The organism is Duganella fentianensis, assembly GCF_009857835.1.
Taxonomy (GTDB): Bacteria; Pseudomonadota; Gammaproteobacteria; order Burkholderiales; family Burkholderiaceae_D; genus Rugamonas; species Rugamonas fentianensis.
Genome location: NZ_WWCL01000003.1, coordinates 805,315 through 862,985, shown reverse-complemented (window position 1 = coordinate 862,985; position 57,671 = coordinate 805,315). Strand labels below are relative to the sequence as shown.

The window sequence follows — 57,671 nt, the reverse complement described above, 5'->3', positions numbered from 1 at the left end:
TTGGTGCGCGGGAAGGTCCAGCGCCGCGTGTTACCCAGATCTTCGATGCCGCTTTCGCGCTTGGTGGACGACACCACCCAGTCGGCCGGCACGGTAACGGTAATCGCGTAAGTGCCTTTCAGGTCGGGCTGGTCGAACGACGGGAACATCTGGTGTGCAGCCGCCGGCTCGAAGTGGGTGTAGGTGTAGACGCGCTGATCGACCGGGTCGACCATGCGGTGCAGGCCTTCGCCATTGGTGCTGTGCAGGCGCTCGTAGCTGATGGTGACGCTGTTGCGGCCCGCCACCAGATCAGCGGCAGCAATGGTAACGAACCACTGGTTGTACTGGGTAGGCACGACCTTGCCGTTGACGCTCACGCTATGCACCGTGGCTTTATCGAGATCGATGGTCAGCGGCGCGCTGGCATCGTTGAGATCGAACTGCAGCGTGGTGCTGCCGCTAAAGCGCTCGCCACCCGTCAGTGTGAAGTCCAGCGTGTAATCGACATTGGCGACGCGGGCCGAACGGGCCGCCGCATCCTGCTGCGACAGATAGGCATTTTCGGCGCGGGCAGCCGGTGCAGCGATGGCGCTGCCGTGCAGCTGGCCCAGCATCAGCGCAATGCCGGCAGCGATGAAAGTCTTATTCATGTTTTTCCTTGCAAGGGACAACGCCCGCAAGGGCGGGCGTTGTAATGGGATCATCGGATGGATTTATCTCGCGAGCTTATTTCTTCAGATAGGTGTCCAGCCAGTCGATCACCGTGTGATGCCACAGCACCGAGTTGGCCGGCTTGAGCACCCAGTGGTTCTCATCCGGGAACATCAGCAGCTTGCTCGGAATGCCACGGCGCTGCAGCGCCGTGAACGTACCCAGGCCCTGTGCGGTCGGAATGCGGAAGTCCAGATCGCCCTGCACCACCAGCATAGGGGTCTTCCAGTTTTTCACGGTCAGCGCAGGATTGAACTTCTCGTGCAGTTCCGGCACCTCGTAGTAAGGACCGCCGTTTTCCCATTCGGTGAACCAGATTTCTTCCGTCGAATATGCCATGCCGCGCGTATCGAACACGCCATCGTGGTTGACGATGCACTTGAAGCCGTCGGACCAGTTACCGGCGATCCAGTTCATCATGAAGCCGCCGTAGGAAGCGCCCAGTGCGCAGCTACGCTCGCGGTCCAGCCACGGGAATTTTTCCACCGCAGCGGCCAGACCTTTCTGCAGGTCTTCCAGCGGCTTGCCGCCCCAGTCGCCGCTGATCGAATCGGTGAACTTCTGGCCATAGCCGGTCGAACCGTGGAAGTCGATGAACACGGTGGCATAGCCGGCACCGGCATACACCTGCGGATTCCAGCGATAGCTCCACGAGTTGCCAAAGCTGCCCTGCGGGCCGCCGTGTACCAGGAAGGCCACCGGATATTTCACGCCCGGCTGGGCATTCCATGGCTTCATCACGTGGCCATACACGGTGTCGCCATTGGCGCCCTTGAAGGAGAACTGCTCGTACTCGCCGAACTTCACATCGGCCAGCGCCTGCGCATTCAGCTGGGTCAGCTGCTGGGCCTTGTCGGCCGTGCCGCCCAGTTTGAACTTGTACAGCTGCGCACCCGAAGTCAGGCTGGCCTGCGCCATCACGATGGTGTCGCGCACCACGTCGAAGCCGCTCACATAGCCATTGCCGCTCAGGGCCGTGACCTTGCCGCTGGCCGCGTCGATAGCGAACAAACGGTGCTGGCCGACGTCGTCGGCCGTGGCCAGCACGGTCTTGCTGTCCGGGCTCCAGCGGTAGTCGGCGATGGAACGGTCCCAGCTATCGGCGACCGTGCGCTTCTTGCCGGTCGCTACATCGATCAGCACCAGATGGAAGCGGTCCGCTTCAAAGGTCGGCTTGTCCATGGCCAGATAGGCCAGCGTGCGGCCGTCGGGCGAATAGATCGCCTTGCTGTCCCAGGCCGGATTTTCTGCCGTCAGATTGACGGGCGCGCCGCCCGTGGCCGGTACCGTGTAGATATCGAAATTGGTCGACCAGGCTTCCGTCTTGCCGGCGATGCGGGCCGAGAACACCACCGTCTTGCCGTCCGGGCTGAAGTGGTAATCATCGTGGTCGCCGAAAGGCTTGGACGGCACATCGCCATCGAGCGTGCCCGACAGGCTGACCGGCTGGGCCGTGACCTTGCCGCTGGCATCGATAGGCGCCGCATACAGCACATTGTTGCGGCCATCGGCCCAGGTATCCCAGTGGCGTGCAAACAGGCGGTCATACACTTTGCCGCTAGCCTTGTTCTTGCCCTGTGCGTCGAGGCGTGATTTGGTGCAGGCCAGATCGGCGCAATCACGGAACACGGCCAGGCTCAGTGCCAGACGATCACCCTGTGGCGACAGGCGGAAGTTCTCTACATCGAGTGGCAGATCCGTCACGCGTACGGCTTCGCCACCGGCCAGCGGCAGACGCCAGACCTGCTGCGAACCCGAACGGGCCGACAGGAAGTAGATGGCATCACCGGCCGGCGACCATTCCGGATCCGTGCTGCTGGCTTCAGCCTGGGTCAGGCGTACCGGTGCTGCCTTGGGCGCACGCAGGTCAAGCAGCCACAGCTGGGTGTTACCGCGGTTCTTGTCCATATTGGTGGCGCGCACGGTGTACAGCACGCGGCCGGCATCTGGCGACAGCACCGGGCTGCCCACGCGCTCCATGCGCACCAGATCTTCCACGGTGAAGCCGCGCGGCGCGGCGGTAGCACTGGAGGCGGCCAAAGCGGTGCCCAGTAGCAACAAAGGTAGTTTCATTCGGTGATCTCCGACATTGTAAGAAAAGGCCGGCTCGTGGCCGGCTGGCTCGCATGATACCAAGAGTGCGGTGCAGCAATCAAAGCGCCGCTGCATTTGTTACTTAGCGATACTTGGATACCGCCAGGACAGGATGGCGGCTAGTGCGGCCGCATGGCATATGCAGCGATCTCGGGCGGGTAATAGTGCTGGAACCACTTCCACACCGTCCCTTTGGCCGCCTGGCGCAATAACTGGCGCAGGATGTCACGGTCGGCAGCACTGAGCGACTTCTGCGACAGATAGATGCCGCTCTCGGCAGGCGGCAAGCCGTCCAGCGTCGCCACCTGCACTTCGCCCGCAAAGCTCGCCAGCGCGGCATCCTCGGAAAGCGAACTGAAAAAAATCGTCGGCGCCACCACGGTAAAGTCTACCCGCCCTACTTTCATCATCCGGGCCACCATCAGCGGTGCGGCGACGTAGGAAATTCTATGCTGTGCATCAAGTCGCTCGATCAGGCTGTTGTATTCGTTACCAAACACATAGCTGCGCACCACAGCGCCACGCCACTCGGGGTGGGCCAGCAGCTCGGCCACGCTGCTGCTGCGCACGGGGCTGTGCCGCCTGCTGATCAGCGCCATCTTCAGTTTCATCATGGGAACAAATTCGGCCTGACGGTCACGCTCTTCGCTGCGCGAGGCCGGCAGCAGCAGATCCGATTCGCCCGAATTCAGGAACATATAGGTGCTGCGCGCGCGTGGCACTACGGGGAAGATGAACTGGCAGCCATACTGCCGCCCCAGCTCGCGCAGCGCCTCCGGGAAAGCACCGCTCACCTGGTTATCCTTGACGATCACGCTGAAGCCGGTGGGCGCCACGGGCACCACGATAGGCCGGCTGCAAGCGGCGTGCGCCAGCCCGCCCAGCAGCCACAGGGCGGACAAGGCGCCACACAGGTAGCGAACAGATGGGGCAACGCGGGACAAGCAGGCTCCGGTATTAACTTGCAGGGAGCTATTTTAGCGTGATTTCCGGCAGGCACAGACAGCGAAAATATTTTGTATCAATGCTGGCAAAACTGCCACGGCCAGCGAACACGGGTGCATAATCTACGACTCAGAGCAAATCATTGCGCCTAATTCTCGCCGGCAAGAACAGCGCAGCAGAGCTAGCCCGCCGGTAAAGATCGTAAAGCTGTCGTATTGCCTCACGACTACTTGTGAGCAATTGTAAATCGACGTTGTATGAGTCCGGTCCGCCGCTAAGGTATTGGTCTCCACCTCGGGCGCGACACCAACCGTGCTACCGAAGTCTGACGAAATACGGGAAACGCCATGCTCACTGCCACCTATGTCTTGCTGACACTATCGATAGAACAAAAAAAAGAACGCCACTTTATCGCGCGCATGCTGAACTACGTGCAAAGCATAGCCCGCCGCCCGCAGGAAATCGATCCTGTGCATATCCAGAGCCAGCTGCAGGAACTGATTACCTTTGCCGAAACGCGCCACCAGCGCAAGGTCGAAGCCTGCTTGCTGCCCGCCATCAAAGCGGCCGACGCCAACAGCGCTGCACTGGTGAAAGATCTGGAAACCCTGAGCCGCATAGGCCGCGCCATGCTCAATGCTGTCAATAAATGCCTGCGCCGCGCCATGCGCCGCAGCGCCAGCCATGGCAAGTTCTTGTGCCGCACCATCGATCTGTACTGCCAGAATCTGCTGACCCGGCTCGACAAGGAAGAACAGGAACTCTTGCCACTGGCACAGAAAGTTATTTCCAGCGAAGAATGGTTCGAAATCGGCAGCCAGTTTCTGGAGCAGGAAGACCATGCCGCAGGCCAGGACGACACGCCGGCCGCGCGACCGCCGGTAGCTGCCTACACAGGATTCTACTCACCCGCCTGAGTCAGGCATCGCCAGAATTGATGTAAACGGTTTATATCGTAATAGCCGTAACGCAAGGCTGTTTATCACAGCTTTTTCGTAGTCGTAACGACAATATAGCTTCGCTAACGCGCTTGGGCTAGAATCCAGACCGTGCCGTGATCCGGCACGCTCCCTGGACCAACCTCACAGCAAAGCTAACGATGCGTTTTGTTCTACCTTTCCTAGCCGCCACAATAAGCGCCACCTTGGCCCCGCATGCGGGCGCCGCCCCTACCCCCATCACGCTGGAACAGGCCATGGCCCATCCGGACTGGATAGGCAACCCTGTCGAAGCTGCATGGTGGGGCTGGGATAGCCGCCAGATCTACTTCAAACAGAAACGCAGCGGCTCGCCCGTGCGTGACACCCTGACGCTGGATGCAGCGGGCAATGCCAAAACCATCGCCGCCAGCCAGCTGGCCGGGCTTGATAGCGCTAACCCGATCTACAACCGCGAGCACACGCGCGCCATTGTGCTGCGCAACGGAGATTTGTTCGAACGCGACCTGAAAACGGGCGCCCTGACCCAGATCGTGCGGGGCAGCACACCGGCTGCTGCAGCGCAATATGCGGCCGATGGCAACCATGTGCAGTTCCGCGTAGGACAGGACTGGTTCAGCTGGAGCCGCAGCGAGCGCCTGATTGCACCACTGGTCCTGCTGCGCGCGGCCAAAGATCCCGACGCGGCCCCCGAGGCTGATTTCCGCCGCGATCTGCAACTGCGCCTCAGTTCCACCCTGAGCCGTCTGAAAGAAGAACGCGACGCCCTGCGCGAGCAGCGCAATGCCGAGCGCAGCGCCGATGCCACGCGTGCTCCGCTGCCTGTGTATCTGGGCGAAAAAGTGGTGATCGACGCCAGCGCCCTGTCGCCGGACGGCCGCTACCTGCTGGTGATCACCAGCGCCAAGGATGGCGACAAGCGCCGCGTCGGCAAGATGCCGAAATACGTCACCGAATCGGGCTACGAAGAAAGCGACGACGAGCGCAAGCGCGTCAGCGAAGCCGGCCCGCTGGAACAGCAGCTCAAACTGGTGGAACTGGCCACGCGCAAAGTCACCGAGCTGTCGCTGGCCGACCTGCCCGGCATCGCCACCGATCCGCTGGCCGAGCTACGCAGCGCCCAGCATCTGGACGCCCTCAAAGGCAACCGCAAAGTGCGCTTCGAGGCCGGCGAGCAGGCCATCCAGTGGAGCGCCAACGGCGCCCGCGTAGCCGTGATGGCGCAGGCCATCGACAACAAGGACCGCTGGATCGCCAGCGTCGATCTGGCCAGGGCCAGACTGGAGCCGCTGCACCGCCTGAGCGACAGCGCCTGGGTCAACAACCGCTACAACGATTTCGGCTGGCTGCCTGATCACAGCACGCTGTGGTATCAGTCGGAAGAAAGCGGCTATGCCCACATCTACCTGCGTAGCGCCGACGGCAAAACCCGCGCCCTCACCAGCGGCAAATGGGAAGCCAGCAATATCGAATGGAATGCCGATGGCAGCATCGCCTACTTCCTGTGCAACCCCAAACTGCCGGGCACTTACGAAGTCTGCGCCAGCACGGTACGCGATGGCAGCCTGCGCGAACTGACGGCACTGGGCGGCGTGGAAAGCTACAGCCTGTCGCCCGATGGGCGCAAGCTGCTGCTGCGCCATTCCAGCGCCTACATCCCGACCCGTCTGGCCAGCGTATCCAGCAGCGGCGGTGCCGTCACTACCCTCAACGATGTGCGCACGCCGGACTACAAGGCACGTGAATGGATCGCGCCGCAGATCGTGGCCGTGCCGTCCACCCATGGTGCCGATCCCGTCTGGGCCAAGCTGTACCGCCCGGCCACGCTGGAAGCTGGCAAAAAATATCCTATCGTGATGTTCGTGCACGGCGCCGGCTATCTGCAGAACGCCAGCCAGCGCTATCCCGTCTACTTCCGCGAGCAGATGTTCCACAACCTGCTGGTGGAAAAAGGCTACATCGTGCTGGACATGGACTACCGCGCCTCGCTCGGCTACGGCCGCAACTGGCGCACCGCCATCTACCGCCAGATGGGTCATCCGGAGCTGGAAGACTACATCGATGGTCTGAACTGGCTGGTGGCCCAGCATCAGGGCGATGCCAGCAAGGTCGGCATCTACGGCGGCAGCTATGGCGGCTTCATGACCTTCATGGCGCTGCTGCGTGCACCGGAACAGTTCAAGGCTGGCGCGGCGCTGCGCCCTGTCACCGACTGGACCACCTACAATCACGAATACACGGCCAACATCCTGAATACGCCGGAACTCGATCCGCAGGCCTACAAGGTTTCCTCGCCTATCGAGTATGCCGACAAGCTGCAGGGCCATCTGCTGATCGCCCACGGCATGATCGACGATAACGTGTTCTATCAGGACTCGGTGCGCATGGCGCAGCGCTTCATCGAACTGAAAAAAGATCACTGGGAGCTGGCCTCGTATCCGCTGGAACGGCACGGCTTCGTCCATCCCGAAAGCTGGTACGATGAATATCGCCGCATCTACCAGCTGTTCGAACGCACGCTGAAAAACTAAGGAGACCCATGAAAAAGCTTGCTACCCTGCTGCCGCTGGCGGCCCTGCTACTTGGCCCCGTGCCGGCCATCAGCCATGCCGAAACCAGCACCGTCAAGCATCCGGCATGGACGCGCAGCGCCAACATCTATCAGGTGAACGTGCGCCAGTTCAGCAAGGAAGGTACGCTGAATGCCGTCACGGCGCAGCTGCCGCGCCTGAAAGCCATGGGCGTGGAGGCAGTCTGGCTGATGCCTATCCACCCGCTGGGCGAGAAGAACCGCAAAGGCAGTCTGGGTAGCCACTATGCTGTGCGCGATTACCTGAGCGTGAATCCCGACTACGGCACGCTGGACGATCTGCGCAAGCTGGTGAAGCAGGCACACGCACTGGGCATGCGCGTGATGCTGGACTGGGTGGGCAACCACACGTCGTGGGACAACAAATGGGCCAGCGAACATCCGGACTGGTTCAAGAAGAACGACAAGGGTGAAATCTACTCTGTCACCTTCAAGAACGAAGCGGGCGAAATGGAAGAGTGGACCGATGTAATCGGCCTCGATTTCAGCAACAAGGCGCTGTGGAAAGCCATGACGGATGCCATGGCCTACTGGGTGCGCGCGGCCGACATCGACGGCTACCGCTGCGATGCCGCCGGCCTGATTCCGACGCCATTCTGGAATCAGCTGCGCACGGAACTCAACAAGATCAAACCCATGTTCCTGCTGGCCGAGTGGGATCAGCCCGACCTGCACGAGCATGCCTTCGACGCGACCTACGATTGGCCACTCAGTAACATGATGATCAAGATAGGCAAGGGCGAAGCCAATGCTGCCGATCTGCGCAACTTCCTCGCCAAGCCGCCCAAGACCTACGGCCGCGACGCCTACCGTCTGGAATTCACCGCCAACCACGACGTCAACTCGTGGCAGGGCACGGACAAGGATCTGTATGGCCCCGCCTATGGCGCCATGGCGGTGCTGAGCTACACCCTGCCCGGCATACCGATGATCTACAACGGTCAGGAATCGCGTCTGGAAAAACGCCTGGAATTCTTCGAGAAGGATCCTATCGAATGGAAGACCTATGAACTGGAAGGCTTCTACACGGGCCTGAACCAGCTCAAGAAAGCCAATCCGGCACTGTGGAATGGCGCCGCCGGCGGACCGCTGCAGATGCTCGACGTGGGTAACGAGCAGCTGTTTGCCTTCAAGCGCGAACAGGGCAAGAACAGCGTGCGCGTGATCGTCAACCTGACTGGCAATGTGCAGAAGTACAAGCTGGCCGGTGATGAAGGTCCGGCCCAGCTCAAGCCATGGCGCTGGCGGATTCTGGTCTCCGAATAAGGCACTGGCACCAGAAAAAACGGCTCGGTAAATACCGAGCCGTTTTTTTTATTGTGTCGCCAGCCGCTTGGCCAGGCGGTACAGGAACTCCTGCCCGTCATACAGCGACTTCACGCGGATGTGCTCATTCAACCCGTGCGCACCGCTGCCTTCAGGACCGGCAAACATGCCGCTCACGCCATAGGTCCAGATCCCGCCCGCATTCAGGAAGCGGCCATCCGTACCGCCGGTGGACATGGTGGGGATCACCGGCACGCCGGGCCACATCTGGTTGCTGGTTTCCTCGATCGCCGTCATCAGCTCCGGGGTCAGCGGCGGGATCGGCGCGCCCTGGCCGTCGCCTATGCGGGTAATGCGGATCTGCTCGTCGGCTACCACGCGCTTCAGCGTGGCTTCCACTTCGGCCACCGTCTCCTGCGGCAGGATGCGGCAATTCACGTTGGCACGGGCGCGCTGCGGCTGGGCGTTGTCGGCATGGCCGGCTTCCACTTTGGTGGCGATACAGGTGGTACGCACAGTGGCGTTGTGTGCCGGGCTGACCGCGTACAGGCGCTCCAGCGCGGCCATATCCGGCGGGTCCTGCAGGATCGCCTTCATATCGGCGGCCACCTGTCCCTGCTCGATGGTGGACATGCGCTCATAGAAGGCGCGCGTCACATCCGACAGACGGAACGGAAAGTCGAACTTGCCGAGACGGCTCAGGCCTTCCGACAGCCGGTAGATGGCGTTGTCGCGCCGCGGCACCGAGCTGTGGCCGCCCGGATTGGTCACTTCGAACTGGAAGGACTGGTAGATTTTCTCGCCCGCCTGTATGCCGTGGCGCACCGGCTTCTCGTTCTTATCTAGCAGGCCGCCGCCACCTTCGTTGAGGGCGATCTCGGCATCGATCAGCTTGCGGTGATGCTTGAACAGGTATTCGGCGCCATCGAATTCGGTCGGCACCATCTCTTCGTCGCAGGTCAGCGCCATGATGACGTCGCGCTTGGGCGCCAGCTTCTCTTTCTTGTAGCGCAGCATATTCGCCACAAAGGAAGCCGCCATGGCCTTGTCGTCGGAAGCGCCACGGGCGTAGAACACGCCGTCTTCCTCGATCAGCTTGAACGGGTCACGCACCCAGTCGGCACGGTTGGCTTCCACCACGTCGATGTGGGCCAGCAGCAGCAAAGGCTTGCGGCTACCATCGCCTTTCAGGCGTACCACCAGATTGCCCTTGGTCGGGCCGCCGGGCGGCACGATGATCTGCATGTCGCTATCCTTGTACCCCCCCTGTTTGAGCCGTTTGGCCATCTTCTGCGCCGCCACGGTGCAAGAACCACTGGAGTTGGTGGTGTTGGTTTCCACCAGCTCCTGGTAGATTTCGCGCATCTGCGCCTGTACTGGCGTCAGCGCCGCCCCGTGAGCCCAGCCTGCGGCAGCGCACGCTACCAGCGCGCAGAGAGTCTTTTTCATTGCAGTCCCATCAAGATATGGCGAAAAGGACAAATTTATACCTCGAAAATATTGCTGTCAATAAAATAGGCAACTTGCCTCTTGCCAAACCCCGGGGTTGGTCTGCTATAATCTTGCTCCTTGGCCTGGTAGCTCAGTTGGTAGAGCAGAGGATTGAAAATCCTTGTGTCGGTGGTTCGATTCCGCCCCGGGCCACCAAGATATTTATACACGACGCCCACTTCTATATGTGGGCGTCGTCGTTTCCGGCGTATATGTTTTCCGAGTCCGATCTTTTTAACGTGTCAGTGGCTCGCCGCGTAAATTCCCCTCTTGGCCACATGTGTTTGCATTTCTTGCGCTAATCGACCAAGCGCTCCAGCAGATTTTTCTGTTTGGCCATAGAATCAAAATAAATTCCAAATTGCAACATAATGCAGCTAAAATTGAATCGCATTAGGTATCGGCATTTGTCACCACGAACCAATTTCGCAAATGCAGCAGCCACAATGTCTGTCTGATCTAAATCGGAGTCATATTTATGGTTCTTCCACTAATCCCCTTAGCCGCAGGAGCGGCTTCTCTTGCTGCTGGTGCATTAGGGCTCAAAAAAGGTCTGAACGCAAAGAAGATATTCGAAGAGGCTCGTGAAATCGGGGAAAACTCTCAGCGCCGATATAGAAGAAGCATCGAGGAACTTAACCAGAAGCGGGATTCAGTTAATTACGAACTCGAGAGTCTGGGCGAATTGAAGAAGAAAATCTTCACGGACACGCTTGGCTATGTCGTACAGCAACTGAAAAATGCCCGTTCCTCCGTCAATGGCATTAGTGAGGAGATAACCTTTATCGAAGTAAAAGAGATCGACATCTTCGATAGAGCCCTGACCGAGATTTCCGGCTTGGATATCAGTACTGGCACGGCACATGGCTTGGCCGCAGGTAGCGCAGGTGCTTTCGGCGCCTACGGTGCAGTTGGGCTGCTGGCAAGCGCCTCGACCGGTACCGCGATCTCCAGTTTATCCGGTGCTGCGGCGACAAACGCAACTCTGGCTTGGCTAGGAGGAGGAAGCCTCGCAACAGGTGGTTTAGGGATAGCCGGGGGAACATGGGTACTGGGAGGGCTAGTTGCAGGGCCGGCTCTTGCCATTGCGGGTTATACTCTAGCGAGCAAAGCTGAAGACGCGCTAACAAAAGCTGAAGAGTACAAGGCGGAAATATCAGTCGCAATTGCAGAACTCCAAACCCCGTCACTACTCTTAGATGCGATTCAGGCAAACATCAGCGATACCCGCTTTGTCCTTGAGGAGCTAACGCGGCGCTTTTTTGCCGCCAGACTTGATTATGAAAGACATTTAAAGAAAAGCAAAGGTTGGCGTAGATGGGTTGCAAAAATCCTTGGCAAGCATTATCAATCCAAACTCAATCAACAACGAGAGCAGAGACTCGCCACGCTGGTTGCATTGGGCAAGTCCGTCAAGGCCGTAGTTAGCGAACCTTTGCTGGATGATACTGGCGCGGCAATGCAGGGGTTTGCCTGCAGAATTGTAGGCGCAGTTGCAGTAGAAAGTATTGAAGAAAGTTTGAAATCGTGTGTTAACTGCAAAAAGCCCATCAATCCCCTGTTCCGTATCTGTCCTGAGTGCGAGGCACCCCAAGATACACTACCCACATCCGCGACTGAGGATGAACACTCAGACAACAATAGTCGGGGCAGAGTCGGCCGGGTAGCGGCAATATCTATGGCAATCATTGTAGTCTTGGGCGCACTGGCTGGGTACTGGTACATTAAAATTTTACCGGGCAGGCAACAGATCTTGGAACCTGTGTCTTCCGCAGCACCAGCGGCCCCAGTTGACAATAAGATAGTAATTGAAGAAAAGCCTGCTTTGATCGACTCCGTAGTGCAATTAAAGACACTCGGCATGACCATCCCATACTTCGAGAAATTGGCAGGCCCCGCAAAATATATTGAAGATGGCAACTTGGCCAGAACTTATGAAATCGATGGATGTGAGATCAAAGTCATCTTAGGGCAAGGTGAGCAACAACGTATTGAAGGCCTCAGTGTAATAATGAGCCCCACTTGCAAGGCAAAGGCCAACGGTTTCTTCCCTGACGACACAAGAAAAATTCTCTTGTCTGACCTGACGATAAGCAAAATTACAGATTTATTATCGAGCCTTCCAGATTTTTCAGCAGATTGCATAAAAGATTGCGGAAATTCTTACGATCCATCCATTTTTGTCTCTTGGACCGCTGCTCGCCATCTTGACTTCATTGAAGTCACAGCAGGCATTCTTCTAGTAAATAATGCATCGATACAAGCCTCCCAAAAATGGGCTGATGGTATGGCAGAAACAGAAGGAGAAGAATGGGTCACAAATAACCAGTTCAATTGCAATCAAGGAAAATATCAAAATATAGCCAATCAACTGTTTTACCATATTAAGCCAACATCCATAACATTCGGGAAATCCGCAACAAAGCCGGAGTGTTCAAAATAAGGACTTACCGACTGATTTTTTATCGTAACCACTATTGACGACCGATAATAAAAGGACCGCCATGGCTTTCCCAAATTCACTGCACAACATTGCAAAAAAAGCATCGAAACAAGATGCAACAAATTTTGTTCATGCATTTTTGGAAGTCGTAAAGGCGCGTGAGCGTTATTTACAACATAGAGAAACTGAGATCACGAAGCGCGTGCATATCCGTGCAAATGCAGAGATTGAAATCTCGAATATCCGAGAAAAGGCCCAACTGCTGCGAGACTATTTTGTTATGACATTTGCCGAGAGAAGGGAAAATTTCGACCGATGTTTTCAATTGCTCGACGCAGGAATGTCCAGTCAAAATAATCAACAGATCGATGCCGCTCTTGCACTCATTGTAAAGATGATCGACGAATCGCCGCTCAAGCAGGCTAACGAGGTAATGCAGCAATTAAAGCATCGTTCAGCTGATCAAATTATCGATATCTAATTCATCATTAGTTTTTGGTGGCCGTTGCGGCTCTTGCTCCTAGCTTGTTTAACATGACCGAGAAAAACGGATTGGGAACGCAACAAGAGAGAATAAAAGATCCTCAAGTCGTTGTTTCAATTCAGATCGGAGCCACACGAATTAACAAACAAAGGCAATCCACGCAGATCGACGTCTTTGCTTTGGCTGCAATACCGCAATCTTTGCGGGGTGATAGGAATAAGTGCTTCATAGGTATGTAATGACCCAGTGAATTCCTGCACAGGTGATAATACGGAAAGGACATCACATGAGCATGGTTATGGAAGAGGAAGTCAAACGCTGGACTGTTGATTTGCATCCAAAACTGACCCACTTTGCCGCATAATTTGCACACGAAACTGACCCGCGTTTAAGACACAATCCTGCTCTCATCAATGAGCGGGGAATTGGAGTGATCGACGTGGCATTACTAGGCATTATTCGACGCTGGCACATTCGCGACCAGGTCCCCTTAAGAGAAATCGCCAGACGTCTTGGCATCTCAAGAAACACTGTCCGGCGCTATCTGCGATCGGAAACCATAGAGCCTTCCTACGCGGACAGGCGCACACCCAGCGCAATCGACAAGTACGCTTTCCAACTATCGGGACTACTGAAGACCGAAGCGGCCAAGGCACGCAAGCAGCGGCGCACTTTGAAGCAGCTTCATGAAGACTAAAGGAACTGGGTTTTGAAGGCTCTTACGACCGCGTCGCTGCGTTCGCGCGAGTATGGCGGGCGGGTCAAACTGACAGGATCAACTTAGCTAGCAAACGCACACTCACCCATCATTGCCATATCATCGAAACGGGCAACGACAGCTATCGATTTAAGAACAGTTCAACTCAAACGACAGGAAAGGAGCGAAGGACCAAACTGATCCCAGCATAACCCCGAAAAATTAATCGAAGAGTGGGTCAGAATTCGATGCAAATTCCGGGTCAGAATACGGTGCAATCTAACACTTCCATGACGCATTACGTGATCAGCGTCAGACTCGCTATCTTGCTGATGACCTAAGTAACGAGTTGGCGCGTGCGGCAGAGCCTTGTTTTGAAAATCCTTGTGTCGGTGGTTCAATTCCGCCCCGGGCCACCAAGAATTAAGCAAAAACGCCACCTTAGGGTGGCGTTTTTGTTGTTGCGATCCAAAGCTGTATTCTCACAGTGAATACTCTTTCATTCCCACCCTGTGCTCCCTACTATCCAAATAAGGACAGCGCCGAAAATCAATCAGCGATCTGTGCGAACTGGACTCAGTCGCTACAAATCATCATCTTTGGTCTACATTCTTCGATAAATTCTTCAGGAATCTATTTTCTTGTTCCACAAGAAGGTAAAGACACTCATAGTAAGCGACATCATAATCATAGTAACGAGGATTCTTCGCTTTCACCTCACGCTTCCAATTCGTTAACGACTGACGACTAAGTTCACAAAAATCCCGCCCCTTCTCCTGATGCCGTAAATAGTCTTTCACGAGATTTCTATTCTTATTACCAGAAGGAATAGACGCAGAAATCTCTTTTACCAGGACCTGATTTTCTTTCTTGAGCTCAATCGACAAGCCATTGAAACACTCAACGTCACCGAATGCGCCGCCCAGGTGCTTTAGGCACTCGGGGTCCGTTGCTGCATGACAAAGAGTGACCATACCCAGAAGGACACCGATCAAATTCCTAATGACTCGCATCATAAACTCCAGACTGAAACTAGTGCACCTCAGGTTTCCGTCTGGCAAACACTCTGCCCGCTATACATGACTTACTCGGCAATATCGGGTAATACATAAAGCGGCGCAAGCCAACTCCCCGATTGATACAAAAGACGAATCACCTCTACCTGAAAGGCTAATTTGGTAGTTTTCCTTCTGTTCTATCTATTACAAATAAATCTCAAAGTCAGGCCGACCACGCCTTGATCGCGACTTTTTAACCAACGTGCACGACAGTAGTGCGCACTGCCAATATCTAGAATTAGGTACCGACCCGTATCTGCATACACACAATCAACTTCATAATGAAATTTGTCGGTATCGCGATTCACATACCAGGACTGATAAAGGTATCCAGCTTTGCTCCATTCCGCCATCGGCGGAGTGGCATAGTACTCACGATCTTCCCCCAGCGTAACGCCCTGCGGGTAGGATATTACCCGCACCGACTCAAGAGGCTTGGCCCCTATCCCCCACGAGGCAGGCGCTACTTGGGGACATACCGTTTGACTGGCTAGCGCCACAGGCATAGCCAGCCATCCCAATACAACAATAATTGAACGTATCATTTGACGATCGAATAATGCTCGGCACGCAGGAAAGTTTGTGGCTGCCTGCTACCAAAATACAATATCCGTTTATGCGGCGCTTTCCCGCGCCATTGATGGAACACCTCCATGCCATTGGCGGTCCATCCAAGAAATATCGCGGCATGATTCCCGTGATTCCAATTGGGATACCTGCCATCAAAAAAGGTGGCTATCGCAGTGCCGATGGGAATACGGCCGTTGCATTCCAGAAGATCGGCAATCGATGCGCCTTCACGCCAGACTGAAGATGCGGGAGCCCCAGTAAGCGCTCGCACTAGAGCAACGCACTGGCCGTTACCGAATACGGCGGTCTGGCTTGTGAAGTCTCCGCTGGCGACATAAGGCATAGTGCTCCCCTAAGCATGACGAAAGTCTCATGCTAGGTCAGCCACGCACTCCTGCATTGCCAGAGATCAAGCAAGCGCCTAGTCCAGCCGTACGGCACAGGCAGAGGCGCCGTCCTTCAGGCCCAGCCGCGCGATAGCGCTATCCGCGAGTTGCAGATTATCGTCGAGGAACTCGCCGTGCGCCAGCGTGGCGCGGAAGCCGGCACGTTCCAGATTGGCCACCATACAGGCCTCACCAGTCGCACCGGCGGCACTGCGCAGCGCCACATCCTGCGCCGACACTACGCTGCGCAGCATGGCCACGCGCGCCTCTGCGATCGGCCCGCCATCGAAGATGTCGACGTAGGAATCCACATCGAAGCCTTCCGCCACCAGTATGCCGAACGGCAGTTCGCCATCGGGATGCAGCTGGCCCATGGCCCACTGGGCGTCTTTGGCCAGCAGCGAGACATACACGGGATTGCGCGGCATCAGCTCGGCGATATAGCTCTTGGAGCGCCCGCCCGTGCGCTGCTCGGCCTCGGGGAAAGGCATCTTGAAGAAGCGGTGACCGAGCGCATCCCACACCGGGCTATTGCCCTCGTCATCGCACAGGCCGGGATTTTCCGCGCCTATGCGCTCGGCAAACAGGTGCGGATAGTTACGGATAAAGAGCAGACGGCCGCGCGATAGCAGCTGCGGTGCCAGCGTATCGCTGTAGTCAGGCTCGATGTAGAAAGAACTGAGCAGCGTATGGCCGGACAGGTCTTCGCACAGCCGCAGCGTATGCTCGCGGTTGGTGATACCCAGTTCCTCGCTGCCGTGCACGAGGAACTCGTTGCGGTAGCAGTAGAAGCGACCGTTCGAGGCGGCGCTGGCCACGATGCCGCTGGTGCCCACCACACGCCCCGCCTGCAAATCTTCCAGCACGAAGTGATACAGCTCGTCGCCATTCGGCGGCTCCGCGCCGGCAAAGGCCTTGAGCGAGCGCTCTATGCGCGCCGCCAGCCGTGCACGGTCCGGCTTCAGGGTGCGGATGCTGAAGGTCGCGGCACGGGAAAATTCTTCGATGACGTCAAGGTCATCAAGGGTGGCCGGACGTAGCAGGTAATCCATGTGATTCATTCGATGTCCTCTCCGGCATTGTCAGTCTCGACCAGCGGCATGGTATGCCGGGCGCGCTCCTCCCGCGGAGTGTAACCAAAATAATTGCGGTAGGTGGTGGAAAAATGGGAACCCGAGGTGAAGCCACACACCAGCCCCACCTGCAGGATGGACAGGGTAGTCTGTTTGAGCTGGCGGCGCGCATGCTTGAGCCGTAGCTCGAGGTAGTAGCGCGACGGTAAAGTGTCCAGATGCTGGCGGAACAGGCGCTCGAGCTGACGGCGCGATACGCCTACCAGCTGGGCAATGTCTTCCGCCGGCAGCGGCTCGGCCAGATTGGCCGCCATCAGTTCCAGCGCATCTTTGAGCCGCGCCGAACCGACGGCCGGCTGCGAAGAGGCCGGCACGGGCTGGCGTTCGTCGCCGCCGCGCATGCGCTCCAGCCCCAGCGCCACTGCCACTTCGGCCGCAAAGATACTGCCATGACGTTTGCCCAGCCAGTGCAGCAGCATATCCGTCACGGCAGCGCCAGCACCGGCGCTGATGCGGTTACGGTCGATTTCGAACAGCCCCGTGGTGAATACGTTATCCGGATAGCGCTTGGCGGCTTCGGCCTGTATCTGCCAGTCGATGGCTGCACGGTAGCCATCCAGCAGCCCGTGCTGGGCCAGCAGCTGCGCGCCCGTGCCACTGGCGCCGACGGTCCAGCCGCTATCCTGCCCGAAGCGCTGCAGCAGCTGGGCCAGACGGTGGCTGGACGCCACGCCCAGCCGTTCGTCGGAGCGTTCGTCGGCAATCAGCAACAGCAGCCCGCCCTGCTCGGCGTGCAGCTGCTCCAGCGGCTCGGCGGCCAGCGTCAGGCCGCATTGCGTGCTGGCCGATTCGCCTTCCGCGCTGTACTGGCGCAGCCGGTACAAAGGCTCGCCCTCGACTTCATTGGCCAGCGCGAACACGGAGCGCACCGCGCCCAGCGTGTATAGCGAAAAGCCGGGTAGCAATATCAGTGCGATCGAACAGGGTGTACCCATACTGTTTATCCTAAAACCGCCCTGCCCCGTTAAGCCGACAACAGCGGACCGCTGCGCAGTGCGACCTTGCCCGCTACCTTGCTCAGGCGCGTACCCGGACCGACGTAACGGCGGTTTTCGCGGGCGAAGTAATAGCCGTCCACGGGCGCCAGCAACTGCTGCACGCTGCCGCTGACGGGATCGATCAGATCGATAATCGGTTCACCCGCACGCACGGTGCTACCCAGTTCGCGCAGATACACCACCAGCCCGGCGGCCGGTGCTGCCACCGGCATGCAGCCGGCCAGCGGGGTCGGCTCGCAGGCCGCAGGGACGGGCTGCGACAGCTCGCCCGCGACGACGCCCTGCAGGCGCAGGTAATCAAGGATGGCGGCGGCATCCTTGGCCGCCGTGGCGTGATCGACGTCGATGAAGCCGCGCAGTTCGATGGTTACGGCCACGCAGGCCAGCGGTATCGGGAACTGCTCACCGGCCAGCGCAGCGATATCCCACCAGATGCGCGAGCAGGCTTCATCGAAGGGGTCATCGCCCGATTCCGTCTCCAGCAAGGCCACGTGGGCGCCGATCAGGCCCGCCAGCGGCGCCACCCTATCCCACAAAGGGGTGCCAGCGTACAGGTGCAGCAGCGATTCGCAATCGCAATGCAGATCCAGCACCACGTCGGCATCGGCGGCCAGCCGCATCAGCGCCAGCCGCTGGGCCGACAGTTCATCGGCCGCCGCCAGATCGCGCTGGCCATCGGCCAGACTGGCACGGATGGCCGCACGGATCAGTTGCTGGTTGGCCTGCCCGTCCTGCCCCAGCTGGCCTTGTACGCGCTGCCACACGTCCTGCGACAGATTGTGGAACATGCGGTTGAAATTCTGTCCCGTGCGCAGATCGAAGCGGCCCTGACTGGTGCCTAGCAGCGTCTGCGCCAGCCCGACGGGATTAGCGGCCGGTACCAGCACCACTTCGCCCAGCATCTGTCCCTGCTGCTCGAGCTGGGTCAATGCCGTGCGCAGGTGGTGGGCCACCAGCATGCCGGGCAATTCATCTGCATGCAGCGAAGCCTGTATATAGGCCTTGGGGCCCTGACCCTGCTGGCCAAAACGCAGATAGCTCAGGCTACGGGTGGTACCGGCAGCGGGGGATGGCAGCGCAATTGTGATCTGTTCCATGGGAGTTTTCAGTGTGCAGTCGGGTGTGTAATCAGATAGTCGGCAGCCAGGCTGGCGAGCGCGCGTACGCCCGTCAGCAAAGCTGCTTCGTCCGGGTTGAAACGGGGCGAATGGTTGGCCGCCCATTGTGCAGGGTCGCTACCAGCCGGATTCACGCCGAGGAAGAACAGCATAGCAGGGACCTGCTGGCCATAATACGAAAAGTCTTCCGAGGTGGTGCTCGGTGCTACATCGCTGAGCAGCTGCGCACCGGCCACGCGCTGCAGGCTAGGCAGCATTTGCGCCGTCAGTGCCGGATCATTCCATGTGACGGGATAGCCGGCATCGAAACTCACCTGCGCCGTGGCACCGGCCGATGCTGCCAAGTGTTCGGCCGTGCGCTTGATCTGCACCAGCAGCTGCTCGCGCACCGCCGGATCGAAGCTGCGGATAGTGCCGCTCATTTTCACTTCGCCGGGCACGATGTTGGCACGCTGGCCGCCATGCAGCGTCCCCACCGTGATGACGGCAGGCGCCACTGTCAGATTGGTCTGGCGGCTGACGATGGTCTGCAGGCCCAGCACGATCTGCGCCGCGACCACTACGGGATCGACACCATTCCACGGCAGCGCGCCATGGGTCTGGCGGCCCTGCACGGAAATTTCAAAGGTATCGCTGCTGGCCATCAGCCCGCGGGCACGGGTCGAGATGGTGCCGGTCGGTTGCGGTGTAATGCCCACGTGCAGACCGAAGATGGCCGACACCTTGGGATTTTCCAGCACACCCGCCTTGACCAGCCTTTCGGCGCCATTCGGCTCGTTCGCCACGCCTTCCTCGGCCGGCTGGAATACCAGCTTGATCGAACCGGATAATTGACCGCGCATATCGGCCAGCACCCGTGCCGCGCCAAGCAGCATGGCCATGTGCATATCGTGGCCACAGGCGTGCATCACGCCCACTTCCTTGCCGCCGGACTGCACCTTGTCGCGCGAGGCGTATGGCAGGCCAGTTTCTTCCGTGACGGGCAGGCCATCCATATCGGCGCGCAAGGCCACCACGGGGCCGGGACGGCCCGTTTCCAGCAGGCCGATGACGGCCGTTTCAGCCAGCCCGCGCGTGACCTTGTAGCCCATGCGCTGCAGCTCGCCGGCCACCAGATCCGCCGTGCGGCGCTCGTGGAAGGCCAGCTCGGGATGGGCGTGCAGCTCGCGCCGCCAGTTCACCACGTCCGGCAGCACCCTGGCCGCACCGGCGTCCAGCGCGGCGTGCAAGGTCGGCGACTGGGCTGCTGCGGCGCCGCTGGCCAGCACGGCGCGGGCCTGCTGGCCAGCAGCCGGCGCCGTCACCTGCGCTACCGCCTGAGCACATAGCAGCAGCGCCGCCAGACTGAATGCTGATTTCATTTCCACGCCTGATAGAAGGGAACCTTGATGCGGATAGGCCGCACATCGAGCCGCGCATCGAAGATAGAGTACTCATTATCGTCCAGTCCTGCACTATCCCAGCCGTGCGTGTGCTCGTCGCGCCGCAGGATGAACTCGAAACCCAGCTCCGGTGCAGGATCGGCCACCGGTGCATCGGGCAGCTGCTCCAGATCGAAGGCGATGCCGCGGATATGGTCGCGCGGGCCATCCACCAGCTGGGTCAGCGCGCGCAATATGGTATTTTCGCCCAGCATATCGGTATAGGCGGGGCGGATATTCTCCAGATCCGACACAAAGCCCGGCTGACGGAACTTGATCTCGCCATGCGCCTGCTTGGCCGCGTGCACCTTGCCCTGCAGCTTGGCCAGATCGTAACGGTCGCCGTTGTCGAGGTAGGAAATCCGCACATTCTTCACGTGCACCGGCCCCGGCTCGCGCCTGGCCTGACGCAGATCCACCAGCAGCGCCCCGCTAGAACCGACGATTTCGATCTCGCTGCCGTGGATGATGGCGGCCGTGTCTTCATCCACGCCCAGCCCCACCTTGTAGCCTTTGGCCAGCATCAGCGCCAGCATGCGCCCTACCCGCCCGCGCTTGAGGAAGTGCTGGTCGATGAACAGCTGGTCGCCGACAAAGCCCAGCCCCCGTTCGATCTCTTTACCATCGCGCATCACGCCCTTCATCACCTGCACAGGGTTGAGCGCATCGCGGAACATCACGCTGCTCATGATGGCAGCACCGGCGCTGCTACCGGCGATTACGCCGCCACGTGCCTGCAGCTCGCGCACCGCCTGCAGCACGGGCGAAGCCACGCCGCCCGGATTGAGCACATCGGCCGTACGCTCCTGTGCGCCGCCGGTAAAGAACACCGCCGTCGCGTTGCGGATCTTCTCGACATTTTCGGGATCGGCCGCAGCGCGGCGGGCCGATTCCAGTGTCTCGCCTTTCCACATCGGGGAAATCTTCAGCAGCTCCGCCTGCGCACCACGGCGGCGCAGTTGCTCTACGGCATTGGTTCCGGAACTTTCAGGCAGCGACGAGGACGTGGGGATCACCACAAAGCGCGCCGCCGTACCGCCGGCCAGCTGCACCAGCCGCTGGCGCACGGCTTCATTGTTATCGCGTACGGCACCGCCCATGGGGATCACGGTACCGGCCACGGGCTGGAAGGCCAGCGCCTGTGCCGACTCCTCGGCCTGTGCGGAACCGGCCAGCAATTGCACCGTCAGTTGGGCTGCACACAGCAGCAGTAGCGACACGGATTTCACAGCGGCAGCCTTTCACAACAATGGAATTGGCGCCTATGTTGCCACCGATCCCGCGCGGATTGCCCGCATCAGGCCGCCATTTGCGCACATTGGCAATTGCATGTCGCACTGTCGGAAGTCCGCAACAGATGATTACTGATCACATTGCAACAATGCGACACGGCTTTTACACAGAGCGACCCGTGCAGGGTCCGATGCGCGCAAGCCGGGCTGGGCTGCATACACTGAAACTGTTCCATAAGTACACCAACCCGGGCGGCGCAAGCACCTGCTTGCGTATAAATACCCATTTCAGAGGACTGATCGCATGAAAACACCTAGCAAGCACGAGGCGTCTGCATTCCGCCGCTCCCGCTGTACCCACGCCGTACTGATCGCGCTGGGCATCATGAGCCTGCACGCGCAAGCGCAAACCATGCAGCGCGTCGAGATCACCGGCTCCAGCATCAAGCGCATCGAAGGCGAGGCCGCGCTGCCGGTGGAAATCATCAAGCGCGAAGACATCGACAAGTCCGGCGTGACGACGGCGGCCGAACTGCTGCAGAAAATCTCCTCCAACGTGGGTGGCCTGACCGATGGCGCCAGCGTCTCCGACGTGATGGGTGGCCAGCGCGGCTTCAATGGCGCCAACCTGCGCGGCCTCGGTGTTTCCAGCACGCTGGTACTGCTGAACGGTCGCCGCATGGCCAACTTCGCCAGCCCCGGCGACAACTCCGGCGTCGATCTGAATAACATCCCGGCCGGCGCCATCCAGCGCGTGGAAGTGCTCAAAGATGGTGCATCGGCCATCTACGGTACCGACGCCATGGGCGGTGTGATCAACTTCATCACCCGCAAAGACTATCAGGGCGGCGATGTCAGCGTGTACGCGCTGCGCACGGGCGAAGGCGGCGGCGGCAAGCAATCGGCTTCGCTGTCCGGCGGCTATGGTGACCTGAGCACCGACCGCTTCAACATCTTCGGCGCACTGGACCTGCAGCAGACCGGCCGTCTGGCCAGCTCGCAGCGCAAATTCATGCAGGAATACAGCCTGCCGGACCGCCTGTCGCCACAGCTGTCCAGCACCACCTTCCCGGCCAACGTCGACCTGACGGCAGCCCAGCTGGCCCTGCTGAACAAATCCAGCTACCTGAAAGGCTCCGGCCCCGGCGGCACGTGGGTACCTTCGCCCGGCCGCCGCGTCAACTTCGGCAAATCCTCCTGCGTCGATGGCAGCCCTAACGTAGTGCGTCCGCTGGGCCCCGGCGGCACGGAAGGCTGCTCGTTCAACTACATGGGCGATTCGGAAGTTTATCCGGAGTCGAAGAAACAGAGCTTCATCGGCCGCGCCACCTTCCAGCTGGCCGAAGACCATCTGCTGTTTGCCGAAGCGCTGGTCAGCGAAGCCAAAACCCAGTACGCCGCATCGCCAGCCACTTCGGGCAGCATCAACGGCACCAGCACCGGCATCTACCTGCCAGCCGCGCTGCAGGCCCAGACCGGCATCACCACGCCGATCAACTTCCGCTTCCGTCTGACCGATGCAGGCCGCCGTACGTCTGAAGTAACCAGCAAGGCTTCCCGCTTCGTCATCGGCGCCACCGGCAAAGTGGCAGGCTGGGAATACGATACGGCCTACAACCACAGCGAAAACAAGGCCACCGACCTGGATATCGATGGCTGGGTATCGCGCAGCAAACTGCTGGCCGGTATTGCCAGCGGCAAGTACAACCCGTTTGTGCCAGCCACCGACGATGCGGGCCGCAAGTTTATGGACTCGATCAAGATCACCGGCGCTGCCCGTATTTCCAAAGGCACCAGCGACAGCGTCGACGGCAAGCTGACCCACTCGCTGATGGCACTGGGCGGCGGCGATGCCATGATCGCCATCGGCGGCGAGCTGCGTCGTGAAAAAACTTCCTTCACCTCGACCGATGCACTGCGTACCAACGACGTGCAGGGCGACCGTTCCAGCTCCGACGAACTGCTGGCCGATTCGTCCAACTCGCGCGATATCGCCGGCTTCTACACCGAGATCAATGCGCCGTTCAGCAAGGAGTGGGAAGGCCAGTTCGCCATCCGTCACGACCGCTACAAAGCCGTCTACGATCCGCTCACCAAGCTGACCGCACCGGAACTCAAGACCACCAATCCTAAAGTGGCCGTGAGCTACCGTCCTAGCAAGGAAGTGCTGGGCCGCGCTTCGTACGGTACGGGCTTCCGTGCCCCATCGATTGCGGAACTGTTCCTGCCGGTGCGCTCGGGTACTACCGCCAGCTTCGTGAAAGATCCGGTCTCCGGCGAAATCGCCCAGTTCGATCTGGACCGCTACGGCAACCCGAATCTGAAACCGGAAAAGTCCAAGCAGTTCTCGGCCGGTCTGGTACTGGAGCCTAACAAGAACTGGAACGCCAGTCTGGATTACTGGATCATCCGCAAGACCGACATCATTTCGGAAATCGGCGAGCAGACCGTGTTCGACAATCCGGTCTACTACAACGATCCGAAAATCGTGGTGCGAGATAGCGACGGTGCCGTGTCCTACCTGCAGTTCAAGAAAGAGAACCGCGGTAAGCTCAACACCTCCGGTCTGGACATCGGCCTGAACTGGCACGGCGACGCCACCTCCATGGGCCGCTTCAGCGCCAGCCTGAATGGCACTCTGATCACCGAGTACAAATTCCAGTCCGATCCTAACTCGCCGATGACCGATGGTCTGGGCGTGTTCCGCGACGATAAGGCCGTGCAGCGCTGGCGTCACAAGCTGAATATTGACTGGACTCAGGGTCCGATCAGTATGACGCTGGGTAACACCTTCTTCTCCAGCTACCGCGACCAGAATATTCCCGGTCTGGCCGATCCGGGCTGGAATGACCGTGACGTGAAAGCCTATTCGCTGTGGGATCTGACCGGCAGCTATGCGTTCAGCAAGAACCTCAAGCTGCGCGCTGGCGTGATCAATATGTTCGATACGGCGCCACCGTTCACCAACCAGTCGCGCTACTTCGAAGTGACCTGGGACCCGACCTACGGCGATCCACGCGGCCGCTCGTTCTTCGCTAACCTGCAGTACAAGTTCTAAGCCCCCCTCCGGCGCCCTGTCCTGTCATGCAGCTGTACGCATGGCAGGCAGGGCGCCTCCTTATTCTGTCTAGACTTCCGCCGAGACCCTTGCCATGAGCAGCACCACCAGCCGCTTCAAAGTTCCCAACACCCTGATCATTCTGCTGTTCATCGCCCTGTTCGTGGCCCTGCTGGTGCCGTGGGTACCGGCCGGCTATTTCGAAAAAGGCGTGGCCATCTCGCTCGATTCCTATCGCGTGGCCGAGCACAACATCCATATCGCGTGGTTCGCCAGCGGCAAAGAGGTCGGCCTGTTCAACGCGCCGTTCGAGGGCATGACCTCGGGCAGCCGCACCGGCTCGGCCATTGGCGTGATCGCCTTCATCCTGCTGGTGGGCGGTGCCTTCGGTGTGATCAATGCCAGCGGTGCCGTCGATCGCGGCCTGCTGCGCCTGATCGCCATCACGGGCGACCACCCGCGCCTGCTGCTGGGCAGCCTGTTTGCCGCCTTCGCGGCTGGCGGCGCCGTGTTCGGCATGGGCGAAGAAACCATCGCCTTTCTGGCCCTGCTGCTGCCGCTGATCCGGCGCATGGGCTATCCGCCCGAAGTGGGCGTGATGATGACCTATGTGGCCAGCCAGATCGGCTTCGGCACCTCGTGGATGAATCCATTCGGGGTAGCGCTGGCACAGGGCATCGCCAACGTGCCGCTGCTGTCGGGCGCACCGCTGCGCATCGTGATGTTCGTGATCTTCGTCAGCACCGGCATCGCCTTCACGCTGTGGTACGCCGAGCGCCACCGCAAACCGCAACCGCTGCCAGACGACGCCGGTGCAGCAGCTGACAGCACTGCCGGTGCCGCTGCTTGCGCCAGTACCGGCAACGCCGCCGACTCCGGCCAGCCTGCCGCGCTGGCCAGCGCCAGCATGACCGCAGCCGACCGCTTTATCCTGGCCGGCATCGTCGCCACCATCATCTGGATCGTCTGGGGCGTGGTGGCGGCTGGCTACTTCATACCGGAAATCGCCACCCAGTTCGTGACGCTGTGCTGCTACACGGCGCTGATCGCCATCTTCGCCAAACGCCTGACGGCCGATGGCGCGGCCGAAGCCTTCATCAACGGCGCCCAGCAGCTGATGCCGGCCGTGCTGGTGATCTCCATGGCCAAGGGCATCGAGTATCTGCTGGGCGGCTCCAATCCGCACGCGCCTTCCGTGCTCAACACCTTCCTGCACAGCATGGGCACCATGCTGGAGACATGGCCGCCGATACTGGCGGCACAGGGCATGCTGGCCGTGCAGACGGCGTTTACGTTCGTGATCCATTCCGGCAGCGCCCAGGCGGCCATCAATATGCCGCTGATGGCCGGTCTGTCCGATCTGGTGGGTGTCACGCGCCAGACGGCCGTACTGGCCTACCAGCTGGGCAATGCCATGGCGAATATGAGCGTGCCGACTGGCGCCATCCTGATGGCCACGCTGGGCGTGGCCGGCGTGCCATGGACGCGCTGGTTCGGCATCATCTGGCGCTTCCAGCTGCTGATCCTGCTCATGTCTATGGGCATGGTGGCATTTGCCGTACTCTATGGCTATAACTGAATCCGGACGACTATGAATCCACATTATCTGCACTGCCCCGTTCCCGTTTCTCCCGCCGCGCAGGCGCGCGTGCCGGCGCTGGACCGGATCGACCTGATCACGGTACGCATCCCTTACCTGCGGCCGTTCTCCACCAGCGTCCACACCTGGGCAGCCAAGGAAGCGCTGCTGCTGCGGCTGGAATCGAACGGTGTGGTGGGCTGGGGCGAATGCGTGGCCGATCCCGATCCGTTCTACGCCAGCGAAACTACCCAGACGGTGCGGCATATCTTCAAGGATTTCCTGCTGCCGCTGCTCACGCCGGGCCAGACGCTGGCTGAATTGCTGGCTAGCTGGAGCCCTGTGCGTGGCCACGGCATGGCCAAGGCCATGCTGGAAAACGCCCTGCTCGATCTGATCGCACGCCAGCAGGGCGTGCCGTTGCACCAGTTACTGGGACTGAGCCCGCGCCCTATCCAGTCCGGCGTGGCGCTGGGCATACAGCCATCCATCGAGGCATTGCTGGAAGCCGTGAGCGACGCGCTGCGCCGCCCCTACCACCGCGTCAAGCTGAAGATCATGCAGGGCAAGGATGTGGAGTGGGTGGCGGCCGTGCGCGCTGCCTATCCCGATATCTCGCTGATGGCCGACGCGAATGGCGACTACGGGCTGGAACACGCCCCCATCCTGCGCCAGCTCGATGCCTTCAACCTGACCATGATAGAACAGCCGCTGTCCTACAGCGACATCGTGCAGCACGCCGCCCTGCAGCAGCAACTGCGCACGCCACTGTGTCTGGACGAATCCATCCATGACCTCGACGATGCACGCTCGGCGCTGGCACTCGATGCGGCACGCATCATCAATATCAAACAGGGACGGGTGGGCGGCATGATCGAATCGCTGCGCATTGCAGCGCTGTGCGAACAGGCCGGTGTTGGCGTGTGGTCAGGCGGGATGGATGAAACAGGCATAGGCCGCGCCTTCAATATCCAGCTGCAGGCGGCAACGGGATTTACACTGGCGGGTGATACGGCCGAAACGGCCAGCTACTTCAAGGAAGACATCGTCGACCAGCCGGTAGTGCTGGCCGACGATGGCTATATCGCCATGCCCATGGGGCCGGGCATAGGCGTCAACGTACTGGAAGAACGCGTGACACGCTACACCCTCAACCGCGAGCGCATACGCTAGGGCATGCGCTGCGGCTGATCCGGTTTAAGGCTTGGTGGCCGGTGCCGCAGCGGCAGCTTTGGCGAAGTCGCCCGCCTTGACCACCGAAATGGCTTCCGGCTTCAGGTTGGCACGCAGCGCTTCGTTGACCTGTGCCAGCGTCAGCGCACCGACCTTGGCTTCCAGATCCTTCTCGAACGCCATGGTACGGCCGAAGCTCAGATAATTCGACAGGCGGCTAGCCAGACCGTTATCGCTGGTACGACCGACCTGCTGCGATTGCAGCCATGCCTTCTTGGCGTCGGCCAGTTCGGCCTCGGTGAAGCCTTCCTTGAGTACCTTGTCGATTTCTTCGCGCAGCGCCGCTTCCACCTTGACGGTATTCTGCGGTGCACTGATGGCGAAGGCCAGCCACAGACCGGCCGGATCACGCGACGGCACCGACAACTGCGAACCGATACCGTAGGACAGACCTTCCTTCTGGCGGATACGGTCGGCCAGACGGCTGCGCAGCGCGCCGCCACCAAGCATGTAGTTACCCATCAGCAGAGCCGGATACACGGCGGCATCATCCTTCAGCGGCACCGGCTGTATCGCCAGCAGCACCGAGTTGGCCTTGTCCGGCGTTTCCAGCGCAACCTTCTGTCCAGCGACCGGCTTCATCTCGGCAGGAATGCGCACATAGGCCTGCTCGGCTTTCCAGTTGCCGAACAGTTTGGCCACCTGTGCCTGCACCGCTGCTACATCGAAGTCACCCACTACCGACAGGCTGCCGGAGGCGGCGCCGTAGTAAGCCTTGTGGAAGGCTTTGACCTGCTCCAGCGTCACGGCTTTTTCATCGGCCAGCTGTTCCGGCAGCGTCTTCACATAGCGCACATGGCCCTGCGGGAAGGGGTTGGTCAGGCGGCGCATGGCCACGCTGGCCAATGGCTGCGGTTCCGTCATCTGCTGCTCGGTTTCCGAAATCGATTCGCGCTGGCGCTCGGAGAAGTCCTTCTCGCTCAGAGCCGGGTGCATCAGCGATTCGGCCAGCAGATCCAGCGCTGCCGCCAGATTCTCGCGCGTGGTGGTGACGCTGGCCGTGATGCCCTCTGCACCGCCAGAAATATGCACATTGGCTTTGAGCTTGTCGAAGCTATCCTTGACTTCCTGCCGCGACAGACGGGCGGTGCCGTCAATCAGCAGCGCCGCCGTCATCTCACCGATGGCCGCTTTGCCTTGCAGGCTATCGGCAGTGCCCATGCGCAGATGCACGGTGGCGCTGACGGTATTGCCCTTGGTGCTCTTGGACAGCAGCGCCAGCTTCATGCCATTGGCCAGCGCGGAACGCTGCACACGCTGCTCGATATTGTCCGGGCTAGGGTCGAACACTTCGCCCTGCGCGATCACGGCGCGGCCCTTGTAGTCCTTGACCAGTGCCGCTACGTCCGGCGTCTTCGGCACTTCGGTGCGGTCGGCGCTGTCGGTCGGGATGAAGCGCGCCAGCGTGCGGTTAGAGGCCTTCAGATACTTCACCGCAGCGGCCTGCACGGCAGCAGCATCGACAGCTTCAACCTGATCGCGACGCTGGTGGAACAGACGCCAGTCACCGGCTGCCTGCGCCGAAGTCAGAGCGATGGTAAAGCGCGCCGTGTCATTGACGGTCTGGTCGATGTCCTTGGCGATGGCCACCTTGGCGCGCGCCACTTCGGCGTCCGTAATCGGACTAGCCTTGATGTCTTCCAGCGTCTTCAGCATGACTTCTTCCACTGCGGCCAGCGGCACTTCCTTCGGCACCACTGCGCCGAACAGGCGGTAACCCGGTTCCATCTGGTTGAAGTCCAGATCGATCACATTGGAGGCCAGCTTGTTATCGACCAGCGCCTTGTGCAGGCGGCCGCTAGGCGCATCGGTCAGAATTTTCCCCAGTACCTGCAGTGCGGCTGCATCGGTGTGGCTGGCCGGCGCCACGTGGTAGCCGGTGGCCAGCAGCTGGGTGCCGCCGCTGCGGCGGATATTGACCGAGCGTTCGCCATCCTGGGTCGGTTCGCTGGTGTAGGTCGGTGCCAGCACGCGGACGGGTTTAGGGATCTTGCCGAACAATTCGTTAATCTGTGCCAGCACCTTGCTTTCATCGAAGCGGCCAGCCACCATCAGAATCGCGTTGTCAGGCTGGTAGTAGCGCTGGTAGAAAGCGCGCAGGCGGTCCACGCTCACGCCTTCGATATCCGAGCGGGCGCCGATGGTGGACTTGCCATAATTGTGCCAGTCGAACGCCACGGCCATGGTGCGCTCCAGCGTGACGCGGAACGGATCGCTCTCGCCGCTTTCGAACTCGTTGCGCACTACCGTCATCTCGCCCTTCTGGGTCTTGTTATTCCACAGGTCGTCCTGACTGATCGGCGAATTGATCATGCGGTCCGCTTCCAGCGCCAGCATCTGCTTCAGGTTGTCGTCGTTGGCCGGGAAGGTAGCGAAGTAGTTGGTGCGGTCGTACCAGGTGGTGCCGTTGAAGCGGCCGCCGATCTGGTTCAGCACTTCTACCGGGGTCTTGGTGCCTTTCTTGATACCGAAGTTGGCGGTGGGCTTGAACAGCAGGTGCTCGAGCAAGTGTGCCATGCCAGTCTCGCCGTAATTCTCGTGACGCGAACCGACCATGTAGACGATGTTGGTGGTCAGGGTAGGTTTGCTGGCGTCAGGGAACAGCAGCACGCGCAGGCCATTGGCCAGACGGTATTCGGTAATGCCTTCCACCGAAGTGACTTTAACGGGTGCGGCTTTGGCAGCAGCAGCGGTAGCCGGTGCAGCCGTAGTCGTGGCGAACGCGGGCGACAGTATGCCGGCGCTGAGCATGATGGCAGTTATTAGCTTCACTCTTGATAGCCCCTGAAAGAAAGTTAAGGTTGAAGATTATATAACTGCGAAATCTATCCTGATGAAAATTATTTCATGCCGTTACAAAGCTGGAAAAGCGCCCGATGCTTCTCCTTCGGCCCTGCTCGCAAAGCATCCGGGTGTGCTGATATAGATCAACTCACATAGCTGTCATCAGCACTGCCTGCCGTTTTTTAATTTATGCCGGCCCGCATAACTGACTTTTAACGCCCTATTTTTAGCGCTAGTGACAATTGTATAGATTCGCAATTTATTCACTCATGTAGTATGCGCTCGCATTGACAGCATCAGACCCACCCACACAGAAAGCAGAAATATGTTGAATAAAATAGTGGCCACCACCCTCCTGATCACGGCGGCAGGAATGGCCTGTGCACAGACCAGCAGTCCCGCAAGCAGCGGCGCTTACCTTGGCGCCAGCTTTGCGCGCGTGAGCGTCAAAGACGTAATTACCAGCGGCAATGATGTTTCGCCATCCACGCTCGGCGCCGTGTTCGGCTACGACTTCAACCAGCACTTCGCCCTCGAAGCCCGTGTGGCCGGTGGCGTCGGCAGCGACACCCTGAACATCATGGGCGCAGACTTCCATGTGAAATTCGACCGGCTGGCGGGCGTCTATGCCAAATGGAGCCAGCCTATCGATGAAGCCTTGTCCGTCTATGGCATGCTGGGCGCCACCAGTGGCAAGGTCAAGGTCAGCCTGGGCAGTATCTCGGACTCCAGTTCCAAAAGCAGCGCCAGTTTCGGTCTGGGTCTGAGCTATCAGCTCACCCGTTCGAGCGCTGTTTCGATTGAATATGCCCGCCTGTATTCCGACACCAACGCCCTCAGCGTAGCGACCCGGTTCAAGTTCTAATCCCTGCCATACTGGATCAGGCAGATACGATCGCGCAGCACCGCCTGCAGGCGGCCACCAGATAGTGCATTAGGTACGGTGGCCGCGCCCTAGCGGCTGGCTTCTACGCCGGCGCGGGCGATCTGCCCGTCCTGCGCGCTGGCGCCGCCGGAAACGCCGATGGCACCGACCAGCTTACCGTTGAGCAGTATCGGTTCGCCGCCTTCTATCATCAGCAGATCGGGCAGGCTCAGCAGCGCATTGCGGCCGGCGGCAACACCATCCTCCAGCGCCTTGCTGGGACGACGCATCATGGCTGCCGTGCGGGCTTTCTGAAAGGCGAAGTTGGGGCTGGCCGTCATGGTGTCATCGAGCACTTCCAGATACACCGGCGTGCCATGGGTATCGACCACGGCAACCGCCACATTCAGCTTCAGTTTGCGTGCCTCGGCCACGGCACCGGCAGCAGTCTTCTTGGCCAGTTCCAGTGTGATCGGCGCACCATAACTCGGTTGCTGGGCCGCAGCGGGCAAGGCCAGCAGCAGCGTGGAAAGCAGGGCTAGGCAAGGACGGACAAGCGACATCTCACACCTCCATAACGGTATAGGGAAGCAAGGAAAACTGCCGGTGAAACATTTCGTGCGAGCCAGACTATAACGCGCTTTCACACCACCGTGCCAAAAAAAACAGCATCGCCGCCCAGGCCAGTTCCAGCACACCCGACATTGCGCTCACGGCAGCCGCTGCACCGGGCACAGGCGGTAAGGATGGGCTTCCGTGCCCACATAGGCCGGATAATTGCGGCAGCCGTCCGGCTGCAGGGCCAGCCCGTAATGGGCCAGATGCCCCTGCACTTCGGCCTGCAGCGCCGCATCTTCGGCCGCCAGATCAACGCGATACTGGGGCTGCAGCAGCAGCGTGCAAGCCTGCCCCGAAGCAGCGGCATCCGCCGCTGCCAGCATCCGTACTTCTACCTGAAAGCGTACTTTGTGCAGCCAGCCATCGAGCCGCGCACAGCCGGCCGCGCTGGCCGTCAGGCCCAGCCCACGGGCCAGCGCCAGCTTGCGTTCAGCACCGCTCTGACGGATGTTCACAGCGGCCGGCAGCATCACATAATGCTGGCCCGTGCGCGCTGCAGCCTGTTCCTGCAGGCGCTGCAGATAGGCCGGCGATTCGGGGAAGCCGCTGCCTATGGCCATGAAGGCGACTTCCGGCTGGAAGAAACGGGTCAGCCATGCCATCGGCGTGCGCACCATGTAGACCACGCTGGCCTGCGGCTGCGCCAGTTGCGGCGCTTCGGCACGGAAGGCCTGTGCCGTCCAGCCACCATGCCCCCAGGTGACAAACGGCAGCGTGTACAGCACGCAGACCGCCAGCGCCCAGCCAGCCCAGCGCCCGGCCCGTGCCGCCGGCATCAGAGCGTGACACAGCAGCCAGACCAGCAAGGGCGCCAGCAGCTCCAGCGGCACCAGATAACGGTAAATGCTGAACAGCTTCAGCCAGATCAGGTAGGCCAGCAGCACGAACACCAGCAGTACGCGCGCAGCCGGCGTCAGCGCGACCGGCAGCGCGGCCATGCCGGTGGCAGCCTGCGGCGCCGCCACGCTGCTGCTGCGGTAGCGGCACCACAGCAGGCGTACGGCATACGCCAGCATCAGCAGCATGAGCAGCGGCCAGATCAGCTGGCGCAGCGGCACTTCGGCGATACGGGCGATATCGCGCGTAAAGATGAAAGGCCAGAACAGTGCCTCGGCCAGCGTGTGCGGCAAATGGCCGGTATCGAGCACACCCAGCGGCGCCGCCAGCGGACTGCGGAAGATGTCGTTAAACTGGGGGAACAGCGGATTGCCATACAAGCGCCACATGGTGGCCCACCAGTAGCCTGTGCTGGCGGCCAGCCCGGCCAGCACGCCGACGCCGAACCACCATGCCTGGCCGATACGGCGCCAGAACGCTTGCGGCCACACCAGCAATGCCAGACACAGCGCCACCGCATAGTTGATATTGGTGAGCTTCAGACCCGCTGCCGCCCCCATCAGCAGGCCCGCCAGCAGCAGTATGCGCACGCTGGCTGCCGCACCATGGCGCAGCAGCAGCGCCAGTGCCCACAGCAGCGGCAGCGCCGTCAGATTGTCGCCCATGCTGTTACCCAGCTCGGACAGGAAGCCTGCGCCCAGACAGCCCGCCAGCGCCAGCAGCAAAGCCACCCGCTGCCGCCCCGGCAGCAACTGGCGCGCCATCATCGAGAGCGGAATGAAGTTCAGCCCGTGCAGCCAGCCGAAGACAAAACCGGCCAGCGGCGCCGGCGCATAGCGCGTCAGCAGGTAATACGGCAGATCGAGCAGCGGATTGAAATAGCTCTGGAAACCGGCCGGCGAGAAGTCGATGGCCAGCCGGCCGTTCAGCAGCGCATACGGGTTGTACAGATGGTAGTTGCGCATATCCCAGCCATCATCCTGCCCCAGCAGCAGCGATTGCAGGCCCAGCAGCAGCGGCACGATTAGCGCCGCATAGTATGGCGCACGGGGATGGGACAAAATGGCGCTGCGGCGTACAAACCACGCCTCCAGCCGCTGGAACAGAGTCAGCACGGACTACTCCTGTGGTTTCTGGGTAAACACGAAATACCGTGCGGCGATGAAGTTCACCGACATGCCGGCCAGCGAGCCCACGGCCACGGCCAGCGCCGGCAGCCAGAAATGCGCCGGCAGGCTATGTACCAGCAGGCTGGAAACGCCGTAGTTGACGGCGCCGCCCCCCAGCATCACGGTCAGGTAGCGCCACCACTCCTGCCATGCGCTGCTGCCGCTGGCGGCAAAGGTGTAGCGCCGGTTCAGCCGCCAGGTCAGCCACACGGCGGACAGAAAAGACAGCACCCGGCCCGAATAGAAACTGGTCCCGGCCAGCATGGCCAGATACAGCACGGCCACATCGGCCGCGCAGCCCAGCACGCCGTTGAAGGCAAAGCGCAATAGCTGCTGCAGGTTGCTACGCATGGGGCGGCGCCAGCGCAACGGCCAGATAGGCAAAGCGCTTCTGCTCGATGCGCGCCTTGGTCACGGCATCGAGCACGATGCCGCACACGGCCAGCATCACCCCGAACAGCATGAGGGCGGAGCACAGCACAGCCGTGGGCAGGCGCGGCACCAGCCCTGTCTGCAGATAGGTCAGCACCAGCGGCCACGCCAGCACCAGCGACAGCAGCGCGCAGGCGCCGGCTGCCAGCGTATAGAAGGCCAGCGGCTTTTCCGATTTGAACAGGCGGGCGATGGTGCCGAGAATGCGCCAGCCATCGCGATAGGTATTCAGTTTGCTGAACGAGCCTTCCGGCCGGGCGCCATAGCGGGTCGCCACTTCGGCCACCGGCATGCGCAGTTCCAGCGCGTGCACGGTCAGTTCCGTTTCGATTTCGAATCCGGTGGAATGAGCAGCAAACGACTTCACGTAGCGGCGCGAGAACACCCGGTAGCCGGACAGGATGTCGGTGAAGCTGCGCCCGAACAGCGCGGTTACCACGCCCGTCAGCAGCGCATTGCCGAAGCGGTGGCCGAAACGGTAGGCCGCCTGCTCCTCGCTGACGCGGCTACCCACCAGCATATCGAGTCCGTCATCGAACAGCCGCTGCACCAGCTGCGGCGCCACCTGCGCATCGTAGGTATGGTCGCCATCGACCATCACATAGGCATCGGCTTCGACATCGGCAAACATGCGCCGCACCACACTGCCCTTGCCCTGTTCCGATACATGGCGCACCAGCGCGCCGGCGGCACGGGCTATGCCAGCCGTATCGTCCTGCGAATTATTATCGAACACATAGACCTGCGCCTGCGGCAGGCTGGCACGGAAGGCCTGCACCGTCGCGGCGATGGTGGCTGCTTCGTTATAGCAAGGGATCAGCACCGCGATACGGCGCATCGGCAAGGACGTCATAAGGGGACCAGTGGGGAAATGGCCCCCATTATATTTCGATTAAGCAGACCGCCTCAAGCACCGGCCCAGCCGGCCTTACCACATCAGATCATCGGGAATCTGGTAGGCCGCATACGGATCATCCTCGTCGACCACGTTGCTGCTCTGTTTGACGCGCACCACCAGCGCCGCATCGCGCTCGGCGATCTTGTCGGCGATCACCCGCGGCACCAGCTCGGTAGCACCGTTCAGCACCACGATCACCAGCCGGCCCGCGACCAGATGGCCCTGCACCTCGGGCGACACATACAGCCGTTCTATCTTGTTCTGGAACGTGTAGTTATAGGCGATATCGCCCTTGCCGGCCGGCTGGCGGTTCTGCTGCACCATCTGCACGATCTGGGCGTGGATGGCTTTCTGCTGGGCCGCCGCATCGCGCTCGGCATTCAGGGCGCGGGCCCGTTCGGCCTGCTGCCGCTGGGCTTCCTGCGCAGCCAGCTTGGCTTCATCCACGCTCTGCACGCCGCTGCGGCGCTGTTCTTTCTGCTGCTTGCTCTTGTCCTGATTGGCCAGTTTGACCTTGGTCTTGTTGACCAGTCCGGCCTTCAGCAATTGATCTTGTAGGGAAACCATGGCGACACTCCATAAAAAAAGCCGCCGGCTGTTAGCAGCCGGCGGCCCTCATTATAGCGAACGCTTAGAAGCGGTAGTTCAGCGACGCTGCGAAGGTGCGGCCCAGCTGGCTGAACTGCGAGCCATCATAGGTCACCATCGAGTAGCGGCCGTTGAAGGTCACCAGATTGCGCTGCACTTCCACCGGCGTCAGGCCATAGGCCGGATCGATGGCTTTGCTGTCGAGCAGCGCCTGACCTTGCGCATTGCGGGCGTTGAAGTGCCAGCTCGGCGTGACGTTGAACATATTGTTGACGTTGAACGACAGCGTGGTGTTCTGGGTCAGCGCATAGTTCACGGCAAAGTCCGTCACAGTCTTGGTCTTGAACGCCACTTCCAGGTTGTTATCCATACCGGCATTGCGGAAATGGGTAGGACCGAACACCGTGTTGTTCAGCGAGAAGTTGAACTGCTTGTAGTCCCAGTCTGCACCGAGGATGGTCTTGAACTTCGGACGCGAAGTGAACATCAGCGCTTCCGTGGTGGCATTCAGTACCGACTGGCCTGCCGCGGCAATCAGCGCTGGGTTGTTGACCTCGCCTTCACGTTCGTTTTTCAGCGAATAGTTACCGGACAGGTTCAGGGTCAGCTTACCGTCAGCGAAAGGAATGTTCTTACGCGAAGCCACGTAGTCGATACCTTCGGTACGGCTGGTCAGGGCATTCACGAAGAAACTGGCGGACACGATGCCGGCTTTGCCCAGCTGCACGTCGAGCGGATTGGTCGCCACGCCGGTCGGGGTGATTTCCGTGCTCAGCACGATGCGGTCTTTGACCTTGATGTTGTAGTAGTCGAGCGTGATGCTGGTGTTGCTATCGGGCTTGAAGCCCAGACCCAGCGTGATATTGTCCGATTTTTCCGCTTTCAGCTTGGGCACTTGCAGCGCCGCGGCAGCCGAGGAAACGTTGTTGACCAGACCCGACACCTGGATGCCGCCGCCAGCGACGAAGGAGTACTGGGCTTTCTGGGTGTAGATCTGAGCCAGCGACGGTGCGCGGAAGCCGGTCGACGCGGATGCACGCAGGGTCAGCTGGTCGCTGACTTTGTAGCGCGTCGACGTCTTCCACACGAAGGCGCTGCCGAAGTCGGTGTACTTTTCGTAGCGGCCGGTGGCATCGACCAGGAAGGCTGGCGTCACATCCCAGGTTGCGCCGGCATAAGCACCGTAGTTCGAACGCGACGATGGGAAGGAGTTCTGCACCGAGTTACCGGCATACGAATCCGCACCACTGCCATAGGTCGAACCGACATCGCCGGCGATGGTTTCGTAGTTTTCGTGACGCAGTTCGGTACCGGCGTACACGCTGACCTCCTTGCTCATCTGCTGCGACACGTCGCCATTCAATACCCAGTGGCTGAACTTCACGCCGCCGGCATCGAAGCTGGTCGGCGAAGGCGTGCTGATCTTGTGCGCCAGATAGTCTTCCTGCATGCCGCGGTTGACCGAGTTGGTGACCTGATAGTTCTGCTTGTTGCCGCCATAGGTCAGGCTCACGTCGGCATTCCAGTCGCCCAGCAGGAACTTGGTGCCGCCCGTGGCGTTGTAGTCGTCCAGCGTACCGATGAAGGTCGGCACATAGCCCACGTACGGCGTGCCGCTGGCATGCAGCAGGCCATAGTCGGTCGGACGCCAGTAAGGCGTACGGTAGTTGGCGAAGGAGTTGATGCGCTTGTTGACGTAGGCAGCGTTACCGTAAAGCTTGGTGGTGTCGCTCAGGTCATAGCTGGTGTTGACTTCGGCCTTGGCTGCGCGCGTGGCAGGCGAACCGTTGATGTTGCCGGCGTCCGGATGGGCTGCCAGGAAAGGCAGTACCTGAGTGTTCAGGTCGGCGCCGAAGTCACCTGCTTCACCCTTGGCGTTGACCACGCCGGGACGGTTGGACAGATTGATTTTCGAAACGTCGAGCGTGTAGTTGAGGAAGCCGCGATCGCCGCCCAGAGGCAAGCCCTGGTTCAGGCTCAGGCCGCCCATCTTGCCGTCGCTCTCGTGGGTGATGCCGGTACGGGCCGTAACGGAACCGCCTTCCGCACTATCTTTCAGAATGATGTTGACCACGCCCGCGATCGCATCGGAACCATACTGGGCCGATGCGCCGTCACGCAGCACTTCAATACGTTTAATCGCATCCGGAGGAATGGCGGAAATGTCGGCGCCGCTTTCACCACGGCCCGGCGAGGTCTGGGTGTAGATCAGCGAGCTGGAATTCTTGCGCTTGCCGTTAATCAGAATCAGCACGCGGCTAGGACCCATGTTACGGATTTCGTAAGGGTCGAGCAGCGAGGTGGCATCGTTGACAGGCGTCTGCACCGTGTTGAACGAAGGCACGCGGAACTGCAGCGATTTATCCAGCGTGGCCTGCCCCGTCTTGCTCAGTTCACGCGAGCCGATGATGTCGATAGGCACCGGGGTATCGACCATGGTGCGCTGGGCGCCACGGCTACCGGTCGAGACAATTACCACCTTCTGAATATCGTCCGGCGTGGCATCAGCCGCCGGTTGCACTGCGGCAGTCTGGGCTACCGCCGTAGCTTGTGCAAGCACATAAGGACTCGCTGATAGCAGCAGCGCTGCGAATGGGAAATTTTTTTTCATGTCTAGACTCTTCCGGATTTGTGGTTATATGCGTTTGCGGAAACTGCCATCTTTGGTAGTGGCTAGAGGTGAATGTATAGACATGGTTTCGGGTCGTCTATCGTTTCTCGCACACGCTGTCCGGAATCTGTTGAACATGCGGCAAATATACAACTAGTATACGTAGTTTCCCCTACAAAATTTCCCGCTGTTTTAGCAGTAAAATAATGTTCAAAAGCACTGGTATGCAGGCGGTATATCTAGCCTGCTGCAACAGCGTTTAACGGGCTGCCAGCGAGGCGCGCAAAGTCATGCTGACGGGGTAATCGCGCGTGACGGGACGCTGCAGATCGTAGCAACTATTGAGCAGCGCATTCAGGCCGTTCTGCGTCATTTCGCGCCATGGCATGTGCACCGTGCTCAGGCGCGGCGCGGAGAATTCGGCGCTCGGCGTATCGTCGTAACCGAGCACCGATAGCTGCTGCGGCACGCGGATGCCGGCTTCCTGAAAATACGATAGCGCGCCCACCGCCATTTCATCATTGGCACAGAACAGTGCCGTACACGGGCGGCCGGAAGCCATCAGTTCGCGCGCCGCCGACCAGCCGCCGGCCGGTGAAAAATCGCGCTCGGTCTGCCACAGGCTGGCCGGGTCTATGCCTGCTGCGGCCAGCGTGGCACAGAACGCCTGCACGCGCTGCACATTGTCCGGCAGGCGCGACGGACCGGCCACGATGGCGATCTCGCGGTGGCCCAGATCGAGCAGAGTGCGCGCCGCCAGTGCACCGCCCTGTGCATGATCGACCGTGAAGCACTGCGCGGCAATGCTGGCGAAACTGTGGTTGAGCACCACCATGCGCTTGTGCATGGTTTCCAGCGCTGCCACGTCTTCTTCCTGCAGCAGATTGGTCATCAGAATCAGCCCGTCGCAGCCGCGCTCGACCAGAAAGCCGATGCCTTCTACAGCCTGCTGGCGCGCATCGCCCAGACCGGCGCCGAAGGCCACCACCATGTGCAGGCCGGCCGCACGCAACTCGTTATCGATGATCTGCAAAATCGGCGTGTAGAAGGTACCGCTCAGCACAGGGATGTACACGCCTATCATCTGGCTGGAGCCGGACAGTAGCGTGCGCGCCGCATGCGAGGGCCGGAAGCCCAGTTCCTCGATGGCGGCACGCACGCGCGCCAGCGTGGCAGGCGAAACCGAACCTTTGCCGCTGACCACGCGCGACGCCGTGCCCAGCCCCACGCCGGCCAGCCTGGCCACATCCTTAATGGTGGCCATCGGCAAGCTCCTGCGCGCGCACATAGCGCATGATGTTGCGGAAAGTGTCGGTCCAGTAGACCTCGCGGTGGCTGGCCAGATAGGCCAGCAGTTCTTCGTGCGCGGCGGCCGAGGTGCTCAGGTAGTCGCCACCCACGCCGTGGAAGGTCAGGTTGACCATGTCGCCCTGCGCGGCCGCCGCACGCACCAGCGCGATCAGTTCGCTGCCGCTCAGGCCCACGGGGGCATACACGGCAACCGCGTGACGCTGCAGCGCCGCGCGCGCCGTCACGCCGCTGCCGCCGCCCTGCTTGATGCCGACGAAGGCCGGCGCGATGCGTGCCAGATAATCGCCGTCGCGCGCCTGATGGTCGCCGCAGGGCACGGTGTAAGTACGCTCGCTCTCACCATCGATGGCATACAGCATGGCATTGCCCAGCAGGACCTGATCGGCCATCTGCGCCGCCATGGTGCTGTCCAGATCGCGCGCCGGCTCCACCCATGCATGGCCGGGCAGGCTGCCGGCGCACTGGTGGAACAGGCTGTGGTTGCCCAGCTCATGGCCCAGCTGCGCCACCCGCCGCCACTCCGCCAGCCGGCTCTGCAGCAAGGGACTCGACAGCTGCAGATAGAAACTGGCTTGCAGCCCATGCCGCTGCAGCGCCGGCAGCGCCACATCGAGCTGGGAAGCCAGCGTGTCGTCATAGCCCAGACTGACGGCCACGCGGGCGCCATGGGGCCATGCCGTACTGGCGGGCAGCGCCTGTGCCTGGGCCTGGGCGCCGCCAGCCAGCAGGCTGCACAGCACGGAAAGTAGAAGTTTTCGCATCGCAGAATCGCTATGTGTTTCAGCTCAGTGTAGCAACGAAGTGTCTCATTTTGGAAACGTTCCCACATGTTGCACGCCTTAATTTGGCCTGTCAACGGCTAACAGGCCTCCCTTTGCGGCGTTGCAAATTGACTTTGAAATTCTTTCGGTGCTATATTTGCCACATCGATTGGAAACCTTTCCAAAACGAGAAAACAATATCAGAAAGTGGAGACATGAGACGGCTAGCAACGATGACAGCTGTGGTAGCGCTGTGTGCCTGCGGCGGTGGCGGTAACGCTGCCGGCGTGGCCAGCGCTGTGCCGGCGGCCGGTCCTGCCGTGCCGCCCTCCACCGCCTTGCCGGCTGGCGGCAAGCCCGACGGCTGGAAGCTGGTCTGGGCCGACGAGTTCGACAAGGACGGCCCGCCCGATACCAGCAAATGGGCTTACGACACCGGGTTCAACCGCAACGGCTGGTTCAACCACGAGCTGCAGTACTACGCGGCCGGCCGGCTGGAAAACAGCCGCGTCGAAAACGGCAAGCTGCTCATCACGGCCCGCAAGGAAGCCCTGAGCAACATGGCCGACTACGGTGGCCAGCAATACAGCTCGGCGCGTCTGATCACCCGCGGTCTGGCCAGCTGGACCTACGGCTACATCGAAGTCCGCGCCAAACTGCCCTGCGGCGTGGGCAGCTGGCCCGCCATCTGGATGCTGGGCAGCAAAGGCCGCTGGCCCGACGATGGCGAGATCGACATCATGGAACACGTGGGCAAAAACCCCGGCCAGATTCTGGGCAGCATCTACACGGCGGCACAGAACTGGCCGGCCGGCACGCCCAACACCACCTCTACCACGGTGGCCGATGCCTGCAGCGCTTTCCACAACTACCAGCTGACGTGGAATGCCGAGCGCGTGGTGATCGGCGTGGACAACCGCAATTACATACAACTGATTAACCCCGGTGACGGGGACTACCGGAAATGGCCATTCAGCAACCCGCAATATCTGCTGCTGAATCTGGCCATCGGCGGCGACTTAGGGGGCAAGGTCGATGACTCTGCCCTGCCGCAGCAGATGGAAGTGGAGTACGTGCGGGTGTACCAGCCCTAAGCGATTTTTTTACAACACAACCGGAGCAAAAACCCCGCTAGACCAGGCGGTACGGGCTAGTTGTCGGGGCGGCGATTGACAAAAAGGTACGTCAATCATACTATTCGACGGCAGAGAATGGAAAGGTTTCCAGTGCCGTTGGGGGAAGTGGGAAGCGAGCTGTTCATAAAAACACAGGAGATAACATGCATTATCCAAAGGCACGACTGAAGTTAATGACGCTGGCGGTGGCCAGCGCTTGCGCGGGCGCCATACCGGCTGTCGCGCAGGAAGCCACGCGAGCCGCTGACGAACCGCAGAGCGTGGTCGTCACGGGCTTGCGCCAGAGTCTGCAATCGTCGATGAACCTGAAGCGTAATTCGGACGGTATCGTCGACGGCATCGTGGCCGAAGACATCGGCAAATTCCCCGACACCAATCTGGCCGAATCGCTGCAGCGTATCTCCGGCGTTTCGATCGACCGCTCGATCGGCGAAGGTTCCAAGATCACCGTGCGCGGCGTGGGCCCCGACTTCAATCTGGTGCTGCTGAACGGCCGCCAGATGCCGACCTCGAATCTGGGCGATCTGAACGGCCGTGCCTACGACTTCGCCAATCTGGCCTCGGAAGCCATCGCCCAGCTGCAAGTGTATAAAACCGGCCGTGCCGATTCGCCGACGGGCGGTATCGGTGCTACCGTCAATGTGATGACGGCCCGTCCGTTCGAGCGTCCCGGCCTGCATGCCAGCATAGGCGCCAAAGGTGTGTACGACAGCACCAACGGCAATCTGCCGGGCGACATCAAAGCCAAGCGCTCCACCACCCCTGAAATCTCGGGCATCTACTCCAATACCACGGCCGACGGCAAGTTCGGTGTGGCACTGACGGGCAGCTATCAGGAACGCAATCTGGGCTACAACACGGCGGCGGTATCGAGCGGCTGGCGCGGCCCCTTCCGTGGCGACGAAAACAACTGGGGCACCATTCCACAGCCGGGCGCCAAAGGTGCGGAAAACATCACCAACCGTCCGGGCGCTACCGATCTGTACTCGGTGCCGCAGAATCTGAACTACAACTTCAACGGCGTGCAGCGCCAGCGCACCAACGCCCAGCTGACTCTGCAGTTCAAACCGGTCGATACCCTGGTCACCACACTGGACTACACCTATTCGGAAAACAAGATACAGACCAAGCGTAACGACGTGTCGGCCTGGTTCAACTTCGGCGAATCGGCCAGCTCGTGGACCAAAGGTCCTGTCTCCAGCCCGCTGATGTACAAGGAGTTCGTATCCAACAGCGATATCGCCATGGGTGCGGCCGACTTTGCCACCAGGACCCAGAACAAATCGCTGGGCTTCAACGCCGTATGGAAACCGACCAACACCCTGCGTCTGGAACTCGATACCCATCACTCGACGGCACAGTCGGGCGCCGATAGCCCGTTCGGCTCGAGCAACACGCTGGGTTCGGCCAGCTTCAGCCGCGGCAATACCACGGTGGACTTCAGCCACGATTTCCCTGTGCTGAGCATCGAGGGTGCCGACTTCACCAAGTACGGCCAGCAGGTCACCGGTTCGGTCTTCACCAACCAGCTCATGAAAGGCATCGTCGACCAGACCCAGGTCAAAGGCCAGTGGAAAGTGCTGGAAGCGTCCGAGCTGAAATTCGGCGCCAATGCCACCAAGGTGTCCAACCGTTCCGCCTTCTCCAACCAGCAGCGCGATACCTGGGGCGGCGCCACCAAGCCATCCGACTATCCTAGCAGCGTGTGGCATCAGGAATCGGTACGCCAGTACTTCGACAAGATCGATGGTAGCGGCAACCCTAACCTGTTCAACCAGTTCTACACCTTCAACTTCGCCCAGGTACGCCAGCTGGCTGCCACCGCTTCCGGCCTGCCAGCACTGTATCTGCCGAAGACCACCTTCGACAACGACTCCCGCACCGAAGAGAAGTCCAACTCCGGCTACGTCCAGTTCAATACCGACTGGGATACCAAGTTCCCTATCCGCACCGCCATCGGCCTGCGCTATGAAACCACCGACGTGGTCTCGACCGCACTGGTACCGGCAGCGACCGCGATTACCTGGGTCTCGCAGAATGAATTCCCGATCACTTTCGGCGAGCCGACTTTCACTACCCTGACCGGTAAATACCACAATCTGCTGCCTAGCTTCGACTCCGACATCGAACTGACGCGCGACCAGAAGCTGCGCTTCAGCATGGGCGAAACCATAGGCCGTCCGCGCTGGGACCAGATCCAGGGCGGCACCACCCTGAACTCGCTGGCACGCGCCTACGGCGGTACCGGCAGCGCGGGTAACCCGGCACTGAAACCGGTCAAGTCGAAAAATCTGGACCTGTCCTACGAGTGGTACTACGGCCAGCAGAACTTCTTCTCGCTCGGTTACTTCCGCAAGAATCTGGAAAACTATGCGGGCCAGTCCATGGTCAACGCCACCCCGTTCAACCTGCATACGCCGGTGGGCGGCAAGTACTGGAATGCCGCGCTGGCTAACGGTTGCGTCATGACCGATACCACCTGCGTGCGTAACTACATCTTCCGCAACTTCGCTGGCCAGCCTGGCGTGGTACGCGGTGCCGATGATGCCATTACGGGTAATGCAACCGGCGTGATCACGGGCCAGCCTGGCGATCCGGTGGCGAACTTCCAGATCACTTCCTTCGCCAACCAGAAGGCGGCCAGCCTGAATGGTCTGGAAGTGAATCTGCAGCATATGTTCGGCAACAGCGGCTTCGGTATTTCGACCAACTACACCTATGTACACTCGGGCCTGAAGTACAACAACGCTTCGATCGGCGAGCAGTTCGCACTGGTGGGTCTGTCGAATTCGGCCAACGTGGTGGGTATCTACGAAGACAAGAAATTCAACGTACGTCTGGCTTACAACTGGCGCGGCGAATTCCTGTCCTCGACCTTCGACGGTTCCGGGCCTAACCCGCAATACGTCGAGCCATATGGCCAGGTCGACCTGAGCGTAGGCTATGCCCTCAGCGAGAAGCTCAGCTTCCAGTTCGAAGGCATCAACCTGACCAATAGCATCACCCGCACCCACAGCCGCACCCAGCAACAGCTGGAAGGCGTGACGCAGCAGGGTGCACGCTATATGGTCGGCGTCCGCTACAAGTTCTAAGCCGGTAGCGCAGCACTGAACAGGGTCGCTGAGTCACTACGTATCAGCGGCCCTTTTCGGTTAGACTTTCAGCCCATCACATCCACACAAGGCGAACAACATGATCCGACGTATCGTGATTGTGGGCGGCGGTTCCGCCGGCTGGCTGACGGCCGGCCTGATCGCGGCGGCGCAGCAAGGAACGCCGGTCGAGATCACCCTGATCGAATCGCCGGACGTCCCCGCCATCGGCGTGGGCGAAGGCACCTGGCCCAGCATGCGCGACACGCTGCGCCGCATCGGTGTCAGTGAAACCGAATTCTTCCGCCAGTGCGACGCTTCCTTCAAACAGGGCTCGCGTTTCAATGGCTGGGTCGACGGCAGTGCCGACGACGTGTATTTCCATCCCTTCGTCATGCCGCAGGGCTGGGGCGAAGTGGACCTGCCACGCAACTGGCAGCAACAGCATCCCGACATTCCGTTCGCCGATCTGGTCAGCTACCAGCCGCACCTGTGCGTGCAGGGCCGCGCGCCCAAGCAGGCCGTCACGCCGGAGTTTGCCGCCGTGGCCAACTACGGCTACCACCTCGACGCCGGCAAGTTCGGCCTGTTCCTGCGCGAGCACTGCACGCGCAAGCTGGGCGTGCGCTATCTGGCCGACCACGTACTGGCAATTAACAGCGCGCCTGATGGCGATATCGCCAGCCTGCAGACGCAGCGCAACGGCATACTGGAAGGTGATCTGTTCATCGACTGCACGGGCATGCAGTCGCTGCTACTCGGCAAGCACTATCAGGTGCCGCTGATCTCGCAGCAGCATGTGCTGTTCAACGACACGGCACTGGCCATACAGATACCGTATGCCAGCGCCGATGCGCCGGTCGCAGCGCAGACCAGCTCCACCGCGCAGAGCGCCGGCTGGATCTGGGATATCGGCCTGCCTACGCGGCGCGGCGTGGGCCACGTGTATGCCAGCGCCTACCTCAGCGACGACCAGGCGGAAGCCGCGCTACGCCACTACATCCGCACCACTGGCGGCCCCGCTGACGCGGGCGCGGTACGCCAGATCAAATACCAGCCGGGCTACCGCGCACGCTTCTGGCAGCGCAACTGCGTGGCCATCGGCCTGTCGTCCGGCTTTATCGAACCGCTGGAAGCGTCTGCACTGGCACTGGTGGAAATGGGCGCCGCCATGGTGGCCGACGAACTGCCGGCCAGCCGCGCCGCCATGGATATCGTCGCAGCGCGCTACAACGAAACTTTCAGCTATCGCTGGGAGCGCGTGATCGACTTCCTCAAGCTGCATTATGTGCTGAGCCAGCGGCGCGACACGCCCTACTGGCGCGACCAGCAGAGCACCGTGCCGCAGCGCCTGCAGGACCTGCTGACCCTATGGCAGCACCGCGCGCCCAGCCGCAACGATTTTCCCCGCATCGAGGAAGTATTCCCCACGGCCAGCTACCAGTACATCCTGTACGGCATGGGCTACCGCAGCCAGTTCCGCCCGGCGCCGGCTCAGGAAGCGGCCATGGCCGACGGCTATTTCCGCGAAGCGGCCAGCCTGACGCGGCGCATGCTGGGCGCCCTGCCGGACATGCGCAGCCTGCTCGAACATATCCGCCAGCACGGCTTGCAGAACATCTGAAACCGCACAAAGAATCATCAGAACAACGACCACCACGAGACACGAGACCACCATGGCCAACCACGCTTTACTGAACAACATCGATCACAAGGACCTGCACGTCATCACGCAGCGCGGCGCCGAATACGGCGACAACCAGATGCTGGCCGTGACCTTCCCGGCCGAATTCCGCGACGTGCAGGCCTGCTACCCCATCGTGTTCCGCAAGACCACGGATGGTCTGGGCTTCGAACCGGTCGCCCTGTTCGGCTTTAGCGAAGGCGAAAACCTGTTCCTCGAAGGCGACCAGTGGCAAGCCATGTATCTGCCCATGATGGTGGAGCGCCAGCCTTTCCTGATCGGCGTGAATGGCGATGAACTGATGATCAATATCGATCTCGATAGCCCGCGCCTGAGCCGCACCGAAGGCGAAGCCGTGTTCAAGCCGCACGGCGGCTCCACGCCCTTCCTCGAACAGACCAATTCCCTGCTGGCCGCCATCCATCAGGGCCTGCAGCAGACCCCGGACTTCCTGGCCGCCCTGTTGCAGTACGAACTGCTGGAGAGCTTCGTGCTCGACGTGGAACTCGATAACGGTACGCAGAACCGGCTGGTGGGCTTCTACACCATCAACGAAGACAGGCTGGCCGCACTCGATGCAGCCGCACTGGCCACGCTGCACGCAGGCGGCCACCTGAAGTCCATCTACATGGTGCTCGCTTCGCTGTCCAATCTGCGCAGCCTGATCGACCGCATGAACTACCGCCATGGCTAAACCCATGCGTGAAATCCACGGGCTGGGCGTCAGCGATCTGAATGACGCCCTGCTGACGTCGACCGAACCGCTGCTGCTGCGCGGGCTGGCCAGCAGCTGGCCCATGGTGCAGGCCGCGCGCAGTTCGGAAAGTGAAGCCGACGCCTATCTGCGCAGCTTCTACCGCGGCGCCACGGTAGGCGCCATGCTGGGGCCACCGGAAGCCAACGGCCGCTTCTTCTACAACGACGATGCCAACGGCTTCAATTTCTATCCCGTGCACGCCAAGCTGAATAACGTGCTGGACGAAATCGCCGCCAAACGCGATATGGCCCCGGCGCCCACCGTGTACGTGGGTTCCACCACGGTGGACACCTGTCTGCCCGGCTTCCGCGAACACAATGATCTGGCGCTGGGTGCGCGCGATCCGCTGGTCAGCATCTGGATAGGCAACCGCACCCGCATCGCCGCCCACTACGACGTGCCGGACAATATCGCCGTGGTGGCGGCAGGCCGGCGCCGCTTTACCCTATTCCCGCCCGATCAGCTACAGAACCTGTACATCGGCCCGCTCGATTTCACTCCGGCCGGACAGGCCATCTCGCTGGTGGATTTCCACCAGCCCGATTTCGAGCGCTTCCCGAAATTCGCCACCGCACTCGAACACGCGCAGGTGGCGGAAATGGAAGCGGGCGACGCCATCTTCATCCCCAGCATGTGGTGGCACCACGTGGAAGGGCTGGCCACCCTGAATGTGCTGGTCAATTACTGGTGGCGCCAGTCGCCCGACTACATGGATACGCCCACCAATGCGCTGATGATGGCCTTCCTCACACTGCGCGACCTGCCGCCGGAACAGCGCAAGGCCTGGCAGGAGATCTTCCGCCACTATATTTTCGAAGCGGACCAGCAGACCGCGGCCCACATACCCGAACAGGCCCGTCACGTGCTGGCACCACTGGACGACGAAGGCGCGCGCATGCTGCGTGCCCAGATTCTTAAAAAAATGAACCGTTAAGGATACCCATCGTGCAAGCATCTACTTCTGCATCGCCCCCAGGCACGCGCCGTCCCGTACGCCGCGTGGTGATCTGCGGCGGCGGCACTTCCGGCTGGATGGCCGCTGCCGGTCTGGCCAAAGTGCTGGGCAAGCGGCTCGATATCAAGCTGGTCGAATCGGACGATATCGGCACGGTCGGCGTGGGCGAAGCCACCATCCCTACCCTGCTCAACTTCCACAATCTGCTGGAAATCAACGAGCAGGAATTCATGGCCGAAACCCAGGCCACGTTCAAGCTGGGCATAGGCTTCGAAGGCTGGCGCAATGTGGGCGAGGATTACATCCACTCCTTCGGCATGACGGGCACCGACCACTGGACGGCCGGCTTCCAGCACTTCTGGCGCAAGGGCGTGCAGCGGGGTCTGGCCAGCGACTACGGCGACTACTGCCTGGAACTCAAGGCCTCGCAGGAAAACCGCTTTGCCCATCTGCCCAATCAGGGTATGAACTACGCCTACCACCTCGATGCAGGCCGCTATGCGCGCTATCTGCGCCGCCTGTGCGAACCGCGCGGCGTGCAGCGCATCGAGGGCAAGATCGTGCGCTATACGCGGCATGAAGACAATGGCGATATCCGCTCCATCGTGCTGGAATCGGGCCAGGAAATCGAAGGCGATCTGTTCATCGACTGCACCGGCTTCCGTGGCCTGCTGATCGGCGAGGCCATGCAGGAACCCATGCAGGACTGGTCGCAATGGCTGTTCTGCGACCGCGCCATCGCCGTGCAGACGGCCTCCGTCGGCCCGGCCATTCCGCTAACCCGCTCCATGGCCCATCAGGCGGGCTGGCAGTGGCGCATCCCGCTGCAGCACCGGGTCGGCAATGGCCTCGTATATTCGAGCCGCTATCTGGATGACGATGCCGCCATGCGCCAGCTGCTGGGCAATGTAGCGGGCGAAGTGCTGACCACGCCGCGCGTGATTCCGTTCCAGCCCTGTCAGCGGCGCAATACCTGGGTCGGCAATGTGGTGGCTATCGGCCTGTCCAGCGGCTTCCTCGAACCGATAGAATCGACCAGCATCCACCTGATCCAGCGCGCCGTGATCCGCCTGATGCAGACCTTCCCGGCCGACGGCATCAGTCCTTACGACGTGGCCGAGTACAACGCCCAGTGCAATAGCGAGATCGAACATATCCGCGATTTCATCATCCTGCACTACCACGTCAACCAGCGTCAGGACTCGCAGTTCTGGCAGGATGCGCGCGCGATGGAGATTCCGGCCGGACTGCGCCACCGCATCGAACTGTTCCGTGCTACGGGACGGGTGTTCCGCATCCCCAACGAACTGTTTGCCGAGAATTCGTGGATACAGGTCATGCTGGGCCAGGGCATCATGCCGGCCGCGCACCACCAGACGGCCGACCTGATGGGCGACGAAGAACTGTCGCACTTCCTCGGCAGCATCAAGGCTTCTGTCGACCGTACCGTGCAGCAACTGCCAGCCCACCAGCTGTATGTGGAACGCTACTGCGGCCGGCCCGATCAGGCCGCACGTTAAAAGGTGGTTGTTGGTCGCAGCGCTAGTCCGTTATAGTAAAGCCGTGGTTGCAGCCGCGACCCGTCCACCACGATACGATACCGAGGAAGAGATGATGAAAAAACTGTTCGTTGCCAGCCTGATCCTGTCCCTGAGCGGCGCCGTGTATGCAGCCGAGCCGACTGCCCAGCAGAACAAGATGAAAACCTGTAATGCCGACGCTGCCGGCAAAAAGGGCGACGAGCGCAAAGCCTTCATGAAAGAATGCCTGAGCGCCAAACCTGCCGCCGAAGCACCGAAAATGACGCAGCAGGACAAAATGAAAAAATGTAACGCCGACGCCACCGGCAAGAAAGGCGACGAGCGTAAAGCCTTCATGAAAGAGTGCCTGAGCAATAAATAAGCACCCGCCCACGCTTCAGCTGCCAGGGCAGCCCCAGCGCCTGTGATTTTGTGCGTTCGATCAAAGTCACGGGGGTCCGGGCTGCCCTTGCTTTGGACACTCGCGCTGCGCCGGCAATGTGCTGAGCGTCGTGGCGGCGCAACACCTGAATCCTGAACAACATTGTACAATTTGTAATTTCATCAGGAGGGAGTATGCGTCATTTCATCGCCGTAGCAGTTGCGCTGCTGAGTCTGAATGTTGAGGCAGCCCAGGAAAGCCGCAGCCTGCCGCCGTTTATCGCCATCAGCACCCAGGGCGGATTTTCCCTGACGGTGGAAGTAGGCAGCAGCCAGTCCCTGCAGATCAGCGGCGACGAAAAATTCATCGCCAGCCTGCGCACGGAAGTGGTGGAAAAAGAGCTGCGGATTACCACCAGCGAGCGTGAATTCAACAGCGTCAAAGGCAACCCCCTCGTCAAAGTGTCCTTGCCGGCACTGAGCCGCCTGAAAGTACAGGGTGCCGGTGAAACCATACTCAACAACATCCAGGGCGAGCGCCTCGACATCGGCTTTCAGGGCGCCGGCCATCTGGTAGCCAAAGGCAAGATCGACTATCTGCGCATCAACGCCAAGGGCGTGGGCGAGCTCGATACCAAAGCCCTGCAGGCCAAACGCGTCGACGTGAATTTCGAAGGCATAGGTGCCGTCAACGTCTACGCCAGCGATACCCTCAACGTGATCGCCAAAGGCATGGGCGATCTGGGCTACTACGGCCATCCGAAAAGCGTCAACAAGTCCGTCTCCGGCATAGGAAGCGTTTCCGCCAAGGATTAATGCTTTACTGACAGCTCCGGAGTTTGCGGGTACTATCTTTCAATAGGCTCGTAACAAAATCCGGAGGCTGCATAGGTGGCTGTACCGAACGATATTGCGCACTGGCGTGCGCAGGTATTTTCCCGCTTGCTCCTGGTGGTACTGGTACTGGGAGCGATTACCGCTATCCCCAGTGTACTGCTGGCGGTCAGCGAAGGCATGTGGTCCATCGTGGTCACCGATGTGGGGGCCATCGTCTGGCTCACCCTGATCTGGCGCTGGCATAGCCTGGCCTACACGGTCAGGGTGCTGAATTTCCTCGCCATCGCCTTCATCGTCGGCATCGCCCTGCTGCTCAAGGTCGGCCCTGTCAGCCAGATCTATCTGATGGCCATCCCCGTGCTGGCGGCACTGCTGCTGGGCTTGCGCCCTGCACTGGGCACGCTGGCTCTGGCCGGGCTGGTGGTGATGGTGCTGGGCTTCGATGCCAACTCCAAGCTGCAGATCGAAGGCATTCCCAATCACGCCTTCCTCAAGGCCGCCATCATCTCCATCAACTTCATGTTCATGACGGCCGTGCTGACGCTGTCCTGTGCCGTGCTGCTGCGCCATCTGGGAAAATCCTTCGAGCAGCTGCAGGAACGCCAGAACGAACTGTCCGTGCTGAACGCCGAACTGCGCCTGACGGCTGTCGCCGTATCGCGCCTGAACGACATGATCCTGATTGCCGAAGTGGACAAGCCGGGCGATGCGGCCGAAGCCACCCAGCACATCATCTTCGTCAACGAAGCTTTCGAGCGGCGCAACGGCTACCGCCGCCATGAAGTCATGGGCCGCAGCCTGCGTTTGCTGCGCGGACCGGAAACGGAAGAAGCCGTGCTGGCCAAGATCAGCGAAGCCATGGCGCACAACGAGCCGGTGCGGGCCGAACTGCTGAACTACACCAAGACGGGCGAAGCCTACTGGGTCGAGACGGATCTGGTGCCCTTCACCGACGAAGCAGGCGTGAACACCCACTGGGTGGCAGTGGAACGCGATATCACCGAGCGTAAAAAGTCGCAGGACGACATTCACCAGCTGGCCTACTACGATGTGCTGACCGGGCTGCCCAACCGCCGCATGCTGATGGACAATCTGGAAAAGCTGCTGGCCTCGTCGCGCCGCGGCGGCACCTACAGCGCCGTGATGTTCATCGACCTGGATCGCTTCAAGACCATCAACGATGCACGCGGCCACACCATAGGCGACACGGTGCTGCGCAATGCTGCCGAGCGCCTGAGCCAGCTGATGCGCAAGGCCGATACCGTGGCCCGCATCGGCGGCGACGAATTCGTCGTGCTGCTGGGCCATCTGGCGCACGACCTGCCGGTGGCCACCCACGCCGCCCTGACGGTGGCGGAAAAAGTGCGGCTGGCCCTGAGCGAAGAGCTGGAAGTCGAAGGCCATATCTACAACTCCACCGCCAGCATAGGTGTGACCATGCTGCCGCGCACGGGCAAGACGGCGCACGACCTGCTGCGCGAAGCCGATACGGCCATGTACCGCGCCAAAGCCTCGGGCCGCAACGGTGTGGCCTTCTTCGAAGCGGCCATGCAGGCCGACGTGGAACGCCGCCTGAATATCGAGCACGAACTGGGCGTGGCCCTGAATAGCGGCGTGCTGCAGATGTATGTGCAGGCGCAGGTGGACCGCAACGGCCGCGCCATCGGTGGCGAGCTGCTGATGCGCTGGCCGGTAGAAAACGGCGACATGGTACCGCCGCACATCTTCATCCCCGTGGCGGAAGAGTCGGGCCTGATCGTGGCACTGGGCACCTGGGCACTACGTCAGGCCTGCTATGCCGTGCTGCGCCTGCAGGAAGCCGGACATACGCTGCCGCTGTCCGTCAACGTCAGCCCGACCCAGTTCCGTCAGGCCAATTTCGTCGATCTGGTAGCGCGCACACTGGCCGAGACGGGCGCACCGGCCCACCTGCTGGTACTGGAAGTGACGGAAGGCCTGCTGATCGACAAGATGGAAGAAACCATCGCCCGCATGCACCAGCTGTCGGCCATGGGACTGCGCTTCTCCATCGACGATTTCGGCACCGGCTATTCGAGTCTGGCCTACCTGAAGAAAATGCCGCTGTACGAACTGAAAATCGACCGCAGCTTCATCATCGATACGCCGGATGACGCCAGCAGCGCCGCACTGGTGCAGTCGATACTGGCCATGGCCAGCCACCTCGGCCTGCGCGTGGTAGCGGAAGGGGTGGAAACGCTGGCCCAGGCCGAATTCCTGATCTCCAATGCCTGCGCCTGCATGCAGGGCTATCTGTACGCCAAACCCATGCCGCTGCCTGCCCTGATCCAGAAACTGCAGAATGGCGAGCTGGCATAATGCTGCCATGCTGTCTGTCCTGCCCGCGCCCGCGCGGCGCCCATCCCGAGGCTGATTGAATGAGTATGACGTCCCTGTCGCTTGCTGTCCTGCTGTCCGTACCGGCGCTTCTGCTGCTCCTGCTGCTGGCCGCCGAGCGGATCGCGCCGCTGCCCATGGCCCGTGCTGCCATGGCGCTGGAGCGCGCCCGTTGCGGTCTGCGCCGCCATGGCGCGGACGAGGCCATGCCTTTTCTGCAGGGTGGTGCCGGCGAGGTGCTGGTACTGGTGCATGGCTTTGGCGCCGACAAGGATAATTTCACCCGCATCGCGCCCTATCTGACACCGCACTACCGCGTGCTGCTGCCCGATTTGCCCGGCTTCGGCGAAGCGGGACGTGACCCGCTAGGGCATTACAGCATAGCCGATCAGGTCGAGCATCTGCGCACCTTCCTCGAGCGCCATGCCGGGCCGGGGCCGGTGCATCTGGGCGGGAATTCCATGGGCGGTTTCATCGTCGCGCAGTTTGCCGCGCGCTACCCTGAACGGGTGGCCAGCCTGTGGCTGCTCGACGCAGCCGGCACGGCGGCAGCGCAGGATTCGCAGGCGCTGCGCGGCTACCGCGATAGCGGTGCCCTGCCCCTGCTGGTGCGTGAGGAAGCAGATTTCAGCCAGATGCTGGCGTATTCGCGCCACCGCCATTTCTTCCTGCCGTATGCCGTGCGTACGGCACTGGCACGCCGCGCAGCGGCCGACTTTGGCCTACACGAAAAGATCATGCAGCAGGTGGCGGCTTCGCCCCTGCTGGAACAGCAGTACCGCACCCTCGGCACGCCGGCCCTGATCGTCTGGGGTGAGCGCGACCGCATCCTGCATCCGGCCGGTGCCGCCGCACTGGCCGCGCTGTATGCAGAACACCATAGCATCATGATGGCCGATATCGGCCACCTGCCCATGCTGGAAGCACCGCGCCGCTGCGCTGCCGACTACCGCGCCTTCCGCCAGCAACTGGCACAGCGCGGCGCGGCAGGCGTCAGACTTACTGCATCAGCGTGACATTGCGGCCGCTGATATTGCGCTGCAAAGGATTGCCGTACACCGTTACATAGCCGGAACCGTTGGACGAAGCCACCAGCGACTGGCTGACGGCCGCCGTGATGCTGCCCGATCCATAGGTCACCAGTTCTGCGCTCTGGCTCTGCAGACCGGCCAGACTGGCGCTGCCCGAACCATACACACGCACATTCATATTGCGCACCATGCCGCTGGCGTTCACGCCGCCGGAACCGCGCACATCGAGTTCCAGCCGGTCGCCATCGACGCGGCCCAGATCGAGCTTGCCCGAACCATGCAGGCTGGCCGTAGTGCTGCCGCTCTGCAGGCCCGCTGCCGTCACGCTGCCGGAACCATTCAGACGGGCTTCCAGGCGGCTCACGTGACCAGCCAGCTGCACCTGACGCGAGCCGTTCTGGCTCAGGGTCAGGGCGCCGCCATTCAGGCCCGTGACGGTCAGACGTCCGGAACCATTGCTCTGGATCTGGCGCAGGGCGGGCGTGGTGTAGGTCACGCGCAGCGCATTGCTGCTATTCACCTTGCCATCGACCCAGACGCGCAGCAGCCCGCCGCTGGCATCGGTACGCACCATGGGCAGCAGATTGCTGTCACCTTCCACCTGCAGGCCGGCGGCACTGCCCACTTTGACTTCCACCTGCAGCGGGCCGTTGATATCGATGCTGTCGGCATCGACCGCAGGACGCTGTTCGATCACCGTCTGGCCATTACCCTGCACGCCCGAGCTGCCGAACACACTGGTGACACGGGTGCCGCCGCCATCGTCCGGTATCACCACGATGGCGCAACCGGCCAGCGATGCACAGGCAGCCAGTACGGCCAGAGAAATAGCTTTACGCATGATAGATGTTCCCCCTTATTGAATAGTGTCGCCACTATAGGAAAGCAGGCGCCGGAACGGGGGGCAAAAGCGACGAACGGTAGAAAACGGGGAGTGAATGGTGCAAAAACGCCATCAGCGGCGCAGGCGGGGCAGCGCCGGTGCTATCATCTGGCCTCGCCTTGCGGCGTCCGCTCACACCTTGAACACGACATCATGACCAGCTCCAGCCCGCCCCAGGATAGCCTGCTCGCCCTGCGCGACCTGACCCGCCAGTTTGCCAGCGAACGCCAGTGGCAAGCCTTCCACACGCCCAAGAACCTGGCCATGGCCCTCTCCGTCGAAGCGGCCGAACTGATGGAGCACTTCCAGTGGCTGGTAACGGGCGCCGCGCACGAACTCGACGAACAGGCCCGCACCGGCATCCGCCATGAACTGGCCGATGTGCTGCTCTATCTGGTGCAACTGGCCGACCAGACAGGGGTAGACCTGCATGCCGCCGCGCTGGAAAAGATCGCCCTGAATGCGCAGAAGTATCCGGCCGCGCAGGTGCAGGGCGACGCCCGCAAGTACGACCGCTACTAGGCTCCGCTCAGCTCAGCTCAGCTCAGCTCAGCTCAGGGCAGCGGCGCCAGCCCCAGCGCACGGCGGATCTGGCCGCCCACGATCAGCCATGCGCGCGAACTGGCTGCCACTTCGTCGTAGTGGCTGGCACCGGGCAGCACGATCACTTCCGCCGCATCGCCGGCCGCCTGCGCGCGGCGTGCATAGTCCTGCCCTACGCGGGTCGGCGCAATCACATCGAGTTCACCATGAATCAGCACTGTGCGCACACCGGCCGGCAGCATTTCTGCCGGCGAGGTGTCGCTGAACACGTCGGGGCGGCCGGCGCTCGGCGTGCCGGTCAGCTGCACCATGTCGCGGTCGCAGCTGGTCTTGATCAGGCGTTCCTCATTGCGCAGATCGGCCAGTCCGCCCAGACTGATCACCACCGGCACAGCCAGCGGCTGCGCCACATACAGCGCGCTACTGTGCGGCAGGCGCGCACGCGCGGCGGCCCACTGGGCCAGATGGCCACCGGCCGAATGCCCCACCAGCACGATGCGCTGCAAATCCAGCTGATGCTGGGGCGCCAGCTGGCGCAGCCTATCCATGGCGCTCGCCACATCCTGATACATGCCGGGATAGCCGCCGCCCGCTTCGTCAAAGCGGCGGTACTCGACATTCCACACGGCGATGCCCTGCTGCGTCAGCGCCCCCGCCATATTGCGCATCTGGCTGATCCCGCCGAACTCCTTGGTCCAGCAGCCGCCATGGATGATCACGGCCAGCGGGAACGGGCCGCCACCGGCCGGCACAAACAGCTCGCCATACTGCGATGGCGCCGCGCCATAGGCCACGTGTGCACCGGGCGCAGGGCCGTGCAATGCCAGATAATCCTGCAAGCTCATAGGCACGGTCACGCGGGCATCACTGCCAATGACGGCGGCCGCTCCCACATTGCCGGCAACGGCAGCAGCCAGCAGGGTTTTACGCATTTTTTTCAGCATCGCTAGAGTCTCCCACAGAAGGCGCCATGCTACACCCAAAGAAAAACGGCCACCAGCTTGCGCTGGCGGCCGTCAGGCACGCTGATTGCGGACAGGCTTAGAACTTGTAGTTAGCCCGCACGTAGTAGTAGCCGCCGTTGATGCCGAACGGCGAGAACGAAGGCAGCACCGTCACCGCCGCATTGTCGCCGGCGGCACGCTGGTCCGCCAGCAGCAGCGGATTGATCCCGTCCGGATACTTGTTGAACAGATTGTTGGCACCAACTGCCAGCGACCAGTCCTTGTTGATCTTGTAGCCCACTTCCAGATCGGTAATCGCCGTGGTCGAGATTTCGTTCTTGTGATACACCGAACCATCTTCGCTGCCGTAGTTGGACGACGGACCATAGATAGCTTCGCGCAGGTTGACCGTCCAGTTACCGATCTTCCACAGCGCGCCCAGATTCAGGCGCAGTTTCGGCGAAGCTGTTTCCAGATCGGAGATCGCCGTCTGATCCAGCAGCGTCTGTGGCAGCAGCTGTTTAGGCGCCTGATTGATCTTCACCACTTCCACCTTGTTGTAGTTGGCGGCCAGCGACCAGTCCACCTTGCCCGCCGTGCCATAGCTCTCGGCCAGCGTGGCGACGAACTCCAGCCCGCGGCTGCGGGTGTTGACGGCGTTCGAGAAGATGTTGATGCCGGTCTGGCTGACAGTGCTATCGAGTACGTTGCCATTGGCCTTGATAGCAGCGACCACGGCAGGCGAGTTCAGTGCGCCACCGGAACCGTACAGCGCACCGGAACCGACGATACGGTCACGGATGGTGATCTGGTAGGCATCGAGCGTGATAGCCAGATTGCTGGTCGGGTTCAGCACCATGCCGAGGCTGAAGTTGGTCGAGTGCTCAGGCTTGAGGCCATCCACACCCACCAGCTTGGCGCCGGCCGAATTCGGCGCCAGCTGCACGAAGGCACTGGTCGGGCTGACGTTGGTGGCCGAGTAGTATTCCTCGGCCAGCGTCGGCGCACGGAAGCCGTTGCTGAAGGTGCCGCGCAGGGCGAAGGCCGGCGTGAAGTCGTAGCGGGTAGTGAACTTGCCCACTTTGGCGTTGCCGAAATCGCTGAAATGCTCGTAGCGTGCAGCCAGATCCAGCGTCAGATCGGCCACCGGATTCCCGGCGAAATCGATATACGCTGCCTGATTGGTACGGCGGTGCGAGCCGGCATCGGTCAGCGAGAAGCCCGGATAGGACTGCGAACCTTCCTTGTAGCG

At 60.9% G+C, this 57,671-nt stretch carries 43 protein-coding genes, 1 tRNA gene and 2 pseudogenes (2 of these 46 only partly in view); 23 read left to right on the top strand and 23 right to left on the bottom strand.

Features of this window, described 5'->3' with window-relative positions; genetic code table 11:
- The 3 genes from pepN to GTP23_RS16885 all read right to left on the bottom strand — a co-directional run.
- Window positions 1-632 carry the start of an aminopeptidase N gene (gene pepN / locus GTP23_RS16895; RefSeq protein WP_161036179.1) on the bottom strand. The gene continues 2,005 nt to the left of window position 1, outside the view, so only the first 632 of its 2,637 coding nucleotides appear in the window; the start codon lies at window positions 630-632; its stop codon lies beyond the left edge, outside the window.
- Between the two features lie 76 nt (window positions 633-708).
- The gene (locus GTP23_RS16890) at window positions 709-2,766 is read right to left on the bottom strand and encodes a S9 family peptidase (protein WP_161036178.1); all 2,058 of its coding nucleotides are present in this window, start codon (window positions 2,764-2,766) and stop codon (window positions 709-711) included.
- Between the two features lie 140 nt (window positions 2,767-2,906).
- On the bottom strand, window positions 2,907-3,731 hold the full coding sequence (locus GTP23_RS16885) for a transporter substrate-binding domain-containing protein (RefSeq protein WP_161036177.1): 825 nt from the start codon (window positions 3,729-3,731) through the stop codon (window positions 2,907-2,909).
- Window positions 3,732-4,079: 348 nt separating this feature from the next.
- On the opposite strand from GTP23_RS16885, the gene GTP23_RS16880 reads away from it, so the two are divergent.
- The 3 genes from GTP23_RS16880 to GTP23_RS16870 all read left to right on the top strand — a co-directional run bounded on the left by GTP23_RS16880 (window position 4,080) and on the right by GTP23_RS16870 (window position 8,526).
- Window positions 4,080-4,649 (top strand): hemerythrin domain-containing protein, encoded by a 570-nt coding sequence (locus tag GTP23_RS16880; RefSeq protein WP_161036176.1) that lies wholly within the window; start codon window positions 4,080-4,082, stop codon window positions 4,647-4,649.
- A 182-nt stretch (window positions 4,650-4,831) separates the two neighbouring features.
- Complete coding sequence (locus GTP23_RS16875) at window positions 4,832-7,201, top strand: S9 family peptidase (protein ID WP_161036175.1); 2,370 nt, start codon at window positions 4,832-4,834, stop codon at window positions 7,199-7,201.
- A gap of 8 nt (window positions 7,202-7,209) precedes the next feature.
- Window positions 7,210-8,526, top strand: a complete 1,317-nt coding sequence (locus tag GTP23_RS16870) for an alpha-amylase family glycosyl hydrolase (RefSeq protein WP_161036174.1) — start codon at window positions 7,210-7,212, stop codon at window positions 8,524-8,526.
- A 48-nt stretch (window positions 8,527-8,574) separates the two neighbouring features.
- On the opposite strand, the gene GTP23_RS16865 is transcribed toward GTP23_RS16870, so the two are convergent.
- Window positions 8,575-9,975, bottom strand: coding sequence for a M20/M25/M40 family metallo-hydrolase (locus tag GTP23_RS16865; protein WP_161036173.1), 1,401 nt, complete (start codon window positions 9,973-9,975; stop codon window positions 8,575-8,577).
- A 122-nt stretch (window positions 9,976-10,097) separates the two neighbouring features.
- Between GTP23_RS16865 and GTP23_RS16860 the strand changes: the two genes are divergently transcribed.
- The 5 genes and pseudogenes from GTP23_RS16860 to GTP23_RS16840 form a co-directional block, all read left to right on the top strand.
- Window positions 10,098-10,173: transfer RNA gene (locus GTP23_RS16860), tRNA-Phe, on the top strand.
- 322 nt (window positions 10,174-10,495) lie between these two features.
- Entirely contained in the window at window positions 10,496-12,460 is a 1,965-nt protein-coding gene (locus tag GTP23_RS16855; RefSeq protein WP_161036172.1) for a hypothetical protein, read from the top strand.
- 61 nt (window positions 12,461-12,521) lie between these two features.
- The gene (locus GTP23_RS16850) at window positions 12,522-12,941 is read left to right on the top strand and encodes a hypothetical protein (protein ID WP_161036171.1); all 420 of its coding nucleotides are present in this window, start codon (window positions 12,522-12,524) and stop codon (window positions 12,939-12,941) included.
- A 433-nt stretch (window positions 12,942-13,374) separates the two neighbouring features.
- Window positions 13,375-13,703 (top strand): annotated as a pseudogene (locus GTP23_RS16845) (helix-turn-helix domain-containing protein); the annotation flags it as partial.
- A gap of 39 nt (window positions 13,704-13,742) precedes the next feature.
- A pseudogene (locus GTP23_RS16840) lies at window positions 13,743-13,853 on the top strand (ATP-binding protein); the annotation flags it as partial.
- A gap of 381 nt (window positions 13,854-14,234) precedes the next feature.
- Here GTP23_RS16840 and GTP23_RS16835 read toward each other — a convergent pair.
- The 7 genes from GTP23_RS16835 to GTP23_RS16805 all read right to left on the bottom strand — a co-directional run bounded on the left by GTP23_RS16835 (window position 14,235) and on the right by GTP23_RS16805 (window position 21,545).
- Window positions 14,235-14,657, bottom strand: coding sequence for a hypothetical protein (locus GTP23_RS16835; RefSeq protein WP_161036170.1), 423 nt, complete (start codon window positions 14,655-14,657; stop codon window positions 14,235-14,237).
- 583 nt (window positions 14,658-15,240) lie between these two features.
- Complete coding sequence (locus GTP23_RS16830) at window positions 15,241-15,612, bottom strand: BPSL0067 family protein (RefSeq protein ID WP_161036169.1); 372 nt, start codon at window positions 15,610-15,612, stop codon at window positions 15,241-15,243.
- Between the two features lie 78 nt (window positions 15,613-15,690).
- Window positions 15,691-16,716: an arginine N-succinyltransferase gene (locus GTP23_RS16825; protein ID WP_161036168.1), complete on the bottom strand. Its 1,026-nt coding sequence runs from the start codon at window positions 16,714-16,716 to the stop codon at window positions 15,691-15,693.
- Window positions 16,713-17,723 carry a GlxA family transcriptional regulator gene (locus GTP23_RS16820; protein WP_161036167.1) on the bottom strand — a complete coding sequence of 337 codons (1,011 nt, stop codon included), beginning with the start codon at window positions 17,721-17,723 and terminating at the stop codon, window positions 16,713-16,715. The genes GTP23_RS16825 and GTP23_RS16820 overlap by 4 nt, the downstream gene beginning before the upstream one ends.
- 29 nt (window positions 17,724-17,752) lie before the next feature.
- Window positions 17,753-18,883, bottom strand: coding sequence for a succinylglutamate desuccinylase/aspartoacylase family protein (locus tag GTP23_RS16815; RefSeq protein WP_161036166.1), 1,131 nt, complete (start codon window positions 18,881-18,883; stop codon window positions 17,753-17,755).
- A gap of 8 nt (window positions 18,884-18,891) precedes the next feature.
- Window positions 18,892-20,265: a M20 metallopeptidase family protein gene (locus GTP23_RS16810; RefSeq protein WP_161036165.1), complete on the bottom strand. Its 1,374-nt coding sequence runs from the start codon at window positions 20,263-20,265 to the stop codon at window positions 18,892-18,894.
- A complete protein-coding gene (locus GTP23_RS16805; protein ID WP_161036164.1) occupies window positions 20,262-21,545 on the bottom strand; it encodes a cyanophycinase in 1,284 nt (427 codons plus the stop codon). The genes GTP23_RS16810 and GTP23_RS16805 overlap by 4 nt, the downstream gene beginning before the upstream one ends.
- Window positions 21,546-21,861: 316 nt before the next feature.
- Here GTP23_RS16805 and GTP23_RS16800 point away from each other — a divergent pair, with 316 nt between their 5' ends.
- From GTP23_RS16800 to menC, 3 genes are all read left to right on the top strand, one after another.
- Window positions 21,862-24,615 (top strand): TonB-dependent receptor, encoded by a 2,754-nt coding sequence (locus GTP23_RS16800; RefSeq protein ID WP_161036163.1) that lies wholly within the window; start codon window positions 21,862-21,864, stop codon window positions 24,613-24,615.
- Between the two features lie 94 nt (window positions 24,616-24,709).
- Window positions 24,710-26,194: a transporter permease gene (locus GTP23_RS16795; protein ID WP_161036162.1), complete on the top strand. Its 1,485-nt coding sequence runs from the start codon at window positions 24,710-24,712 to the stop codon at window positions 26,192-26,194.
- A gap of 12 nt (window positions 26,195-26,206) precedes the next feature.
- On the top strand, window positions 26,207-27,367 hold the full coding sequence (menC, locus tag GTP23_RS16790) for an o-succinylbenzoate synthase (protein WP_161036161.1): 1,161 nt from the start codon (window positions 26,207-26,209) through the stop codon (window positions 27,365-27,367).
- 24 nt (window positions 27,368-27,391) lie between these two features.
- Here the strand turns inward: menC and GTP23_RS16785 are convergent, their stop codons facing one another.
- Complete coding sequence (locus GTP23_RS16785) at window positions 27,392-30,199, bottom strand: M16 family metallopeptidase (RefSeq protein ID WP_161036160.1); 2,808 nt, start codon at window positions 30,197-30,199, stop codon at window positions 27,392-27,394.
- 337 nt (window positions 30,200-30,536) lie between these two features.
- Here GTP23_RS16785 and GTP23_RS16780 point away from each other — a divergent pair, with 337 nt between their 5' ends.
- A complete protein-coding gene (locus GTP23_RS16780; protein WP_161036159.1) occupies window positions 30,537-31,076 on the top strand; it encodes an outer membrane beta-barrel protein in 540 nt (179 codons plus the stop codon).
- A gap of 89 nt (window positions 31,077-31,165) precedes the next feature.
- On the opposite strand, the gene GTP23_RS16775 is transcribed toward GTP23_RS16780, so the two are convergent.
- From GTP23_RS16775 to GTP23_RS16740, 8 genes are all read right to left on the bottom strand, one after another.
- Window positions 31,166-31,639, bottom strand: coding sequence for a GlcG/HbpS family heme-binding protein (locus GTP23_RS16775; protein ID WP_161036158.1), 474 nt, complete (start codon window positions 31,637-31,639; stop codon window positions 31,166-31,168).
- A gap of 147 nt (window positions 31,640-31,786) precedes the next feature.
- The gene (locus GTP23_RS16770; protein WP_161036157.1) at window positions 31,787-33,646 is read right to left on the bottom strand and encodes a glycosyltransferase 87 family protein; all 1,860 of its coding nucleotides are present in this window, start codon (window positions 33,644-33,646) and stop codon (window positions 31,787-31,789) included.
- 3 nt (window positions 33,647-33,649) lie between these two features.
- Entirely contained in the window at window positions 33,650-34,051 is a 402-nt protein-coding gene (locus tag GTP23_RS16765; RefSeq protein WP_161036156.1) for a GtrA family protein, read from the bottom strand.
- Entirely contained in the window at window positions 34,044-34,985 is a 942-nt protein-coding gene (locus GTP23_RS16760) for a glycosyltransferase family 2 protein (RefSeq protein ID WP_202412222.1), read from the bottom strand. The genes GTP23_RS16765 and GTP23_RS16760 overlap by 8 nt, the downstream gene beginning before the upstream one ends.
- A 75-nt stretch (window positions 34,986-35,060) precedes the next feature.
- Window positions 35,061-35,597 (bottom strand): DUF2058 domain-containing protein, encoded by a 537-nt coding sequence (locus GTP23_RS16755; RefSeq protein WP_161036155.1) that lies wholly within the window; start codon window positions 35,595-35,597, stop codon window positions 35,061-35,063.
- A 64-nt stretch (window positions 35,598-35,661) separates the two neighbouring features.
- Window positions 35,662-38,229 carry a TonB-dependent receptor plug domain-containing protein gene (locus GTP23_RS16750; protein ID WP_161036154.1) on the bottom strand — a complete coding sequence of 856 codons (2,568 nt, stop codon included), beginning with the start codon at window positions 38,227-38,229 and terminating at the stop codon, window positions 35,662-35,664.
- Between the two features lie 259 nt (window positions 38,230-38,488).
- Complete coding sequence (locus GTP23_RS16745) at window positions 38,489-39,493, bottom strand: LacI family DNA-binding transcriptional regulator (protein ID WP_161036153.1); 1,005 nt, start codon at window positions 39,491-39,493, stop codon at window positions 38,489-38,491.
- Window positions 39,480-40,301 (bottom strand): polysaccharide deacetylase family protein, encoded by an 822-nt coding sequence (locus GTP23_RS16740; RefSeq protein ID WP_161036152.1) that lies wholly within the window; start codon window positions 40,299-40,301, stop codon window positions 39,480-39,482. The genes GTP23_RS16745 and GTP23_RS16740 overlap by 14 nt, the downstream gene beginning before the upstream one ends.
- Before the next feature lie 233 nt (window positions 40,302-40,534).
- On the opposite strand from GTP23_RS16740, the gene GTP23_RS16735 reads away from it, so the two are divergent.
- The 10 genes from GTP23_RS16735 (at window position 40,535) to GTP23_RS16690 (ending at window position 54,034) form a co-directional block, all read left to right on the top strand.
- Window positions 40,535-41,395, top strand: coding sequence for a glycoside hydrolase family 16 protein (locus tag GTP23_RS16735; RefSeq protein WP_202412221.1), 861 nt, complete (start codon window positions 40,535-40,537; stop codon window positions 41,393-41,395).
- 185 nt (window positions 41,396-41,580) lie between these two features.
- The gene (locus GTP23_RS16730; protein ID WP_161036150.1) at window positions 41,581-44,529 is read left to right on the top strand and encodes a TonB-dependent receptor; all 2,949 of its coding nucleotides are present in this window, start codon (window positions 41,581-41,583) and stop codon (window positions 44,527-44,529) included.
- A gap of 100 nt (window positions 44,530-44,629) precedes the next feature.
- Entirely contained in the window at window positions 44,630-46,153 is a 1,524-nt protein-coding gene (locus tag GTP23_RS16725; RefSeq protein WP_161036149.1) for a tryptophan halogenase family protein, read from the top strand.
- 52 nt (window positions 46,154-46,205) lie between these two features.
- Window positions 46,206-46,907: a SapC family protein gene (locus GTP23_RS16720; protein WP_161036148.1), complete on the top strand. Its 702-nt coding sequence runs from the start codon at window positions 46,206-46,208 to the stop codon at window positions 46,905-46,907.
- Window positions 46,900-47,904, top strand: coding sequence for a cupin-like domain-containing protein (locus GTP23_RS16715; RefSeq protein ID WP_161036147.1), 1,005 nt, complete (start codon window positions 46,900-46,902; stop codon window positions 47,902-47,904). The genes GTP23_RS16720 and GTP23_RS16715 overlap by 8 nt, the downstream gene beginning before the upstream one ends.
- Before the next feature lie 11 nt (window positions 47,905-47,915).
- A complete protein-coding gene (locus tag GTP23_RS16710) occupies window positions 47,916-49,445 on the top strand; it encodes a tryptophan halogenase family protein (RefSeq protein ID WP_371866935.1) in 1,530 nt (509 codons plus the stop codon).
- Between the two features lie 94 nt (window positions 49,446-49,539).
- On the top strand, window positions 49,540-49,827 hold the full coding sequence (locus GTP23_RS16705) for a PsiF family protein (RefSeq protein ID WP_155436412.1): 288 nt from the start codon (window positions 49,540-49,542) through the stop codon (window positions 49,825-49,827).
- Between the two features lie 194 nt (window positions 49,828-50,021).
- The gene (locus GTP23_RS16700; RefSeq protein WP_161036146.1) at window positions 50,022-50,642 is read left to right on the top strand and encodes a GIN domain-containing protein; all 621 of its coding nucleotides are present in this window, start codon (window positions 50,022-50,024) and stop codon (window positions 50,640-50,642) included.
- A gap of 75 nt (window positions 50,643-50,717) precedes the next feature.
- Window positions 50,718-53,000 carry a putative bifunctional diguanylate cyclase/phosphodiesterase gene (locus tag GTP23_RS16695; protein WP_161036145.1) on the top strand — a complete coding sequence of 761 codons (2,283 nt, stop codon included), beginning with the start codon at window positions 50,718-50,720 and terminating at the stop codon, window positions 52,998-53,000.
- 59 nt (window positions 53,001-53,059) lie between these two features.
- The gene (locus GTP23_RS16690; protein WP_161036144.1) at window positions 53,060-54,034 is read left to right on the top strand and encodes an alpha/beta fold hydrolase; all 975 of its coding nucleotides are present in this window, start codon (window positions 53,060-53,062) and stop codon (window positions 54,032-54,034) included.
- Here the strand turns inward: GTP23_RS16690 and GTP23_RS16685 are convergent.
- Window positions 54,018-54,890 carry a head GIN domain-containing protein gene (locus tag GTP23_RS16685; RefSeq protein ID WP_161036143.1) on the bottom strand — a complete coding sequence of 291 codons (873 nt, stop codon included), beginning with the start codon at window positions 54,888-54,890 and terminating at the stop codon, window positions 54,018-54,020. The two genes, GTP23_RS16690 and GTP23_RS16685, sit on opposite strands and share 17 nt — an antisense overlap.
- A 195-nt stretch (window positions 54,891-55,085) precedes the next feature.
- Here GTP23_RS16685 and GTP23_RS16680 point away from each other — a divergent pair, with 195 nt between their 5' ends.
- The gene (locus GTP23_RS16680) at window positions 55,086-55,454 is read left to right on the top strand and encodes a nucleotide pyrophosphohydrolase (protein WP_161036142.1); all 369 of its coding nucleotides are present in this window, start codon (window positions 55,086-55,088) and stop codon (window positions 55,452-55,454) included.
- 32 nt (window positions 55,455-55,486) lie between these two features.
- On the opposite strand, the gene GTP23_RS16675 is transcribed toward GTP23_RS16680, so the two are convergent.
- Both GTP23_RS16675 and GTP23_RS16670 read right to left on the bottom strand, forming a co-directional pair.
- Window positions 55,487-56,419, bottom strand: a complete 933-nt coding sequence (locus GTP23_RS16675; protein WP_161036141.1) for an alpha/beta hydrolase — start codon at window positions 56,417-56,419, stop codon at window positions 55,487-55,489.
- Between the two features lie 97 nt (window positions 56,420-56,516).
- Window positions 56,517-57,671 carry the 3' portion of a TonB-dependent receptor plug domain-containing protein gene (locus GTP23_RS16670; RefSeq protein WP_161036140.1) on the bottom strand. 1,314 nt of this gene lie beyond the right edge of the window, so only the last 1,155 of its 2,469 coding nucleotides appear in the window; its start codon lies beyond the right edge, outside the window; its stop codon occupies window positions 56,517-56,519.

Coding starts and splice junctions, on each gene's coding strand:
- GTP23_RS16850 (WP_161036171.1), top strand. CDS start 12,522: ATGGCTTTCCCAAATTCACTGCACAACATTGCAAAAAAAGCATCGAAA.
- GTP23_RS16690 (WP_161036144.1), top strand. CDS start 53,060: ATGAGTATGACGTCCCTGTCGCTTGCTGTCCTGCTGTCCGTACCGGCG.
- GTP23_RS16740 (WP_161036152.1), bottom strand. CDS start 40,301: ATGCGAAAACTTCTACTTTCCGTGCTGTGCAGCCTGCTGGCTGGCGGC.
- GTP23_RS16705 (WP_155436412.1), top strand. CDS start 49,540: ATGAAAAAACTGTTCGTTGCCAGCCTGATCCTGTCCCTGAGCGGCGCC.
- GTP23_RS16825 (WP_161036168.1), bottom strand. CDS start 16,716: ATGAATCACATGGATTACCTGCTACGTCCGGCCACCCTTGATGACCTT.
- GTP23_RS16890 (WP_161036178.1), bottom strand. CDS start 2,766: ATGAAACTACCTTTGTTGCTACTGGGCACCGCTTTGGCCGCCTCCAGT.
- GTP23_RS16680 (WP_161036142.1), top strand. CDS start 55,086: ATGACCAGCTCCAGCCCGCCCCAGGATAGCCTGCTCGCCCTGCGCGAC.
- GTP23_RS16730 (WP_161036150.1), top strand. CDS start 41,581: ATGCATTATCCAAAGGCACGACTGAAGTTAATGACGCTGGCGGTGGCC.
- menC (WP_161036161.1), top strand. CDS start 26,207: ATGAATCCACATTATCTGCACTGCCCCGTTCCCGTTTCTCCCGCCGCG.
- GTP23_RS16865 (WP_161036173.1), bottom strand. CDS start 9,975: ATGAAAAAGACTCTCTGCGCGCTGGTAGCGTGCGCTGCCGCAGGCTGG.
- GTP23_RS16750 (WP_161036154.1), bottom strand. CDS start 38,229: ATGAAAAAAAATTTCCCATTCGCAGCGCTGCTGCTATCAGCGAGTCCT.
- GTP23_RS16795 (WP_161036162.1), top strand. CDS start 24,710: ATGAGCAGCACCACCAGCCGCTTCAAAGTTCCCAACACCCTGATCATT.
- GTP23_RS16775 (WP_161036158.1), bottom strand. CDS start 31,639: ATGTCGCTTGTCCGTCCTTGCCTAGCCCTGCTTTCCACGCTGCTGCTG.
- GTP23_RS16700 (WP_161036146.1), top strand. CDS start 50,022: ATGCGTCATTTCATCGCCGTAGCAGTTGCGCTGCTGAGTCTGAATGTT.
- GTP23_RS16855 (WP_161036172.1), top strand. CDS start 10,496: ATGGTTCTTCCACTAATCCCCTTAGCCGCAGGAGCGGCTTCTCTTGCT.
- GTP23_RS16820 (WP_161036167.1), bottom strand. CDS start 17,723: ATGGGTACACCCTGTTCGATCGCACTGATATTGCTACCCGGCTTTTCG.
- GTP23_RS16755 (WP_161036155.1), bottom strand. CDS start 35,597: ATGGTTTCCCTACAAGATCAATTGCTGAAGGCCGGACTGGTCAACAAG.
- GTP23_RS16685 (WP_161036143.1), bottom strand. CDS start 54,890: ATGCGTAAAGCTATTTCTCTGGCCGTACTGGCTGCCTGTGCATCGCTG.
- GTP23_RS16725 (WP_161036149.1), top strand. CDS start 44,630: ATGATCCGACGTATCGTGATTGTGGGCGGCGGTTCCGCCGGCTGGCTG.
- GTP23_RS16715 (WP_161036147.1), top strand. CDS start 46,900: ATGGCTAAACCCATGCGTGAAATCCACGGGCTGGGCGTCAGCGATCTG.
- GTP23_RS16835 (WP_161036170.1), bottom strand. CDS start 14,657: ATGATGCGAGTCATTAGGAATTTGATCGGTGTCCTTCTGGGTATGGTC.
- GTP23_RS16675 (WP_161036141.1), bottom strand. CDS start 56,419: ATGCTGAAAAAAATGCGTAAAACCCTGCTGGCTGCTGCCGTTGCCGGC.
- GTP23_RS16745 (WP_161036153.1), bottom strand. CDS start 39,493: ATGGCCACCATTAAGGATGTGGCCAGGCTGGCCGGCGTGGGGCTGGGC.
- GTP23_RS16810 (WP_161036165.1), bottom strand. CDS start 20,265: ATGAAATCAGCATTCAGTCTGGCGGCGCTGCTGCTATGTGCTCAGGCG.
- GTP23_RS16760 (WP_202412222.1), bottom strand. CDS start 34,985: ATGACGTCCTTGCCGATGCGCCGTATCGCGGTGCTGATCCCTTGCTAT.
- GTP23_RS16800 (WP_161036163.1), top strand. CDS start 21,862: ATGAAAACACCTAGCAAGCACGAGGCGTCTGCATTCCGCCGCTCCCGC.
- GTP23_RS16875 (WP_161036175.1), top strand. CDS start 4,832: ATGCGTTTTGTTCTACCTTTCCTAGCCGCCACAATAAGCGCCACCTTG.
- GTP23_RS16720 (WP_161036148.1), top strand. CDS start 46,206: ATGGCCAACCACGCTTTACTGAACAACATCGATCACAAGGACCTGCAC.
- GTP23_RS16765 (WP_161036156.1), bottom strand. CDS start 34,051: ATGCGTAGCAACCTGCAGCAGCTATTGCGCTTTGCCTTCAACGGCGTG.
- GTP23_RS16735 (WP_202412221.1), top strand. CDS start 40,535: ATGACAGCTGTGGTAGCGCTGTGTGCCTGCGGCGGTGGCGGTAACGCT.
- GTP23_RS16815 (WP_161036166.1), bottom strand. CDS start 18,883: ATGGAACAGATCACAATTGCGCTGCCATCCCCCGCTGCCGGTACCACC.
- GTP23_RS16870 (WP_161036174.1), top strand. CDS start 7,210: ATGAAAAAGCTTGCTACCCTGCTGCCGCTGGCGGCCCTGCTACTTGGC.
- GTP23_RS16880 (WP_161036176.1), top strand. CDS start 4,080: ATGCTCACTGCCACCTATGTCTTGCTGACACTATCGATAGAACAAAAA.
- GTP23_RS16780 (WP_161036159.1), top strand. CDS start 30,537: ATGTTGAATAAAATAGTGGCCACCACCCTCCTGATCACGGCGGCAGGA.
- GTP23_RS16830 (WP_161036169.1), bottom strand. CDS start 15,612: ATGCCTTATGTCGCCAGCGGAGACTTCACAAGCCAGACCGCCGTATTC.